Origin of the sequence: Allobosea sp. Root483D1 (assembly GCF_001429505.1) — a bacterium.
Taxonomy (GTDB): domain Bacteria; phylum Pseudomonadota; class Alphaproteobacteria; order Rhizobiales; family Beijerinckiaceae; genus Allobosea.
This window is the reverse complement of sequence record NZ_LMJW01000004.1, coordinates 1-57671: the sequence shown is the minus strand read 5'-3', so window position 1 is coordinate 57671 and position 57671 is coordinate 1. Positions and strand designations below refer to the sequence as shown.

47 protein-coding genes and 1 pseudogene (1 of these 48 running past the window's edge) are annotated in these 57671 nt (G+C 66.6%); 24 read left to right on the top strand and 24 right to left on the bottom strand.

What is annotated here, in order from left to right; translation table 11 throughout:
• Both ASE66_RS07285 and ASE66_RS07280 read right to left on the bottom strand, forming a co-directional pair.
• A protein-coding gene (locus ASE66_RS07285) for a multidrug effflux MFS transporter (protein WP_057188958.1) crosses the window boundary here: on the bottom strand, positions 1–724 show its 5' portion. 473 nt of this gene lie to the left of the window's left edge; only the first 724 of its 1197 coding nucleotides appear in the window; its start codon is at positions 722–724; the stop codon falls past the left edge of the window.
• A gap of 70 nt (positions 725–794) precedes the next feature.
• Positions 795–2207 carry a sodium:proton antiporter gene (locus ASE66_RS07280; RefSeq protein WP_057188957.1) on the bottom strand — a complete coding sequence of 471 codons (1413 nt, stop codon included), beginning with the start codon at positions 2205–2207 and terminating at the stop codon, positions 795–797.
• A gap of 316 nt (positions 2208–2523) precedes the next feature.
• Here ASE66_RS07280 and ASE66_RS07275 point away from each other — a divergent pair, with 316 nt between their 5' ends.
• Both ASE66_RS07275 and hrpB read left to right on the top strand, forming a co-directional pair.
• The gene (locus ASE66_RS07275) at positions 2524–3312 is read left to right on the top strand and encodes a class II glutamine amidotransferase (protein WP_057188956.1); all 789 of its coding nucleotides are present in this window, start codon (positions 2524–2526) and stop codon (positions 3310–3312) included.
• Positions 3313–3355: 43 nt separating this feature from the next.
• Positions 3356–5854 carry an ATP-dependent helicase HrpB gene (gene hrpB, locus ASE66_RS07270; protein ID WP_057188955.1) on the top strand — a complete coding sequence of 833 codons (2499 nt, stop codon included), beginning with the start codon at positions 3356–3358 and terminating at the stop codon, positions 5852–5854.
• Positions 5855–5858: 4 nt separating this feature from the next.
• Here hrpB and ASE66_RS07265 read toward each other — a convergent pair whose 3' ends face one another.
• On the bottom strand, positions 5859–8006 hold the full coding sequence (locus tag ASE66_RS07265; protein ID WP_057188954.1) for a transglycosylase domain-containing protein: 2148 nt from the start codon (positions 8004–8006) through the stop codon (positions 5859–5861).
• 300 nt (positions 8007–8306) lie between these two features.
• On the opposite strand from ASE66_RS07265, the gene ASE66_RS07260 reads away from it, so the two are divergent.
• A complete protein-coding gene (locus ASE66_RS07260) occupies positions 8307–8702 on the top strand; it encodes a DoxX family protein (protein ID WP_057188953.1) in 396 nt (131 codons plus the stop codon).
• A gap of 74 nt (positions 8703–8776) precedes the next feature.
• Here ASE66_RS07260 and trxA read toward each other — a convergent pair whose 3' ends face one another.
• The 5 genes from trxA to ASE66_RS07235 all read right to left on the bottom strand — a co-directional run bounded on the left by trxA (position 8777) and on the right by ASE66_RS07235 (position 17257).
• The gene (trxA, locus tag ASE66_RS07255; protein WP_057188952.1) at positions 8777–9097 is read right to left on the bottom strand and encodes a thioredoxin; all 321 of its coding nucleotides are present in this window, start codon (positions 9095–9097) and stop codon (positions 8777–8779) included.
• 88 nt (positions 9098–9185) lie between these two features.
• Positions 9186–12671: a double-strand break repair helicase AddA gene (addA, locus tag ASE66_RS07250; protein WP_057188951.1), complete on the bottom strand. Its 3486-nt coding sequence runs from the start codon at positions 12669–12671 to the stop codon at positions 9186–9188.
• On the bottom strand, positions 12668–15772 hold the full coding sequence (addB, locus tag ASE66_RS07245; RefSeq protein ID WP_057188950.1) for a double-strand break repair protein AddB: 3105 nt from the start codon (positions 15770–15772) through the stop codon (positions 12668–12670). The genes addA and addB overlap by 4 nt, the downstream gene beginning before the upstream one ends.
• 6 nt (positions 15773–15778) lie before the next feature.
• Positions 15779–16513, bottom strand: coding sequence for a nucleotidyltransferase family protein (locus ASE66_RS07240; RefSeq protein ID WP_057188949.1), 735 nt, complete (start codon positions 16511–16513; stop codon positions 15779–15781).
• Positions 16514–16591: 78 nt separating this feature from the next.
• The gene (locus tag ASE66_RS07235) at positions 16592–17257 is read right to left on the bottom strand and encodes a nitroreductase family protein (protein WP_057188948.1); all 666 of its coding nucleotides are present in this window, start codon (positions 17255–17257) and stop codon (positions 16592–16594) included.
• A gap of 82 nt (positions 17258–17339) precedes the next feature.
• Between ASE66_RS07235 and polA the strand changes: the two genes are divergently transcribed.
• From polA to ASE66_RS07215, 4 genes are all read left to right on the top strand, one after another.
• Positions 17340–20372: a DNA polymerase I gene (gene polA / locus ASE66_RS07230; RefSeq protein WP_057189235.1), complete on the top strand. Its 3033-nt coding sequence runs from the start codon at positions 17340–17342 to the stop codon at positions 20370–20372.
• A 98-nt stretch (positions 20373–20470) separates the two neighbouring features.
• Positions 20471–20833, top strand: a complete 363-nt coding sequence (locus tag ASE66_RS07225; protein ID WP_057188947.1) for a glycine zipper domain-containing protein — start codon at positions 20471–20473, stop codon at positions 20831–20833.
• A gap of 3 nt (positions 20834–20836) precedes the next feature.
• A complete protein-coding gene (locus ASE66_RS07220) occupies positions 20837–21253 on the top strand; it encodes a hypothetical protein (protein ID WP_057188946.1) in 417 nt (138 codons plus the stop codon).
• A gap of 101 nt (positions 21254–21354) precedes the next feature.
• Positions 21355–22740, top strand: a complete 1386-nt coding sequence (locus ASE66_RS07215; protein ID WP_057188945.1) for a sensor histidine kinase — start codon at positions 21355–21357, stop codon at positions 22738–22740.
• Between the two features lie 3 nt (positions 22741–22743).
• Here ASE66_RS07215 and ASE66_RS07210 read toward each other — a convergent pair whose 3' ends face one another.
• Complete coding sequence (locus ASE66_RS07210; RefSeq protein ID WP_162262460.1) at positions 22744–23037, bottom strand: response regulator; 294 nt, start codon at positions 23035–23037, stop codon at positions 22744–22746.
• A 246-nt stretch (positions 23038–23283) separates the two neighbouring features.
• Complete coding sequence (locus ASE66_RS07205) at positions 23284–23745, bottom strand: DUF992 domain-containing protein (RefSeq protein WP_082613273.1); 462 nt, start codon at positions 23743–23745, stop codon at positions 23284–23286.
• A gap of 153 nt (positions 23746–23898) precedes the next feature.
• Between ASE66_RS07205 and ASE66_RS07200 the strand changes: the two genes are divergently transcribed.
• On the top strand, positions 23899–24141 hold the full coding sequence (locus ASE66_RS07200) for a hypothetical protein (RefSeq protein WP_156412058.1): 243 nt from the start codon (positions 23899–23901) through the stop codon (positions 24139–24141).
• Between the two features lie 27 nt (positions 24142–24168).
• Here ASE66_RS07200 and ASE66_RS07195 read toward each other — a convergent pair whose 3' ends face one another.
• Positions 24169–24738, bottom strand: coding sequence for an extensin family protein (locus ASE66_RS07195; protein WP_244494829.1), 570 nt, complete (start codon positions 24736–24738; stop codon positions 24169–24171).
• A gap of 373 nt (positions 24739–25111) precedes the next feature.
• Entirely contained in the window at positions 25112–25906 is a 795-nt protein-coding gene (locus ASE66_RS07190) for a response regulator (RefSeq protein WP_057188940.1), read from the bottom strand.
• Between the two features lie 310 nt (positions 25907–26216).
• On the opposite strand from ASE66_RS07190, the gene ASE66_RS07185 reads away from it, so the two are divergent.
• The 3 genes from ASE66_RS07185 to ASE66_RS07175 are packed head-to-tail and all read left to right on the top strand — an operon-like array spanning position 26217 to position 28718.
• Positions 26217–26441, top strand: a complete 225-nt coding sequence (locus ASE66_RS07185; protein WP_057188939.1) for a NepR family anti-sigma factor — start codon at positions 26217–26219, stop codon at positions 26439–26441.
• Complete coding sequence (locus ASE66_RS07180) at positions 26428–26988, top strand: sigma-70 family RNA polymerase sigma factor (protein ID WP_057188938.1); 561 nt, start codon at positions 26428–26430, stop codon at positions 26986–26988. The genes ASE66_RS07185 and ASE66_RS07180 overlap by 14 nt, the downstream gene beginning before the upstream one ends.
• Positions 26988–28718: a sensor histidine kinase gene (locus ASE66_RS07175; RefSeq protein WP_057188937.1), complete on the top strand. Its 1731-nt coding sequence runs from the start codon at positions 26988–26990 to the stop codon at positions 28716–28718. Before ASE66_RS07180 ends, ASE66_RS07175 begins: the two co-directional genes overlap by 1 nt.
• Here ASE66_RS07175 and ASE66_RS07170 read toward each other — a convergent pair.
• The 3 genes from ASE66_RS07170 to ASE66_RS07160 form a co-directional block, all read right to left on the bottom strand.
• Positions 28643–29515: a transglutaminase family protein gene (locus ASE66_RS07170; RefSeq protein WP_057188936.1), complete on the bottom strand. Its 873-nt coding sequence runs from the start codon at positions 29513–29515 to the stop codon at positions 28643–28645. The genes ASE66_RS07175 and ASE66_RS07170 overlap by 76 nt on opposite strands.
• 183 nt (positions 29516–29698) lie before the next feature.
• A complete protein-coding gene (locus tag ASE66_RS07165; protein ID WP_057188935.1) occupies positions 29699–29974 on the bottom strand; it encodes a hypothetical protein in 276 nt (91 codons plus the stop codon).
• 110 nt (positions 29975–30084) lie between these two features.
• The gene (locus ASE66_RS07160; protein WP_057188934.1) at positions 30085–31896 is read right to left on the bottom strand and encodes an ABC transporter ATP-binding protein/permease; all 1812 of its coding nucleotides are present in this window, start codon (positions 31894–31896) and stop codon (positions 30085–30087) included.
• A 122-nt stretch (positions 31897–32018) separates the two neighbouring features.
• Here ASE66_RS07160 and ASE66_RS07155 point away from each other — a divergent pair, with 122 nt between their 5' ends.
• The 3 genes from ASE66_RS07155 (at position 32019) to ASE66_RS07145 (ending at position 34369) form a co-directional block, all read left to right on the top strand.
• Positions 32019–32780, top strand: coding sequence for a Crp/Fnr family transcriptional regulator (locus ASE66_RS07155; RefSeq protein ID WP_244494828.1), 762 nt, complete (start codon positions 32019–32021; stop codon positions 32778–32780).
• Between the two features lie 136 nt (positions 32781–32916).
• The gene (locus ASE66_RS07150; RefSeq protein WP_156412057.1) at positions 32917–33717 is read left to right on the top strand and encodes a class I SAM-dependent methyltransferase; all 801 of its coding nucleotides are present in this window, start codon (positions 32917–32919) and stop codon (positions 33715–33717) included.
• 91 nt (positions 33718–33808) lie between these two features.
• A complete protein-coding gene (locus ASE66_RS07145) occupies positions 33809–34369 on the top strand; it encodes an NADPH-dependent FMN reductase (protein WP_057188932.1) in 561 nt (186 codons plus the stop codon).
• A 6-nt stretch (positions 34370–34375) separates the two neighbouring features.
• Here the strand turns inward: ASE66_RS07145 and ASE66_RS07140 are convergent, their stop codons facing one another.
• Entirely contained in the window at positions 34376–34891 is a 516-nt protein-coding gene (locus ASE66_RS07140; protein ID WP_057188931.1) for a hypothetical protein, read from the bottom strand.
• A 97-nt stretch (positions 34892–34988) separates the two neighbouring features.
• On the opposite strand from ASE66_RS07140, the gene recQ reads away from it, so the two are divergent.
• Both recQ and gyrB read left to right on the top strand, forming a co-directional pair.
• Positions 34989–36857 carry a DNA helicase RecQ gene (recQ, locus tag ASE66_RS07135; RefSeq protein ID WP_244494827.1) on the top strand — a complete coding sequence of 623 codons (1869 nt, stop codon included), beginning with the start codon at positions 34989–34991 and terminating at the stop codon, positions 36855–36857.
• 118 nt (positions 36858–36975) lie between these two features.
• A complete protein-coding gene (gene gyrB / locus ASE66_RS07130) occupies positions 36976–39414 on the top strand; it encodes a DNA topoisomerase (ATP-hydrolyzing) subunit B (protein ID WP_057188930.1) in 2439 nt (812 codons plus the stop codon).
• A gap of 47 nt (positions 39415–39461) precedes the next feature.
• On the opposite strand, the pseudogene ASE66_RS31270 reads toward gyrB, so the two are convergent.
• Positions 39462–39785, bottom strand: a pseudogene (locus tag ASE66_RS31270) (IS5/IS1182 family transposase); the annotation flags it as partial.
• 148 nt (positions 39786–39933) lie between these two features.
• On the opposite strand from ASE66_RS31270, the gene ASE66_RS07125 reads away from it, so the two are divergent.
• The 4 genes from ASE66_RS07125 to ASE66_RS07110 all read left to right on the top strand — a co-directional run bounded on the left by ASE66_RS07125 (position 39934) and on the right by ASE66_RS07110 (position 44316).
• On the top strand, positions 39934–41859 hold the full coding sequence (locus ASE66_RS07125; RefSeq protein WP_057188929.1) for a putative bifunctional diguanylate cyclase/phosphodiesterase: 1926 nt from the start codon (positions 39934–39936) through the stop codon (positions 41857–41859).
• A gap of 42 nt (positions 41860–41901) precedes the next feature.
• Positions 41902–42939 (top strand): hypothetical protein, encoded by a 1038-nt coding sequence (locus ASE66_RS07120; RefSeq protein ID WP_057188928.1) that lies wholly within the window; start codon positions 41902–41904, stop codon positions 42937–42939.
• On the top strand, positions 42885–43784 hold the full coding sequence (locus tag ASE66_RS07115) for a DMT family transporter (RefSeq protein WP_057188927.1): 900 nt from the start codon (positions 42885–42887) through the stop codon (positions 43782–43784). Before ASE66_RS07120 ends, ASE66_RS07115 begins: the two co-directional genes overlap by 55 nt.
• A gap of 286 nt (positions 43785–44070) precedes the next feature.
• Positions 44071–44316 carry a hypothetical protein gene (locus ASE66_RS07110; protein ID WP_057188926.1) on the top strand — a complete coding sequence of 82 codons (246 nt, stop codon included), beginning with the start codon at positions 44071–44073 and terminating at the stop codon, positions 44314–44316.
• Between the two features lie 679 nt (positions 44317–44995).
• On the opposite strand, the gene ASE66_RS07100 is transcribed toward ASE66_RS07110, so the two are convergent.
• The 4 genes from ASE66_RS07100 to ASE66_RS07085 are packed head-to-tail and all read right to left on the bottom strand — an operon-like array spanning position 44996 to position 48337.
• Complete coding sequence (locus tag ASE66_RS07100) at positions 44996–45727, bottom strand: ABC transporter permease (protein ID WP_057188924.1); 732 nt, start codon at positions 45725–45727, stop codon at positions 44996–44998.
• 28 nt (positions 45728–45755) lie between these two features.
• On the bottom strand, positions 45756–46502 hold the full coding sequence (locus ASE66_RS07095; RefSeq protein WP_057188923.1) for an ABC transporter permease: 747 nt from the start codon (positions 46500–46502) through the stop codon (positions 45756–45758).
• 3 nt (positions 46503–46505) lie between these two features.
• Entirely contained in the window at positions 46506–47351 is an 846-nt protein-coding gene (locus tag ASE66_RS07090; protein ID WP_057188922.1) for an ABC transporter ATP-binding protein, read from the bottom strand.
• Positions 47348–48337: an ABC transporter substrate-binding protein gene (locus ASE66_RS07085; RefSeq protein WP_057188921.1), complete on the bottom strand. Its 990-nt coding sequence runs from the start codon at positions 48335–48337 to the stop codon at positions 47348–47350. Before ASE66_RS07085 ends, ASE66_RS07090 begins: the two co-directional genes overlap by 4 nt.
• Positions 48338–48941: 604 nt before the next feature.
• Here ASE66_RS07085 and ASE66_RS07080 point away from each other — a divergent pair.
• The gene (locus tag ASE66_RS07080; RefSeq protein WP_057188920.1) at positions 48942–50825 is read left to right on the top strand and encodes a glycosyltransferase family 2 protein; all 1884 of its coding nucleotides are present in this window, start codon (positions 48942–48944) and stop codon (positions 50823–50825) included.
• On the opposite strand, the gene ASE66_RS07075 is transcribed toward ASE66_RS07080, so the two are convergent.
• Both ASE66_RS07075 and ASE66_RS31970 read right to left on the bottom strand, forming a co-directional pair.
• Positions 50770–51363 (bottom strand): SCO family protein, encoded by a 594-nt coding sequence (locus ASE66_RS07075; RefSeq protein ID WP_057188919.1) that lies wholly within the window; start codon positions 51361–51363, stop codon positions 50770–50772. The two genes, ASE66_RS07080 and ASE66_RS07075, sit on opposite strands and share 56 nt — an antisense overlap.
• A 32-nt stretch (positions 51364–51395) precedes the next feature.
• Positions 51396–51572 (bottom strand): hypothetical protein, encoded by a 177-nt coding sequence (locus ASE66_RS31970; protein ID WP_156412056.1) that lies wholly within the window; start codon positions 51570–51572, stop codon positions 51396–51398.
• A 325-nt stretch (positions 51573–51897) separates the two neighbouring features.
• On the opposite strand from ASE66_RS31970, the gene ASE66_RS07070 reads away from it, so the two are divergent.
• From ASE66_RS07070 to ASE66_RS07060, 3 genes are read left to right on the top strand one after another with little or no spacing between them, the layout of a single operon-like run.
• Positions 51898–53844 carry a PrkA family serine protein kinase gene (locus ASE66_RS07070; RefSeq protein ID WP_057188918.1) on the top strand — a complete coding sequence of 649 codons (1947 nt, stop codon included), beginning with the start codon at positions 51898–51900 and terminating at the stop codon, positions 53842–53844.
• A 17-nt stretch (positions 53845–53861) separates the two neighbouring features.
• Positions 53862–55166, top strand: coding sequence for a YeaH/YhbH family protein (locus tag ASE66_RS07065; RefSeq protein WP_057188917.1), 1305 nt, complete (start codon positions 53862–53864; stop codon positions 55164–55166).
• A gap of 11 nt (positions 55167–55177) precedes the next feature.
• Positions 55178–56731, top strand: a complete 1554-nt coding sequence (locus ASE66_RS07060; RefSeq protein ID WP_057188916.1) for a SpoVR family protein — start codon at positions 55178–55180, stop codon at positions 56729–56731.
• 16 nt (positions 56732–56747) lie between these two features.
• On the opposite strand, the gene ASE66_RS07055 is transcribed toward ASE66_RS07060, so the two are convergent.
• The gene (locus ASE66_RS07055) at positions 56748–57488 is read right to left on the bottom strand and encodes a metallophosphoesterase family protein (protein ID WP_057188915.1); all 741 of its coding nucleotides are present in this window, start codon (positions 57486–57488) and stop codon (positions 56748–56750) included.
• Between the last annotated feature and the right edge of the window lie 183 nt (positions 57489–57671).

Sequence of the window (57671 nt, the reverse complement as noted above, 5' to 3'; positions counted from 1 at the left end):
CGCCCATCAACACGAAGGATGAGCCGGAGATGAAGGCGAAGAGGCCGGCATAGGCAAGCGCGGTCAGGGCGACATAGACGCGGTAGGCGCGGTTGCGCAGCAGCAGCCGAAAGCCGCGAAGGATCGCCGGCAGCGACAGGCCATCCGGCGAGCGCTGGCGCAGCGTCTCCGGCATGATCGTCACGATGATGGCGAGCATGGCGAGCGCGAAGACCAGCGAGGCCAGGAAGGTCGAGCGCCAGCCGAAGGCGTCCTGCAGCAGGCCGCCGAGCACCGGCGCGATCGCCGGCACCAGCCCCATGATCATGCCCATGCGGGCGAGCTCGCGGCCGGCGCGTGGCCCGTCATAGAGATCGCGCACCATGGCGCGGCCGAGCACGATCGGGCCCGAGGCGCCAAGCGCCTGGGCGAAACGGGCGCCGATCAGCGCCTCGATCGAGGGCGCGAAGGCGCAGGCGAGCGTGGTCACGATGAATAGCCCGAGCCCGATCATCAGCACCGGCTTGCGGCCGAGCCGGTCGGAAAGCGGGCCCCAGATGATCTGGCCGGCGGCATAGCCGAACAGGAAGGCCGAGAGCGTCGCCTGCGCGCCGGCGAAGTCCGTTCCCATCACCCGCGCGATCTCGGGCAGCGAGGGCAGATAGAAATCGGTCGAGAGCGGCCCGAGCGCCGTCAGCATGGCGAGGACGGCGGTCATCGCCAGCGTGTCGGGGCGCAGGGGCATGAACTCTTCCTTCGGAAGCCGCCCCTTTAGGCGCGCATCCGACCGGTGTCCATGCCGCCAAGAAACCGCCTCAGCGGAAGAAGATCACGGTCTGCAGCAGGAAGAGCGGGATCAGGATGGCGCCCGACCAGAGCATGTAGCCGAAGAAGCTCGGCATCGCGACCTTCCGGTCCTTGGCGATGGCGTAGACCATGAAATTCGGCGCATTGCCGATATAGGAGTTGGCACCCATGAAGACGGCGCCGGCCGAGATCGCGGTCAGCGTCAGCGCCCCGGTCGTCATCAGCGCCTTGGGATCGCCGCCGGCAAGCTCGAAGAAGACGAGATAGGTCGGGGCGTTGTCCAGGAAGGACGAAAGCGCGCCGGTCAGCCAGAAATAGGCGACATTGTTGGCGCTGCCATCGGCATTGCTGACGAGCGCGACCAGCGGCGCGAAGGCGCCGTTCCGGCCGGCCTGGAGCATGGCGAGCACCGGGATGATGCAGGCGAAGATGCCGGCGAAGAGCTTGGCGACCTCCTTGATCGGCCCCCAGCTGAACTCGTTGCCCGCGCGCACCGGCTTCGGCGTCAGCACCAGCGACAGGCCGGCCAGCGCCAGCAGGACGAGATCGCGCGCCAGGTTCTGCCATTCGACGGCGACGCCGTGGATGGTGAAGGCGATGCCCGGCTTCCAGCTCGCCGACATCAGGATGGCGAGGATGACGCCGACGAGCAGGAGGAGATTGACCTTGCCGAACAGCTTGATGGCGCGGTCCGGCGTCGGGTCGCGCAGCGGCGGGAAATTCTCCTCCTTGCGGAAGAACCAGCTGTCGAGCGCGTAGAACACCGCAAGCAGGACCGCGACCGCGAAGAGCGTCTCCGGCAGCAGATGCGTCGTTGTCCAGAAGAACGAGACGCCGCGCAGGAAGCCGAGGAAGAGCGGAGGATCGCCGAGTGGCGTCAACGAGCCGCCGATGTTCGAGACCAGGAAGATGAAGAAGACGACGACATGGACGTTATGGCGCCGGTTGTCATTTGCCCGCAGGACAGGCCGGATCATGATGATCGAGGCGCCGGTGGTGCCGACGAAGCTCGCCATCAGCGTGCCGATCGCGAGCAGCACCGTATTGGTCGCCGGCGTGCCGTGCAGATTGCCGGTGATCAGGATGCCGCCGGCGATGGTGAAGAGCGCAAACAGCAGGATGATGAAGGGGATGTAATCGAGCAGCCCCGTGTGCAGCAGCGCGCCGAGTGCCGGATCGACGCCGCGGAAGAGGAGGAGCGGCACGACGACCAGCGCGGCCCAGAAGGCGGCGAACTTGCCGTAGTTCAGCTCCCAGAAATGCGGGAACAGCACCGGGCCGAGCGCGATCGAGAGCAGCATGCCGGCGAAGGGCAGGGCCCAGGCGACGCCCATGCTGGCGCCGCCGATGTCGCCGGCGGCGAAGGCAGCTTGCGGAAAAAGGGCGAACATGAGCGCCGCGCCGGCGAGCTTCGTCAGCATGAAAATCGGCCCCTTCCCTGCCCGCTTGCCGCGGGACGTCGTCGCCACCCTATCGTCGCGACGGTTATATCAAGGCTATGCGGCTCGCAATCGCGGTGGTCTTTTCAGTTCCCTGTCGTGCCGGGCGACCGTAGGGAGACCCGGGATCCATGCCTGAACCCTGATCGGAGAAGTTCAGGCATGGATCCCGGATCAGCGCGGCTTCGCCGCTTGTCCGGGATGACTAATACGGAGAGATGAATCGTTATGCCGGCATTCATTCTCGTGGAATAATCTTCTCCTGCGGCGTCCCGCCCGCGCCTGATTCGGGACCATCATGTGCCGTTTCCTCGCCTATGCCGGCGCCCCGGTCTTCCTCGAGGATTTCATCGCCTCGCCCTGCCATTCGCTGATCCACCAGTCGCTGCATGCCGAGGAAGCCAAGACAGGCACCAATGGCGACGGCTTCGGTGTCGGCTGGTATGGTGAGCGGGTGGAACCTGGCCAGTATCGCGAGATCAGGCCGGCCTGGTCGGACGAGAACCTGCTCTCGATCGCGCGCCTCGTGCGCTCGCATTTGTTCTTCGCGCATGTGCGCGCCGCGACCGGCACGGCGACGACGCGGGCGAATTGCCATCCCTTCGTCCATGGCCGGCACCTTTTCATGCATAACGGTCAGATCGGTGGCTACGCCCTGATCAGGCGAAGGCTCGAGAGCCTGATCCCTGACGGGCTCTATGGCGCCCGCGTCGGCACCACCGATTCCGAAGCGCTGTTCCTGCTGGCGCTGGCGCGCATCGCCGAGGGTGCCGCACCCGGCGTTGCCCTGGCCGGCGCGCTCGGTGAGGCGCTGGCGCTGATGCAGGAGGCCGGCGTCCGCGAGCCCTTGCGCTGCGCCGCCGCGCTCGCCGATGGCGAGACGATCCATGCGGTACGCTGGTCCTCCGACACGAAGCCGCCGACGCTCTATCTCTGCGATCGCGGCGACGCAGTGGTGATCGCCTCCGAACCGGTCGATGCCGCCCGCGACTGCTGGCAGGCGCTGCCCTGTAACACGCTGGTCTCGGTGAAAGCCGGCACGGTCAGCATGACGCCGTTCGCAGTCGGATTGCAGCAGGCGGCCTGAGCCGACTTGCGCAGTTTCGTCGCCTGCGCCACATCGCGGGTGCATGCGCGCCTTCGACACAGCCCTTCCGATCGACGCGGTTCTCGATGCCCTCGCCGCCTCTCTGCGCGAGCGGCCGAACGCCGTGCTGGTCGCACCCCCTGGCGCCGGCAAGACGACGCGGGTGCCACTTGCACTACTGGATGAGCCCTGGGCCAAGGGCGGGAAGCTGATCATGCTGGAGCCGCGTCGCCTCGCGGCACGCGGCGCGGCCAATCGCATGGCGCAGACGCTGGGCGAGCGTGTCGGCGAGACGGTCGGCCTGCGCGTCCGGCTCGGCTCGAAGATCGGGCCGAAGACGCGGATCGAGGTGGTCACCGAAGGCGTCTTCGCCCGGATGATCCTCGACGATCCCGCCCTCGACGGTGTCGCCGCCGTGCTGTTCGACGAATTCCACGAGCGCTCGCTCGATGCCGATTTCGGGCTGGCGCTGGCGCTCGATGCGCAGGCAGGCCTACGCGAGGATCTGCGCATCCTCGTGATGTCGGCGACGCTGGACGGAGCGCGCGTCGCCCGGCTGCTCGGCGACGCCCCGGTGATCGAGAGCGGGGGCAGAGCCCATCCGGTCGAGACGCGCTATCTCGGCCGCGACCCGCTGAAACGGATCGAGGATCAGGTCACCGAGGCCGTCCTGCAAGCGCTGAACGAGCAGGCCGGCTCGCTGCTCGTCTTCCTGCCCGGCCAGGGCGAGATTCGCCGCGTCGAGGAACGTCTGCGCGAGAAGGTCCGCGATCCCGCGACCGAGATCGCACCGCTCTATGGCGCGCTCGACCAGGCCGAGCAGGATCGCGCCGTACTGCCGGCGCCCAAAGGCAGACGCAAGGTCGTGCTCGCGACATCGATCGCCGAGACCTCGCTGACGATCGAGGGCGTGCGCGTCGTCATTGATTCCGGCCTTGCCCGCGTGCCGCTCTACGAGCCCGATATCGGCGTCACCCGCCTCGTCACCCAGCGCGCCAGCCGGGCGGCGTCCGACCAGCGCCGCGGCCGCGCCGGCCGTACCGAGCCCGGCATCTGTTACCGGCTCTGGGAGGAAGCGGGAAACGGCGCGCTCGAGGCCTTCGCCCGGCCCGAGATCCTGTCAGCCGATCTGGCGCCGCTGCTGCTCGACTGCGCCGCCTGGGGCGTCACCGATCCGACCACGCTCGCCTTCCTCGATCCGCCGCCGGCGCCCGCGCTGAAAGAAGCTAGGACGCTGCTGGGCGACCTCGACGCGCTCGACCCGGACGGCCGCATTACCGATGACGGTAAGGCCTTGCAGGGCCTGCCGCTGCCGCCGCGCCTCGCGCATATGGCCGTCGGCGCGGCGCATCATCGCCAGGCCGAGCCCGCCGCGCTGCTGGCGGCTCTGCTGGTCGAACGCGGGCTTGGTGGCGATGCGATCGACCTTGCCGAGCGACTGGAGCGCTTCGGACGCGAGCGCGGCGGCCGCGCCGCCGACATGCGCCGCCTCGCCGAAGGCTGGGCCAGGCAGGCGGCGAGCAAGGTGTCGGCGGGCGCGGCGCAAACGCTCTCGCCCGGCTTCCTCTTGGGCCTCGCCTTTCCCGACCGCGTCGCCAAAGCGCGCCAGCCCGGCTCCGGGCAGTACCTGCTCGCCAATGGCCGGGGCGCGGCGCTGGAGGCCGGCCAGAGGCTGGCGCGCGAGCCCTATCTCGTCGTCGGCGAGATGACCGGCTCGGCGCAGCAGGCCCGCATCCTCAGCGCCGTCGCGATCAGCGAAGCCGAGATCGCCGTGCTCGCCGCCTCCGGCCTGATTCGGATCGGCCTGTCGGAGCGCAACGAGACTGTGTTCGACCGGCAGGCGCGGGCGCTGCGCGCGCGAGCTGCGCGCAAATACGGCGCGCTGGTGCTGGCCGAGCGGCCCTTGCCGGTCGAAGCCTCGCCGGAAAATGCCGAGGTGCTGGCCAAGGGTATCGCCGCGCTCGGCATCGAGGCGCTGCCCTGGAGCAAGGCGCAGGCGCAGTTGCGCGAGCGCATCGCCTTCCTGCGTGCGGCGGAGGGGCCGGATGCCGGCTGGCCCGATCTCTCCGACGCCGGCCTCGCCGAGACTGCCGCGGACTGGCTCGCGCCGCACATCGTCGGGCGAAGCTCGCTGGCGGCGATCACGCCGGGCGATCTCGACGCGGGGCTTTCGACCTTGCTGCCCTGGGAGCTGAAGCGGCGGCTCGATGCGGAGGCGCCGACGCATTTTGCGGCGCCGACCGGCTCGCAGCTCGCCGTCGACTATGGCGCCGAAGCCGGTCCGACGATCTCGGTTCGCGTGCAGGAACTCTACGGGCTGGCGCAGCACCCCTCGCTCGCCGGCGGGCGCGTGCCGCTCGTGCTGGAGCTGCTTTCACCCGGGCACCGGCCGATCCAGATCACCCGCGACCTGCCGGGCTTCTGGCGTGGCTCCTGGGCCGCGGTGAAGGCCGAGATGAAAGGGCGCTATCCGCGCCATCCCTGGCCGGACGACCCCGCAGCGGCGGCGCCGACGACGCGTGCCAAGCCGCGCGGGACCTGAGGCATCAACCGCCGAACAGGCGCTCGAAGAAGTTCTTCTCCTGCGGCGCCGGCGGCGTCCAGGCGCGGTCGCCGGTGGCGGCCTGCTGGGTCCGCGGCGACGGCGCGACACCGGCGACCGGCTCGCCGCTGTCGAAGATCGACCTCGGCGACGACTGCCAAAGCCCGCCTGGCAGCTGTACCGGCTGCTGGCCGGCATGGGCAGCCTTCATGTACTTGCCCCAGATCTCGGCCGGCAAGCCGGCACCGGTGACGCGCTTCATCGTCGAGTTGTCGTCGTTGCCGACCCAGACGGCCGTGACGAGGCGCCCGGTGAAGCCGACGAACCAGGCGTCGCGATAATCCTGCGTCGTGCCCGACTTGCCGCCGACCTCCCAGCCGGGAAGGTTGACCTTGCTGCCGGTGCCGCCCGTCATCACCGCATGGAACATGGAATTCATCATGGAGAGCGTCTGCGGCTGGATCACCGGGCCGAAATTGTTCGCCTTTCGGGCGTAGACGACCTTGCCGCTCGTCGACCTGACCTCACGGATCACATAGGGGAGCACCGACTGGCCGCCATTGGCGAAGCTGGCATAGGCAGCCGTCATCTCGAGCGGCGTCACTTCCGAGGTGCCGAGCGACAGCGACGGGTTGGCCTGCAATGACGAGTTGATGCCGAGGCGCTGGGCCGTGCGCACGACCTCGCGCGGCGTTACCTCCTGGATCAGGCGCGCCACCACCGTGTTGAGCGAATGCGCGAAGGCGGTCTGCAGCGTGACCGGGCCGCGGAAATTGCGCGAATAGTTCTCCGGCTCCCAACCCTTGATCGAGACCGGGGAATCGTCGCGGATCGTGTCCGGCGTCATGCCCTTCTCGATCGCGGTGAGATAGACGAAGGGCTTGAAGGACGAGCCCGGCTGGCGATGCGCGGCCGTGGCGCGGTTGAACTGGCTCTTGGTGTAATCGCGCCCGCCGATCAAAGCGCGGATCGCCCCGTCCGGCGCCAGCGAGACCACCGCACCCTGCGAGGCGTTGAGCTTGGCTCCCTGTGCCGAGAGCGCCTCGACCAGGATCGTTTCGGCCGAGCTCTGCAGTTTCGTATCAACCGTGGTCAGCACGGTGACGTCGCCCTCGATCGCGCCGATGAAGTCGTCGAGCACGTCCATGACATAGTCGGCGGCGTAGTTGACCGAGCCGGCCCCGACACGTTCGGGCACCTCGGCCGGCGCGCCGAGCGCGGTCTTGGCCGAAGCCTGCGTGATCAGGCCCTGATCGGCCATGGCGGCAATGACGAGCTGGGCGCGCTTCTCCGCCGCTTCCGGGTTGCGGTTCGGCGCGAGGCGCGACGGCGCCTGGACGAGGCCGGCGAGCATCGCCGCCTCGGCGATCGTGACCGAGCGGGCCGACTTGTTGAAATAGCGCTGCGCCGCCGCCTCGACGCCATAGGCGCCCGAGCCGAAATAGACGCGGTTGAGATAGAGCTCGAGAATCTGGTCCTTGGTGTAGGTCCGCTCCAGCCAGAGCGAGAGGATCGCCTCCTGGATCTTGCGCGCGGCGGTGCGCTCCTGGGTCAGGAACAGGTTCTTGGCGAGCTGCTGGGTCAGGGTCGAGCCGCCCTGCACGCCGCCGCGCTTGGTCAGGTTGTTGACGACGGCGCGGCTGAGGCCGATCGGGTCGATGCCGAAATGATCGTAGAAGCGCCGGTCCTCGATCGCGACGAAGGCCTTCGGCAGATAGGGCGGGACTTCGCCGATGGTGATGGTGCGCCCGCCGGTCTCGCCGCGATTGGCGAGCAGGGTGCCGTCCGCCGCGAGGATCGCGATATTCGGCGGCCGCTTCGGCACGGTGAGCTGGTCGATCGGCGGCAATTGCGCGGCATGATAGGCAATCAGGCCGCCGAGGCCGAGCACGGCCCAGAGCCCCATGACGACGCCCCAATAGAAGATGCGGCCGAAAAAGGAGCCGCGCTTGCGACGCTGCTTGCGGCCGCCGCGGCGCTCGGTCTTCTGGCGGCTCGGTTGCTGGCGCGGTGCCACCGGATTCCTTCCTCCACGATAGGGACGGTCCTCGGCCGACAGGCGCAGATCGCCGTCGTCGCGCTCGTAATCGTCGCGCGCACGCTCGAATGACGGCTCGCGCCGCTCACCGCCTCGTTTCGACCGGTCGTTCATCCCGCCCCGTTCAGGCCCCGCCATCACGCTGCGATCCGCAGCCCGGCGATTTCCAGACAGAATTCAAACATGGCGCTTTTAAGGGGTGGTTAAGCCCGATTCCGGCGAATTTTACGCGATGGTGAACGAAGCCATCGCTGTTGCGGATTTGCCGCTGGATGATTTTGCTGCACTGCAAACGAAAATGTGACTTGATCGGCCTTCCTTGCACGGGGACAAGCACGACGGACGCAGAATCGCTTCTTCGCCAGCAAACACAATTACTTAGACTCATTCAAATCGGACAGAAGGTCCCCGCCCATGCAGGCTCTCAACTCATTGAACCGCTATGCGCCGCAGGCGCTCGGGCTGCTGCGCATCGCGGCGGCGCTGATCTTCATTGCCCATGGCACGCAGAAGCTGTTCGGCTTCCCGGCTCCGCCGGCCAGCGGATTGCCGGCAATGTTCACGCTGTTCTGGTTCGGCGCGGTCCTCGAAGCCTTCGGCGGCCTGCTCATCCTGATCGGCCTGTGGACCCGTCCTGTCGCCTTCATCCTCGCGGGCGAAATGGCCTATGCCTACTGGATGTTCCATGCGCCGCGGAGCGTCTACCCGCTGCTGAACGGCGGCGACGCCGCGATCCTCTACTGCTTCATCTTCTTCTATCTGGTCTTTGCCGGTGCCGGTGCCTTCGCGCTCGACAACCGCTCGAAGTGATCCACGCATAGTCTGAAAACGAAGAAGGCCCGCCCTCAGCAAGAGCGGGCCTTCTTGATTCTGCGATTGCCGGATCAGACCGCGGCCGAAATCCAGCGCGAGAGATCGCTCTTGGGGGCGGCGCCGACCTTCTGCGAGGCCAGCTTGCCATCCTTGAACAGCATCAGCGTCGGGATCGAGCGGATGCCGAACTGGGCCGGAATCTGCTGGTTCTCATCGACGTTCATCTTGACGATCTTGACCTTGCCGTCGAGCTCGCCGGCGATCTCCTCGAGGGCCGGGCCGATCATCCGGCAGGGACCGCACCACTCGGCCCAGAAATCCACCACAACCGGCTCAGCCGACTTCAGCACGTCGGCCTCGAAGCTCGCATCGGTCACTTTGATCGTCGCCATGGCTCATCGCCTTTCGATTCGCATGCGGCCACATCGCCGCCATTCACCGGTGAAGCTATGAACGGCCGGCCGCAGGGTCAAGGCTGGCTCACCTTCCGGTGAAGCGGGGCTGATCCGTCATATTCGCCAGGGTCGCGTCGAGCAGCTCGGCTCCAGGCTCCAGCGGCTTCAGGCTCGCCGTGTAGATCGCGACCGCCCTGACGCGCCGCCCTGGATAGATCTCGCCGACGAGCCGCCGATAGACCGCAAGCTGCGCCAGCGTCGAAGCCGGCAGTGCGGCGGCATTTTCGGGCGGACGGGCCGCGGTCTTGAAGTCGGCGATCAGGACCTCGTCGTCGCCGACAGCAAGCCGGTCGATCCGGCCCTGCACCGGGCGCCTGCTGCCATCGGCCATGGCGATCTCGCCGGCGAGCGGGACCTCTGCGAGGCTGCCCGGTCCGAACAGCCCGGCAAATTCCGGCTCGGCGATGAGCGACAGCGCATCCTCTGCGATCTGGCCGCGGCGCTCCTCCGGAAGCGAGCCGCCACGTGCCTCCGCCAGCGCCCGCGCGGTGCTGGCGCGGCGTTCCGGCGGCACCTCCGGCAGGACCTGCAGCAAGAGATGCGCGAGCCGGCCGGCCGCTGCCGCATTGGCGAGGAAGGGCCCGTCATGCGGACGCTCCTGCGCATCGGCAGCGGAAAGCGCGCTCGAAGGCCGCAGCGGCGGTGCGGGCTCGGCCTCCTCCGGCGCTGAACGCGTGAGCCAGGCCGGCGGCGACGTCGGGACCTGAGCGGCAGCGCTCTCCTCGGTCGCGATCTCTCCCGGCTGCGAGACCATGAAGCGGCGAACCTCGCCGTCCCCGTCCGGCGCGGGTACGTCGCGCAACCAGGGCTCGGAGCCGGCGAGGCCGATATCGGCCATGGCGTACCAGGACCCTTCCGGCGCCTCGCCCTTGGCCTGCACGCCGCAGAGGATCAAGCGCTCCTCGGCGCGCGTCAGCGCGACATAGAGCAGGCGGTGATGCTCCTCGACCATCCGCGCGACGATCGCGTCCTTGGCGCGCCGCATCGCGGCGGGATCATCGGCCCGCTTGGTCGGCCAGACCGGCACCTGCGCGCCATGTGGCGGCGCGACCGCCATCAGTTTCGGCAGCCGCCGCTCGCCCGGCGCGATGCCGAGATCGGCGAGGATGACGACCGGCGCCTCCAGACCCTTCGAGCCGTGCACGGTCATCACCCGGACCTCGCTGGCGCTGGCCGATAGATCGCGCTTCACCTGCGTCGCCACGGCGCCGATATGGTGCAGGAAACCGGCGAGCGAGGGGCCATAGCGCCGCTCATGGTCAAGCGCGGCGCCTAAGAAAGCGTCGAGCGCATCGCCTGCTTCCGGGCCGAGCCGGGCGAGGGCGAGATTGCGGCCGCCACCGGGGCCAAGCAAACCGGCGAAGAAGCGGAAGGGGCCGTAGCGCCCTGCCTCCTCGGCGAGATCGGTCAATCGCGCCTCGATCGCGGCGTAACGCGGCTCGGCCTGCGCGGCCTGGCGAAAGGCGTCACGCAGCGAGCCCTTTCGCTCCGGGGCGAGGCGCATCAGATCGTCGTCATCGAGGCCGAAGAGCGGCGTCTTCAGCGTGATCGCCAGCGAAAGATCGTCCTGCGGCAACAGGATCGTGCGCCCGAGCGCGACGAGGTCCTCGACCGCCGGGTGGTCGGCGAGCGTCAGGCGGTCGCGGCCGGCGACCGGCACTTCGCGATCCTTCAGCGCCTTGACGATCGCCTCGAACAGCGCGCCGCGCTGGCGCAGCAGGATCATGACGTCGCCCGGCCTGAACGGCCGGCCGATATCGTCGCGGCCGGCCTCGCTCCAGCGCTTCAGCACATCGGCGATGCGGGTCGCGAGCTTGACCAGTCCCGAGCGGCGCTCGGGCGCGTCGACCGGCGCGGTCCAGGCATCGGGCTTGTCGCCGGCGTCGTCGGCGGAGACCGGCCAGAGATCGACCGCGCCGATCGCGGCGCGCTTGACCGTATCGTGCCGCTCGGGACCTGCGCCGCCGTCGAAGACGAGGCCGCGCCAATGCTCCCTTGGGGCGAACACCGCATCAACCGCGCGCATGATGTCCGGCGCCGAGCGGAAGGACGTGGTGAGGCTGATCGGCTCGAAACGCTGGCCGGCCGCCTTCAGCCTCGTGCTGAGGCCGCGGCGCTCCTCGCTGAAATGCGCCGGCGCTGCGCCCTGGAAGCCATAGATCGACTGCTTCTCGTCGCCGACGACGAAGACGGTGCGCGGCCGGACCAGCTCGCGCGCGCCCTCGCCGGCCGAGAACTCCTCGGCGAGGCGGCGCAGGATCGCCCATTGTGCCTCGCTGGTGTCCTGGGCTTCGTCGAGCAGGATGTGGTCGATGCCGGCGTCGAGCTTGTAGAGCGCCCAGGCCGGATCGACCCGGTCGAGCAGCGAGCGCGCCTTGGCGATCAGGTCGTCATAGTCGAGCAGCGAGCGCTGCGCCTTCAGCCGCCGATAGGCGGCGAGGATATGCGTCACCAGCACGGCGAGCGCTGCGCTGCGCTCGCGCACGGCGATGGCGTTGAGCTGCTCGATCGCGGCGGTGAGGCAGGCGGTGACGGCGTCGAGCGCCGCGTCGAGATGATCCGGCAGGACGCTCTTGCCCTTGCCGCGGACATGCTGGCTGACCGCGCCGTCCAGCGTCAGCAGGCCGGCGCGGCAACTTGCGATCAGATCGCGGCCCTGCTCCTGCGCTAGCGCCTGTCTTAGCGCGGCGGCGGCGCGCTGCCGCGTCTCGCTCGCCGAACCGAAGGCCTCGATTAGCGCGGCAAGATCGGCAACGCCGGCGAGCTCGGCGCAGAAGCGCGCCCGGACCTCATCCGCCGTCAGTTCCGGCGCAATGCCGAGGAAGGCACTCAGCCCTGTGACGATCTCCTCCGGCTTGCGCGCCCGCCCTTCCGCATCGCTGAACACGGCACGCTGATGCAGCGCCTCGCGCATGATCTGGTCGAAGGTGTCCTGCGCCGCATGCTCGGCCATGAAGCGCAGCGCCTGCGCCTGTGGGCCATCCGGATCGGCCTCGGCAGCAGCGAGCAGATCGCGCCTGGCATCGCGCATCAATTCGTCCTGGGCGAGATCGTCGGCGACCTCGAAGCGCGGCGGGACGTTGGCCTCGAAAGGCGCGCTCTGCAGCACGCGGGTGCAGAAGGCGTGGATCGTCTCGATCTTGAGGCCGCCCGGCGTCTCCAGCGCCTGCGCGAACAGCCGCCGCGCCCGGCTGATGTCGCTCGGTGCCGGGAGTTGGCCGGTCAGTGCCGACAGGGCCGCCCAGAGCACCGAATCGGACGCCACCGCCCAGACCGAGAGCGCCCGGAAGACCCGGTTCGACATGTTGGCGGCGGCGGCCTTGGTATAGGTGATGCAGAGCATCCGGCCAGGCGCGACGCCATCGAGCAGCAGGCGCAGCACGCGGTTGACCAGCACATGGGTCTTGCCTGAGCCGGCATTGGCCGAGACCCAGGCGCTGAGGTCGGGCTCGGCCGCCAGCGCCTGATTGCGGCGCGTCTGCTCGGGAATGGTCCAGCCGGCCGGCGTCATGCCTCATCTCCGGCATCGCCGCCGAGATCGGGGGCGGCCGACCATTCCTTGACCCGGGCGAGCTGGTCATAGGGGCTGGCGTATTTGATGTAGGCGGGGGCGCGGCGCGAGAGCCAGGGCTCGCGGCCGGCACGCAGGACGGCGAGATGATCCAGCAACTGGGTGAGATGGCGGGCGGTGACGTCGGCCTGCTGCTCGTCCTTGAACGACAGCTTCTTGTCCTTCTCCCAGCTCTTCGGATCGTGGTTGAGCCGAAGATACAGCAGCGCCTCGACCGGACCGGGCAGGATGTCCGGGGTGAAGCCATGACGCAAAGCGAGCTCGGCTTCGAGCGTCAATTGCGGCGCGAAACCGAGGCGGACCTGTTCCTCGCTCGGCGGCGCGCCGGTCTTGAAATCGATGATGCGCAAGGCGCCTTCGCGCGTGACCTCGACGCGGTCGGCCCGGCCTGTCAGCAGGATCGAGGAACCGTCCACCAGCGGAAACTCGGCTTGCGTATCGCGCTCGACCGCGACGCGGGCAAGCCCCGGCCGCCGCCTTTCCTCCCAGCCGAGGAAGTTCTGCGCGATCAGAAGGAAGCGCGGCCACCAGAAGGCGCGAACCTCGGGCGTTTCCTCATAGGCGCGGAAGAAGCGCTCGCCGATCTCGATCAGGCTGCCGAGGGCGCCGGCCGGGAGTTGCTCGGGATGGGTTTCAGCGAAGGTTCCGACGATGTCGTGCAGCAGCGAGCCGCGATCGGTCGCGCCGGGATCCTCGACCAGCTCCGGAAGTGCGTCGAGCTTGAGGATCTTGCGGGCATAGAGCGCATAGGGATCGCGATAGAGTGTCTCGACCTCGGTAACGCTGAGCCGCTTCGGCTGCAGATGCGGCGCCGGATAGGGTTTTGGCCGAGGCACCGGCAGGAGATCGGCCGGCTCGCCGAGCAGCCCCGCCCAGGCGATCAGCTCCTGGCCACGCGCTTCGGCAGCCTCCCAGGCCTCCGCCGGCGCGACCGCCTTCAGGCGTTGCCAGAAGCGCGAGGGGATCGTCTCGGCCTCACCCGCCTTGCGGGCCCGAGTCAGCGTCACCTTGCCGGCGAGCGCCGCCGCGACGAAATCATGCGCGGTCTGGCCGATACGGCGTTCCGGCGGCGAGAGGCCGAGCTCGGCCCGCATCGGCCGGTTGATGAAGGAATCCGTCTCGGTCGCCGGTGGCCAGACGCTCTCGATCAAACCGCCGAGCACGACATGCTCGGCTTCGAGCAAGCGCGCTTCTAGCAGACCCCAGATCTTCACACGAGGATGTCCGGGATCGCGGCGCTGCACGACGCGCTCGCCGATCAGGCCCTCGAGGATCGCGATCCAGTCGCGGGCACGGCCCTCGCCGGGTGCTTCCGGCAAGGCAGCGTCGAGATCGTCGAAGAGCGCAGCGAGCGCCTCACCATCCGGACCACGCCAGGCGAGAACCGCGCCGGTCTCGTCGCCGCTCAATTTCTCGACGGCGCGGCGGGCCTGCGCCGCGATCTCGCGCAGTTCCGGCGCCGGGTCGGCCAGCGCCGCCATGAGCGGGGCGAGCGCTTCCTCCAGCGCGGCGAGCACCTCCTCGGCTGCGCCGATGTCCTCGTGCGCCAGCCTGCGGCGCGGGCGCGGGGCATAGGTCGCCTCGCGCAACTCCGGTATCGCCTCGAAGGCACGGCGCAGACCCGCGAAACCGGGCCCGACCGTCTCGCCGCGCCAGCAGCCTATTTCCAAAGCCGCCGCGCCCTGTCGCAGGCGTGGCTCGGCCAGGCCGAGCCGGCAGAGCCGATGCGCCAGCAGCGCGGTGAGACTTGCCGGCGACAGCTCGTGCTCGACCGCATCGAGCGCCAGCCGCAGCAATGCGCCCGCCGGCCAGCGGCTGAGCGGCAGGCCGGCGGAATCATCGGCCTGGATGCCCCAGCGCCTGAGCTCGACAGCGACACGCTCGGCAAGGCCGCGATCAGGCGTGATCAGCGCGGCACGGGCATCCGGCTCCTCCAGCGCCTCGCGCAAGGCGAGCGCGGCAGCGAGCGCTTCCTCGCGCTCATTCGCGGCTTCGACGATACGCAGGCCTTCAAGCGCTCCGGCAGCAATCGGCGCGGCACCGGCCCAATCGTCGGTGACCGAGGCCGGCAGCAGCGCCCGGCGCAGCAGGTCGCGGCGGATGATCAAGCCCGGCGACGGCTCGGCGAGGGTGACGACCTCGTCCCGGCTCGCGCCGATCTCGTCGAGCAGGCGATGCAGCGCCGCCTGCGGATGCGACGGCGCCGGCTCCTGGACGATGGCGCGCCAGCCCTGCTCGGAGAGCGCCTCGTCGAGATCGGGCAGCACGACGGCGCCATTCGGCGCACGGGCCAGCGCGGCAAGCAGGCGTGCCGTCGCCGGCACCGTGCCGGTCGAACCGGCCGCGATCACCGGCCCGTCGAAATCGCCAGCGAGCAATCGGTCGCGCTCGGCGGCCAGCATGCGGTTGCGGAATTCGGCCGGGTCGCATTCGCCGCGCTGTTCGAGGATCGCCGGCCAGGCTTCGGCGATGATGTCGAGGAAGCGGGCATTGAACTGCCAGATCTCGTCGAAGCGGGCGGCGTCGAGACCCTTCAGCCGCGCCGGCGAGACACCTTCGGTCTGCAACTGGTCGAGCAGATGGGCGAGGTCGCCGGCGAGCCCCCAGGCCTCGGCCAGCGTCGCCGGCATCAGCGAGGGCTCGGCCGGATCGAGCTTCAGGTGCTGCCGGTTCGCGGTCCGGCCCCAGGCCGAGATCAGCGTCGTCAGGATGAAGCGACGGCGCAAAGGATCGATCGGTGCGAGCCGCTCCAGCGCCAACGCATCGCTGGCACCGGCGATCAGGGCCGTCTCGGCCTCGTCGACATCGCCGAGCGGGACGATCCGCGGCAGCAGCAGCGCCCGGCCGCCGAGCTTTTCCGAAAGCACGGCCGAGAAGGCGCGCGCGGCGCGGCGCGTCGGCAGATAGAGCGTGGTGCGCGAGAGCGCGGCGGGATCGCCGGGATCGAACGCTTTGCCGAAGCGGCCTGCGATCAGCGCCTGCGCGAGCACGGACAGGAAGGGCGCGCCGGCCGGAATGCTGAACAGGTTGAGCCCGCCCATCGCGACTCAAGCGTCCTGATGGGCGGCGTAGGCCTGCTCCGCCAGCAGGATCGCCTCGGGCGTGCCGACATGGAGCCAGCGGCCGTCGAGCAGATGGCCGAAAAGGGTTCCTGCGGCGATGCAGCGATCGAACAGCAGGTTGAGCGAGAACGGCCCCTCCGGCGTATCGGCGAAAAGCTCGGGCTTGATGATCGCGACGCCGGCATAGACGTAAGGCGCGCTTACCGCCCCACCGCGCCGCGCCAACCTCCCGGCCTCGTCGCGGAAGAAATCGCCGGCGCCGTCGAAGCCGACGCTGCTCTCGCGCTCGGCGAGCAGGAGCAGCATGTCCATGCGCTCCGCATCCCAGGCAGCGGCCATGGCGGCGACATTGGGCGTTTTTCGTTCGCTCCAGAGCGAATCCGAATTGACGTGGAAGAAGGGCTCGGCGCCGAGCAGCGGCAGCGCCTTCTTCACGCCACCGCCGGTTTCGAGCAGCAGAGCGCGCTCGTCGGAGATCGTGATGCGGGGGCTGGAGCGATCGGCGACGCGTGCCTCGATCTGTTCGGCGAGGTAGTGGACATTGACCACGGCATCCGCGACGCCGGCTTCGGCGAGCCGGTCGAGCGCATGGTCGAGCATGGTCTTGCCGGCGATCGCGACCAACGGCTTCGGCAGCGTGTCGGTGATCGGGCGCATGCGCTTGCCGAGCCCGGCGGCGAGCACCATGGCCCGGCGGATCGGCGACGAACCGGTCTGCATCACTGAAGCGAATCTCCTGCCGGCCAAGACTGCTACATCAGCCATGGCCGGCGCGATTGCTCAAGTGCGGCGGGAGGATCAGAGAAAGCTCGCGATCTCCTCCAGCGGCTTCTTGCCGATCGCCGGGACGAGGCAATCCTGCGCGGGATAGCCGACGACCAAGAGGATCAGCGCCTTCTCATTGTCCGGCCGGCCGCAGAGCTGGTTGAGGAAGTTCATCGGCGCCGGCGTATGGGTCAGGGTCGCGAGACCGGCCTGGTGCAGCGAGGCGATCAGGAAGCCGGCGGCGATGCCGACCGATTCCGGCACGTAATAGTGCTTCACCTTGCGGCCATCAGCATCATAGCCCCAGCGCTGGGCGAAGATCGCGATCAGCCAGGGCGCGGTATCGAGGAAGGGCTTGTGCTCGTCGGTGCCGAGATGGCCGAGCGCGTCGAGCCATTCCTCGCCGGCGCGGCCGGCATAGAAGGCGCGCTCCTCTTCCTCGGCGCCCTCGCGGATCTTCCGCTTGATATCCGGGTCGGAGATGCAGACGAAGGTCCAGGGCTGCTGGTTGGCGCCCGACGGCGCGGTGCCGGCGGTCGCGACCGCGGCCTCGATGATCTCGCGCGGCACCGGCTTGTCGGAATAGTCGCGGACGGTGCGGCGCTTCTTCATCGTTTCCAGGAAGGCGAGCGCCTGCGCCTTCATCTCCGCCTCGGGCAGGCCCTGGAAAGCGAGCGGCATGGTGACATAGGCGTTCATCACATTTCCTCCTGACAGCTTCTTGCGAGCCGGCCTGCTTGCACAATAGACCATCCCGGTCCGCAGCCCTATGGTCCCGGCCATGACGAACGACAGCCCCTCGCTCAAGCCCGGCGACCACCTCTTCCTGGTCGATGGCTCGAACTTCATCTTCCGCGCCTATTTCCAGTCGATCAACCAGGACCGGAAATACAATGCCCGCTCGGACGGGCTGCCCTCGGGCGCGGTCCGATTGTTCGCGACCAAGCTGTTCCAGTTCGTGCGCGAGGGCGTGCTTGGCGTCAGGCCGACCCATCTCGCCATCGTCTTCGACAAGAGCGAGAACTCCTTCCGCAAGGAAATCTACCCTGCCTACAAGGGCAACCGCTCCGATCCGCCGCCGGACCTGATCCCGCAGTTCCCGCTGATGCGCGACGCGGTGCGCGCCTTCGGACTGATCCCGGTCGAGCAGGACATCTACGAGGCCGACGATTTGATCGCGACCTATGCGCGCCAGGCGCGCGAGGCCGGCGCCGACGTGCTGATCGTCTCGGCCGACAAGGACCTGATGCAGCTCGTGCGGCCGGGCGTCGCGATGTACGACCCGGCCTCGGGCGACGCCAAGAAGGGCGTCGGCTTCCGCCCCGAGCGGCGCATCGGCGAGCCCGAGGTGGTCGAGTATTTCGGCGTCACCCCCGACAAGGTCACCGATGTCCAGGCGCTCGCCGGCGACGCCACCGACAATGTCCCGGGCGCGCCCGGCATCGGCATCAAGACGGCGGCGCAACTGATCGGCGAATATGGCGATCTGGAAACGCTGTTGAAGCGCGCCGGTGAAATCAAGCAGCCCAAGCGCCGGGAGACGCTGACCAATCCCGAGGTGATCGAGAAGGTCCGCATCTCGCACAGACTGGTGACGCTGGTCGAGGACGTCGCGGTCGAGACGCCGCTCGGCGAGCTCACGCTGAACCAGCCCGATCCGGCAAAACTCATCGCCTTCCTCAAGGCGATGGAGTTCACCACGATCACCAAGCGCGCCGCCGAGGCCTACGAGGCCGATGTCTCGGCGATCGACGCCGATCCCGACCTCGCCCCGGGCGGCGCCCGCGCCGCTGCGCTGAAGGCACTCTATGTCGGGGCAGACGGAGCTGAAATCGTCGCCGGAGCCGTCCCGACTGCCCTGGCGGCAAGCCCCGCGACGGGTAATGGCGCGGCTGCGCCTGCCAGCGATGGCTGGCTGAGGCCGGCCGATCTGGCGATGGCGCGCAAGGACGAGGCGATCCAGCTCAAGGTCGACCGCACGGCCTACGAATGCGTGCGGACGCTGGCCGATCTGACGCGCTGGATCGGCTGGGCCTATGAGGCGGGTTTCGTCGCGCTCGACACCGAGACCAGCTCGCTCGACGCGATGCAGGCTGACCTTGTCGGCATTTCGCTCTGCGTCGCGCCGGGCAAGGCCTGCTATATCCCGCTGCAGCATCGCGGCGCCACCGACCTGTTCGGCGGCGGCATGCTGGAGGGCCAGATTCCGCTGATCGATGCGGTCGAGGCGTTGAAGCCCCTGCTCGCCGATCCCGGCGTGCTGAAGATCGGCCAGAACCTGAAATACGACCTGACCCTGCTGGAGCGGCACGGGATGCGCGTGGCCCCGGTCGAGGACACGATGCTGATCTCCTATGCGCTCGATGCCGGCAAGAACAACCACGGCATGGACCGGCTCTCCGAGCTGCATCTCGGCCACAAGACGATAACCTTCGCCGAGGTCGCCGGCACCGGCAAGGCGCAGGTCAGCTTCGACAAGGTCGATATCGAGAAGGCGACTGCCTATGCGGCCGAGGATGCCGACATCACGCTGCGGCTCTGGCGGGCGCTGAAGCCGCGGCTGGCGGCGGAGGGCAAGACCGCCGTCTACGAGGTGCTGGAGCGGCCGCTCATCGCCGTCCTGGCCCAGATGGAACAACGCGGCATCGCCATCGACCGCCAGATCCTGTCGCGTCTCTCGGGCGAATTCGCCCAGTCGCTGGCAAGGCTCGAGGACGAGATCCACACGCTCGCCGGCGAGAAGTTCACCATCGGCAGCCCCAAGCAGCTCGGCGACATCCTGTTCGGCAAGATGGGGCTTTCGGGCGCCCAGAAGACCGCGACCGGGCAATGGGCGACCGGCGCGGGCGTGCTCGAGGACCTTGCCGAGCAGGGCCATGAACTGCCGGCGCGCATCCTCGACTGGCGTCAGCTCGCCAAGCTCAAATCGACCTATACCGACTCGCTGCCTGGTTACGTGAACCCGCAGACCCACCGGGTCCATACGTCTTACGCCTTGGCCGCGACCACCACCGGCCGGCTCTCCTCCTCCGAGCCGAACCTGCAGAACATCCCGATCCGCACCGAGGCCGGCCGCAAGATCCGCACCGCCTTCGTCGCCGAACAGGGCAATAAGCTTATCTCGGCCGACTACAGCCAGATCGAATTGCGCATCCTCGCCCATATCGCGGATATCCCGCAGCTCCGGCAGGCCTTCGCCGATGGCGTCGACATCCATGCGATGACGGCGTCCGAGATGTTCGGCGTGCCGGTCCAGGGCATGCCGAGCGAAGTGCGCCGACGGGCCAAGGCGATCAATTTCGGCATCATCTACGGCATCTCGGCCTTCGGTCTCGCCAACCAGCTCGGCATCTCGCGCGAGGAGGCCAGCGCCTATATCCGCAAATACTTCGAACGCTTCCCCGGCATCCGCGACTACATGGACCAGGCCCGCACCACGGTGCGCGCCAAGGGCGCGGTCGAGACGATCTTCGGCCGCGTCTGCCATTTCCCGGCGGTCGCCTCGAAGAACCCATCCGAGCGCGCCTTCGTCGAGCGCCAGGCGATCAACGCCCCGATCCAGGGCTCGGCCTCCGACATCATCCGCCGCGCCATGATCCGCATGGAGGATGCGCTCGCGGCCGCGAAGCTCGACGCGCGCATGCTGCTGCAGGTCCATGACGAGCTCGTCTTCGAGGTGCCGGAAGCCCAGGTCGAGACGGCGCTGCCGGTGATCCGCAGGGTGATGGTCGAGGCGCCGCAGCCGGCGGTCGCGCTCAAGGTGCCGCTCGTCGTCGATGCGCGCGCGGCCGACAATTGGGATGAGGCTCACTGAGGGCCTCGCCCCGGGAACCGTCCCATTGCTGACGCGTTGAGCTTTGCGCCATGCCGTCCGCATGGCATCGTTCATTGCCGGCACCAAGGAGGCATTTGATGGCCGCAACCAGCAGCACCGCAAAGCGACAGGCCGCGGCCTCGGTCAAACGCGCCAAGGACGAGGTGGTCGACGCCGCCTCCGACACGGCCGAGCGGGCCCGAAGCGCCGGCCGCCGCGTGAAGGGCGAGGCCGAGGAGATCGAGGCCAGCCTGGCACGCGGCGCCGAGGATCTTGCCGCGACTGTCAGCGAGAAGCTGCGATCGGTCGGCGTCGACACCGACCGCATGGTCGAGGTCGCGCGCGAGCAGGCTGGCGACCTGGAAGAGCTGATCATCCGCGAAATCCGCGAGCGACCCTTGCGGGCGCTCGGCCTGGCGGCCGCGGTCGGGTTGTTCGTCGGCTTCCTCTCGGCGCGCTGAACCATGCTTGGGGGGCTGACCGGTCTGGTCACGCGCGAGATCGGCGGCGCCGTGCGCCGCAACGTCACGGTCATCGTGCTCTATCTGCTGGCGGGGCTGCTCGCGGCCGGCGCCGTGGGCTACGGCCTCGATGCGCTGCATACTGTGCTGACGCTGCATTACGGGGCGATCACCGCCAGCCTGTCGATTGCCGGCGGACTGCTCGTTGCAGCACTGCTCATGCTCGGCATCGCGCTCTATGTGAAGAGCCGGCCACGCCCGGACCGGCGCCTGGCCGCCGCCGTCGCCGCCGCACCGCTCGCGGCCTCGCTGGTCGGCAGCCGCAAGCTCGGCTGGCGCGCCGGACTTGTCGGCGGCGTCGTCTTGCTCGGGCTCATCCTCGGGCGGCAGTTCTCGCAAGGCGACGATGCTGAAGAATAAGGCGAACCGCCCCTGAGCCCGCTGCCTTTTCCGCAGCGGGTTCGCGGCGATATGTCTTTTTACCTTGGGCGATCGGATTTCAGCGTCTATTCAAGACGGCGATGAATGCCCAGCTGAAGCTCCGTCCACGCTGGCTGTTGCCGGGACTGCCCTTGCTCGGTGCGCGCCTTTACACCGCCTCCTCGGCGGCGATCGCGATCGTCGTGGTCGCTGCCGCCGTCCTGATCGCCGGCTGGATCAACATCCAGGCCGACGAGGCCTCGCGGCTGGTCGCGCGCTCGATCGACATACGCGAGCGCAGCGAACGCTTCCTCGGCAACCTGCTCGATGCGGAAACCGGGCAGCGCGGCTTCATGCTCATCGGTGACGAGCTCTATCTCGAGCCATACAATGAAAGACGGGCGGAACTGATACCGAGCCTCGACCAGATCGAGCAGCTCGTTGCCGACAGCCCGGCCCAGCTGGAGCGGGTACAGCGCGCCCGGGCCATCACCACCAGGAAGCTCGGCGAAATGGCCGAGACCGTCGCGTTGATGCGACGTGGCCAGCGCAGCGACGCGATCGCGCTCGTTGCCCAGGGCACCGGCAACCGGCTCACCCAGGAGCTGCGCCAGGTCGTCAGCGCGATCCAGCTGGAAGAGAATCTGCGCCTGAACGCCAGCAGCCGCCGCGAGGCGCGCCGCCGCGTCCTCGCCAGCGTCGGCATCCTAGTCGCCCTCGCCGGCCTGTGCTTTGCGGCCTGGCTGCAATTGCGCGTCCGGCACCGGCGCGCCGTCTCGCTGTCGAGTTCAAACGTCGAGCTCGAGCGCAAGGTCGCCGAACGCACGCATCAGCTCGAGAACGAGCGGCTGCGCATCGAGGCGCTGCTGCGCGACGTCAACCATCGCGTCGGCAACAATCTGGCGATGGTCTCCGCCCTGCTCAACGTCCAGAGCCGGCAGACGCGCGAACCGGCGGTCAAGCAGGCGCTTGCCCAGGCGCAATCGCGCATCCAGGCGATCGCGGCGGGGCAGCGCCGCCTGCGGCTCGACATCGAGGCCGACGAGATCGAGGCACAGCCTTATCTGGAGGATCTGCTGGCCGAGATCGGCAAGGCGGCGGAAGGCCGGCCGATCGAGATCGGCCTGGCGATGGATGCGATCCGCCTGCCCGGGCGCGATGCCGTCTCCTTTGTCGTCGTCATCAACGAGCTGGTGACCAACGCGATCAAGCACGCCTTTCCCGACGGCGCCGCCGGCAAGATCACGATCCACCTTGCGCGCACGCCCAACGAGAACCTCGTCCTCTGCGTCGAGGATGACGGCGTCGGCATGCCGGAGGATCAGCAGACGGCCGGGCTGGGCAAGTCCGTGATCAACGCCCTGCTGCGCAGCATGCGGGCCACCATGGAGATCACGCCGCTCACCCAGGACAGCGCACGGCCCGGCACCCGGGTCGCGGTCACCTTCCCGAAACGGGAGCTGCCCGCCGAGGACGAGACGGAATAGGGCTCAGCCCTTGTTCAGGGCTTTGGAGACGAAGCGGACGATCTCGTCGGCCGAGAAGGGCTTGCGGACGAAGCGCACATCGCGCAGCTCGGGCGGCACCTCGCTCGGAGCAGAGCCCGAGACGAACACCAGCGGCGTGCCCTTGGCCCGCAGGCTGGCGGCGATGGCGAAGGTCTTGCCGCCGACCACGTCGATGTCGAGCAAGGCGCAGTCGAGCGGCTGATCCGCGGCCCGCCGTGCCTGCGAGACCGATTCGACCACGATGAGTTCGGCGTCGTCACCGAGCTCATCGCTCACGGCGCTTTCGATATCCATCGCGATAAAGGGATCGTCCTCAACGATGAGGACCCGAATACCGGCCATGAGACCCAGATCACCTTCCAACTTCACGACTAAACCCCAAGTCAGATACCCTGCTTGTGAGCCTGTTCAACGCCCGCTTGGTTGGCCTTGTTCCGTTCTGAGCCGGATTGTCTGCCTCAAATCCTTCAAATTCAATTCAAATTGGTTGAATATGGTTAGGAAAGCGTAAGTTCGCGCCGGTCAGCGCTTGCGTGGAGACCGGACGAGACTGAGCTCGAAGGCGGTGACGCCGAGGGCGACATTGGCGCCGCGTTGCAACGGCAGGGACCGCGGCACCATTCGGACGTCGCCGTCGTGGCTGCCTGTCATGGCAACCTCGCCCTGTTTGCGGGCATATGCGCCGCTGAGAACGCCGAGAGGCGCCCGCGCATAGGGACCATAGACCCGCCATGCCAGCAGGCTGCGCCCGACCGTCTTGGCATCGAGCGCGAAGCCGCGAATCACCCCCGTGTAAGTCTGCAGCGGTCCGCGCCGCGGCCGGAAGCGACATTCGAGCGGCTTCTGCGCGGCGACGACCTGGGCGAGACCGGCGCCGATCGTGCAGGTCAGGCGTCCGGCCGGCGCGCCGCTCTGCGCCAGGGCCGGGGCGGCGGACAGGCTGGAACCGGCCGCCAGGACGATCATTGCGATCAGACGTCTCATTCACCCTCTCCTACGCCTTGCTGCGTATGCACATGCGTCACCGGTAGATCATCCCAATGCGCTTCGAAACCGCACCAAACCGCCGCAATCACTCCATAGTTCTCAAATAATCCGGAACCTCAATCCGGTGCATGCGTTGACGGGAACTGACCAGTGGACGCGCAAATGCCAAAGCAAGGACGAATCGACCCGGTGTGGATGTTTCCTACCCCCAAGCTGGCGCGCGATCTTCCGCCATTCTGGGAGCTCGAACAACTTCTGCGCGAGGGTTTTGACCACGATTCGGCGCTGGCCGAGCTCGCTTTACGGCGCGAGGGCTGGTCGAGCGGAAAGCGTCCGCTGCCGGTCGCCGCGCAATCCGGCACGTCCGACGATATCTTCACGATCGCGTCATAGGGCTTCGTCGAAATCATTTGGCCGAAATCATTGGCAGAAGCGGCTCGAAGCCGCGCGCCGCTGCTGGATGTCGACATGAAGATGGTTGGCATGGGCGGCGTCCGAGCCCGGGCCGAGTACGGTCATGAAGGCGCCGCAGGCCGATTGACGCACGCCGTCGAGGAAGCGCGTCTGTTCCAGGCCGCTCGGCCGTTCTACCGACACAGCCAGTCCACCCTGCTTCTCCTCGCCGAGCTGGAAGGCGAAGATGTCGAGCGCCCGTCCTGTGGCGTGCTCGCTGAGCTGCCCTTGTGTCTGACGATTTCGTCGGCGGCACTCATGCCCGCCGCCGACACGTAGCGCAGTCAGCTCGCGCCCGAACGCTCCGCGCGCCATTGGCTGCAGGCTAGTGTCGAGCCAGAGTGAGACTGCGCGCGCCAGTTCGCAGCTCACCGTCGGGGGTGGCAGCAGCCTGACCTCGCCCGGACCGGCGGCGGTCCGCACCGCCAGCGCCTCGATCACGACCGGATCGACCACACGGCAATCCTCCGGCTCCGGCTTCGTCGCTGGCGCAATCGGGCGAATCCGATGCCCGGCCACGCCCGCGAGGCTCCGCATGCAGGCGCTGCCTTCTGCCGTCACGGCGGGCTTCTTCTCCTCGACGGGGGCAACCGGTGGCGGCGGAGCAGGAGCTGGCAGCGAGGCCGGCCGCGGCGGAGGCATGACCGTGGGCGCAGGCTGCGCGTCGCGGCCCCAGGCGGAGCCCACACCGGCGAGCCCGGCTGCCACGATCAGGACTGCGCAGCCGCGCTGCCGAAATGGCGAGCACTCTCGCATGCTTTTACCCGACGGCCTTGAACAGGACCGTCAGCGAGGCCGCGACGATCAGCGCCGCCAGCAGAGCCATGGACATGACCGATCTCCTTCGCATCGCCCGGGCCGGGGCAACGCGAGGGATGGCCGATTTGTTCCCGGTCACCGCGATCGGCGGTCAGGCGGCCTTGCGGCCGGCACGGCGGTCGAAGAACAGCGCCTGGCTGATCGCGGCCTTCACCGCTTCCGGCTGGAACGGCTTGGTGATCAGGAAGGCCGGCTCCGGCCGGTCGCCGGTGAGCAACCGCTCGGGATAGGCGGTGATGAAGATCACCGGCACCTCCATCGCGCTGAGGATCTCGTTGACCGCCTCGAGACCGGAGCTGCCATCGGCCAGCTGGATATCGGCGAGCACCAGGCCGGGGCGCTTCTTGGCGACGAGCGCGATCGCCTCGCGATGCGTCCTGGCGACGCCGGTGACCCTGTGGCCGAGCTCCTCGACCATGGTCTCGATGTCGAGGGCGATGATCGGCTCGTCCTCGATGATCAGCACGTCAGTGGCGACCTGCTCGGCGATCTCCTGGCCGGCGGTCTGCACGAGGGCGGCTGCATCGCTGCCGGAGATGTTCATGATCTGCGCGACCTCCTCGATGGGGAAACCTTCGACCGTCCGCAGCAGGAAGGCCTGACGCGAGCGCGGCGTCAGCGCATCGAGATTGCGCTCGGCGGCGGAGCGTTCGGCCTCCGGCGACGGCGCCTGGGTGTTGAGCCCCACGGACGACCACATCTGCAAGAACAGGCGGTAGAGGCCGACCCGCGAACCGAGCTCACGCGGGAAGGCGTCGGGATCGGCGATCAGCGCTTCCAGCGTCGCGACGACATAGGCATCGCCGCTCGCCTGGGTACCGCTGAGGGCCCGGGCGAAGCGGCGCAGATACGGCAAATGCGGCGCGATTTCGGTGGCGATCGACATCTTGCTATCCCCCACGAGTCAGGCCCTATCGGCTTTCGGTACAAGCAGATCGGGCCGGGCTCCATCCAGAATTGAGAGGCGGACCGACGGAACCCGCCTCCGACCAAAGTTGCTGGAGAAGAGCACTCAAGTGCCTGTTATGACAAGAAAATTATTTTTTGTTCGGAATGGAACCTTTTGCTTTCGGCATCGTTATTGGGCCGAATGAAGGTGCGTTTCGGGGCTGTCGCGCGTAAGCGTGTCAACGAGCGTGCGATGCGTGGACAGGTGTGACCGACGGAAGGTCGGCACGCCGATGGAGCGAGGGATCATGAATCTGATGAATGCCGACCCGCCTGAAGCGGCCCGAGCCGAACCGGATGACGAGATGATGCTCGACCCGCGGGTGCAGGAGTCGATCGGCCGGTCCCTCAAGGCCCACTATGACGACCTCGTCAACGCGCCGGTGCCGGACCGCTTCCTGGTGTTGCTGGCCAAGCTCGAAGACACAGAGCGGCGCCTGAAGGCGCAAGGCGGTGCCGATGAGCGCGCCTGACTTCAAGGACGGGCTGATCGCGGAAATCCCGAATCTGCGCGCTTTCGCAGCGTCGCTGTCGGGTTCGATGCAGCTCGCCGACGATCTGGTCCAGGACACGCTGCTCAAGGCCTGGGGCAATGCCGAGAAATTCCAGCCCGGCACCAGCCTGCGGGCCTGGCTCTTCACCATCCTGCGCAACACCTATTACTCGCTCTACCGCAAGCGCGGGCGCGAGGTGCAGGACAGCGACGGCACCTATGCCGACCGGCTCGCCACCCATGGCAACCAGGAGAGCCATCTCGACCTCGCCGATTTCCGCAAGGCGCTGGCCAAGCTCCCCGAGGAGCAGCGCGAGGTGCTGATCATGGTCGGCGCCACCGGCCTGTCCTATGAGGAGACCGCCGCGATCTGTGGAGTCGCGATCGGCACGATCAAGAGCCGCGTCAACCGGGCACGCGCCAAGCTGGCGGAGCTCCTGTCCATCGGCGGCGTCGACGATCTCGGCCCCGATCGCCGGATTACCGCGGCCGTCCAGCGCGCCGGGCCTGAAACTGTCGGCAGCTGATGGCCCTCTCGCTGTTCAAGACGGTCCGCGGCCGCCTGCTGGCACTGATGGTCGCGATCGTCCTGCCGATCGCCTGCCTGACGGCGGCGGCAGCGGTCGCGACCTACCGGACCGTCTTCGAGGCGATCGAGACGTCGCAGGCGCGCGCAGCGGATGATTTCGCCGTGCGCGCCCGAGTCTGGTATCGCGGCGCACTGCGCTCGCTCGTCACCAGCTCAACGGCGATCCGGGCGGCAGCGCCGCCCGCAGACAGCTGCGAACGCATCGCCGAGAAGGCAATCGCCGCGGTCTCCGGCTACGAGTCACTGCTGCTGCGGGTCTCCGGCCAGCCGGACTGTATCGGTGGGCTCGACGGCAGCATCCCACGCGGCGAGCTCACGGCCGTGGCGAACCAGCTCGCCACGCGCTTTCCCATCAAGCTCTGGGGCGGCACCGAGTTCACCAAGGCCCGCTACGATCAGGTGACGATCGCCGGCCGCTCCTATCTCGCCATCTACAGCGAGTTCGATGGGGGCGATGCGCTCCTGCTCACCAAACCGGATCCGCTCGACGACACCTTCGACCTCGGCAGCAGCGACAAAGGCATGATGGCGGCGCTGCTCCGGCGCGGCGGCGGCGTCGTGGTCGCGCGCGGCGGCGCACAAGCCGACGCATCCTGGCTTCCGAAGGCCGAGACCGTACCCGAGTCGACCGCGCATTGGGCTACTCCAAGCCGGGCCGGACCAAGCCGGACCTACGCCGCCCGCATGGTGGCGGAGCCGGACCTCTATGTCCTGGTGAGCTTCGACGGCTCGGCGGAGCGGGCCGCGACGACACAGTTCTATATCCTCCTGCTCGCGCCATTGCTGACGCTGACCCTGCTGGGCCTGGTCTATATGAAGGCGATCGACCAGCACTGCGTGCGCTGGCTGCGCGGCATCGAGGCGACCGCGCGGGCACGGTCGAGCTCGGCCGGCGCCCGCGTCCCGCTCTCGGACGAGATGCCGCGCGACATCCGCAGCGTCGCCGAGGCCTTCAATGCGATGGTCGACGAGCAGGAGGTGCGCCAGAACAAGCTCCGGCTCGCGCTCGAAGACAACCGCTTCCTCGTCCGCGAGCTGCACCACCGGGTCAAGAACAGCCTGCAGGTGGTGCAGAGCTATATCGGCCTCACCAAGCGCGACCATAAGGGTGAAGCGCGGATGGCGCTCTCCGACGCCGAATGCCGCGTCCATGTGCTGTCGGCCGCCTATCGCTTCACCCTCGCGGATGGCGAGATGCAACCGGTGCGCATCGATCTCTTCCTCGACGATGTCACTGCGATGGTCTCCAGCCTGATCCTCGCCCGCGGCCAGCGCCTGGAGAGCCGCATCGAGACGCAAGCCACCCTGCCGATCGACCGGATCATCCCGCTCGGCTTCCTGATTGTCGACGTCGCCAGCCGGGCGCTACGCGCGGCTCCGGGCCTCGGCCTGGAACTCGCTGTGACGAATGCGGGCGACGGCATCATCGACGTCGCCATCACCACGGACCGCGACACCGCCCAGATCGCGCCGCCGCGGCTGTTCGCGGGATTGCTGATGCAGATCGAAGCCGTCGAGATCAGCCCGCCGCAGGGCCGCAGCCTCGGCGTCTGGCGCCTCGGCCACGGCATCCCGCGCAAGATCGACGAGGCTCAGCCCAGCCCTTCCGCTGGCTTTATCTCGACGCCGACGCTGAGCCCGAGGAAGGCGCCGGCCGGCCCGACATAGCTCCCCGACACCGGCGAGGCGTCCTCCGGCACCCGCGCCACCGCGACCCGCAACAACTGCCGGTCGGCGACGAGGTCGTTGGTCGGATCGAATTCGACCCAGCCATCATTGGGGATGAAGACCTCGGCCCAGGCATGGGTCAGCCCCGCCACCGAGACCATCCCTTGGCCATCCGGCGAACGGTCGTGGATATAGCCGGTGACGAAGCGTGCGGCGAAGCCGAGCCGGCGCGCCAGCTCGATGAACAGCCAGGCATAGTCGCGGCAGGAGCCAGCCCCCATCCGCAACGTGTCGAGCGGATGCTGGGTGCCTTCGTCGTAGCGCACGGCATAGCTCAGGCCGGTATAGATCTCATGCGCCAGCGCCCGCAGCAGATGGCCGCCGGCGAGCCTTGCCCGGAACTCCAGCAGCCAGGCGTCGAGAGCCCCGTCGGGGTCGGCAGCGGCAAGATCGAGATAGGGCTGCAGCACGGCCCGCTCGGCCGGCGTGTAGCTGATCTCGGAACTCTCGATGTCGGGCTCGACCTTGGTGCGCGGCAGCGCCGAGCCGAAGCGCTGGACGACGAGCTCGCTGACGATTTCGAGGGTGTCCGATGTGCCGGCAAAGGTCGCCATGGCGACGGGATTGCCATAGGCGTCGTGCATCCAGCGCAAGCCGGCCGGCGGCGAAATCGCGATCGCGGTGTCGATCACGCGCAGATCGAAGGAATCGCGCGGGCGCAGCATCAGCCGATGCGGGCCGAAGGTGACCGGCGCGGCATAGCGATAAGTCGTCGCGTGGCGAATGCGCAGATGCATCTGATCCCCAACCGGTCCATCCGACCTCGCCATCACGGCAAAAAGCCGCCTCGCGGCGGCTTTGCTGATCGGCCAAGTGAACTACGCGCGAGCAGCGGATCGGTTCCGGCTCCGATACTCGAAGATTGCGACCGCTTTACCGATCCGCTCGCGATGCAAGCAGATCGGAACGGGCTCCAAGGCTCAGCGCAGGACGGTGTTGCCCTTGAGGCTGGCCTCGCGCTGCGAGGTCGGAACGACCCGGTGGGCGAAGTCACGGCGCATCTCGGCGGGGTTGACCGCGGCGAACTGGACATCGGCCGGAGCGCCGCGCTGGAGCTTGGCCTGGGCGACCGCTTCCGAGCTCTCGCCGAAACCGTTCTGGATCGAGGCGCCCATGGTGAGCGCGGTCACGACCAACGCCATGCCGCCGAAGAAAGTGGCGGCGCGCTTGAGGGGGGCAAGGCTGGCGGTGGTCATCTTCGCTCTCCCGTTCGTGTGGTCGCCCATAAAGGCGGGGACGGCTTCTCAACCCGTTCGCCGAGGATTTGTTCCGGTTTGCCCGGATTTCGCAGCGATCCGGATTCTTTTCAGGCTGCCCGCTCGTCGTTGGCGGCCTCGCGGCGGCGGAACAGCCGCCAGAGTGACCTGGTCAGGCGCTTCGTGGTCAGATGCGCGCCAGCCTCGCGCTTCTCGAAGGTGATCTTGCGTTCGTGGAAATCCTCGAGGCCGGGCCGATGCCCGACACTGATGATCGTCGCATAGGAGAGCTCGCTCTCGATCAGCCCGAGCAGCGAATCCTGGCTGGCCTCGTCGAGCGCCGAGGTCGCCTCGTCCATGATGATGATGTCGGGCTTCTGGATCAGCAGGCGCGCGAAGGCGACACGCTGACGCTCGCCGCCGGACAGGGTCTGGTCCCAACGCTCCTCTTCGTCGAGCCGTCGGCCGAGTGAGGCGAGACCGCAGCGTTTCAGCGCCTCCCTGACCACTTCGTCGTCGACGCGGCTCTCGGCTTCCGGATAGAGCAGCACGTCGCGCAACGAGCCGATCGGCAGATAAGGCTTCTGCGGCACGAAGGCGATGCGCTTGCCTGGCGGCAGCTTGATCGAGCCCGACCCCCAGGGCCAGAGACCGGCGATCGCCCGGATCAAGGTACTCTTGCCCGTCCCGCTCTCGCCGGCGATCAGCACCTTCTCGCCGGCCGCAATCACCACGGACGCGTCGGCAATGACGATCCGCCCATTGCTGTGCGCGATCGAAAGATCGGCGATGTGGATGCCATCGTCCTCGCTCTCGCCCAGTTCGATCTGAGTCTCGCCGTCCATGATCGTGCCGACATCGAGCGCCTCCAGCGTCTCCGCCAGCTCATCGACGCGGGTCACCGAGGCAAACCACTCGGCCAGCCGGACGAAATTGTCGACGAACCAGATCAACGCCGCCTGCACCGCGCTGAAAGCGGCGACGACCTGCATGACGGCGCCGAGCGTGATCTCGCCCGACAGGTATTTCGGCGCGATCAGCAGCAGCGGCACGATCGGGAACAGGGCGCCGTTGGTGTTGAGCACGATGGCGATGACGCCCTGCTGCCGGACCACCTTCAACCAGGCGGCGACGACGCGGCCATAGTTCTCGCCGACCGAATCGCGCTCGTCGGCGTCGCCCTTGATCAGGGCGATGCTCTCGGCGTTCTCGCGCAGCCGTGTCATCTCGGCGCGGAACTGCGCCTCGGCCTCGTTCTTGGCAGCGATACGCGGCACCAGGGGCCGGCCGGCGAAATAGGCGGCGAGCGAAGCGATGATCGCATAGACGATGGCGGCGATCGCCATATAGCTGGGGATCACGATCTCGGTGCCGCCGAGCGTGAAGCGCGCCGTGCCGGCGACCTGCCAGAGGATTGCGGCAAAGGTCACCGCCGTGACGAAGGCGCTGAGCAATCCGATCGCGAACTCGACCAGGGGCTCGATGGCGAGGCGGACATCCTCGGCGATGCGGTATTCCGGCGCGCTCTGCTCCCGCGCGACGAACTGCATCCGGTAATAGCGCTGGTCGGCGATCCACCAGCCGGCGAGGCGATGCGTCAGCCATTCGCGCCAGCGCACCTGCAGCAGCATCCGGCTGATGACGAGGCAGGACAACGATGCGGCCGAGGCCGCGACGATCAACGGCAGCCAGCCGACAGCCGTCCAGACCTTGTCGAGATCGCGCTTCTCCAGCGCATCGAAGAACAGCCGGTTCCAGCTGTTGATGCCGACCGCGGCGCCGAGCTGGGCAGCGACGAATAGCAGCACCGCGAGGGTAAGGCCCCAAGCGCGTGCCCGGCTTCGCCCGGTCCAGAAGCGCCGGGCCACGCGAAAGAACTGGCGCAGGCGCGAGCGCCGCAGCCCGGAGGCGGGTGGTTTCATGCAATGGCCTCCAGAGCCGATCGGGTGTGCTGAGACAGGCGCGATTGCTAAGCCGCAACTTTCGCGCCACACAGAAAACGCAAGCGTTCGCCATGAGTTCCGGGCGGGCGAGGGAGCCCGGCGTGATCGTCGCATCGAGCAATCATCGCAATCACCGCAGCCCGTCCTGCCTTGCCTGCCCCTTACGGTTGATGCCGGCCTTCAAGGACAAGTCCGACGAGGAAATCCGCTTCATCCAGGCGATGAAGCTCGATCATCGACAATTGCCCGCGGGAAGCGACATCATCCATCCCGGGCAGGAAGACGCCGAACTCTACACGCTCTTTTCCGGCTGGGCCTTCCGCTACAAATCGCTGCCGGACGGGCGGCGCCAGATCCTCAACTTCCTCCTGCCCGGCGACCTCGTCGGCCTGCAGGCTTCGCTGCTCAGCGCCGCCCAGCACGGCATCGAGGCGCTGACCGAGGTCGAGCTCTGCGTCTTTCCGCGCCGACGCACCTATGAATTGTTCGGCCGGATGCCGGCACTGGCCTATGAGCTCGCCTGGCTCGGCTCGCGCGAGGAGAGCCTGATCGACGAGAACCTGACCTCGGTCGGCCAGCGCAATGCGCAGGAGCGGATCGCCGCGCTGGTGATCTCGCTCTATCGGAGGGCCGAGGCGCTCGGCCTCGTCGCCGAGAACAGCTTCGCCTTCCCGCTGACGCAGCAGCAGCTCGCAGATGCGCTCGGGCTGTCGCTGGTCCACACCAGCAAGACCTGGACCCGCCTGCGCAAGGCCGGCCTGTTCTCGCTCGATCGCGGCCGTCTCACCATCCACAATCCGCGCCTGACCGAGCGCATGGCGCTGCTGTTCGAGAGCGAGCTCCAGCCGCGCCCGCTGATCTGATTGCGTCACTCCGGCGGCAGGCCAAGAAATCGCTGGCTTCGGCCCGCTCTTGACCCCATATGACAGCGGCGTAACGTCACGGCATTGTCATGTCGCTTCGGCGCGGGCCATTTCCGTCGCCAAACTGAGGTTCTGGATGGCCCCCTCCGCTTCCGGTCAACGCCTGCGCACCACCCGCCTCGGGCGCTCGTCCGTCGCCGCGCGGCTGGAGCACGAGGTCCGGCTCACGGCGGCGGATTTCGCCGATAGCGTCGCAGAGGCGCGGCTCAAGGTCGCCGCGGCGCGCTACAAGGTCGAGGACGAGGTCCGCAACACCGCCGGGAAGTTCAAGTCGCGCGTCCGCAAGGCAGCCGACGAGGCCAAGGCGCGCTTCGGCGACGATGCCCGCTTCCTGAAATCCTGGATCGATTCGCCTGGGCGCACTGGGGCGGTCGCGCCGTCGAGCCCGTTCCTGGCGAAGCGCATGGCGTCCTATGTCGATCCGCAGGCGCAAGGGCCGGTGGTTGAGATCGGCCCCGGCACGGGCCCGGTCACCGAGGCGCTGATCGAGCGCGGCATCGACGAAGGCCGCCTGATCCTGGTCGAGTACAGTCCGGAATTTTGCGAGCTGCTGCGCCACCGCTTCCCGCGTGCCACCGTCGTCGAGGGCGACGGCTATGCGCTCTCGACCACGCTCGCCGGGCATCTGAGCGAGAGGGCAAGCGCGGTCGTGTCCTCGCTGCCGCTGTTCAACAAGCCGCCGGCCGAGCGTACGGATTTGGTGCAGGACGCCTTCGCCAACGTGCTGCGCCCCGGTGCGCCCTTCATCCAGTTCACCTATGCGGTGATCTCGCCGGTGCCGCGCAAGGGCTCCCACCTCAAGGCGCAGGTCTCCGACTGGGTGCTGCGCAACATCCCGCCAGCACGCGTCTGGGTCTATCGCCGCGCCAAGCCGTGACGGCCCGGGCTTGACGGGACGACCGCATCTCTCCGACATCGCGAACTGAGAAAGCCGGGCCGTTCGCCCGGCTGCCCTGTTCGGAGCGCCCATGCCCAAGATCCTCGTCTTCGCCGGCTCCTGGCGCCCGGGTTCGATGAACACCCGGCTTGCGACCCTGATCGCCCGGAATCTCGAAGCTGCGGGGGCTGACGTCACCCAGATCTCGCTAGGCGATTACCCGCTGCCCCTGATCGACGCCCGCGCCTATGACAACGACCCGCCCGGCGAGGCGACGGCGCTGGCGGCGCTGGTCGATGGCCATGACGGGCTGTTCATCGCCAGCCCCGAATACAATTCCGGCTATCCGCCGGCGCTGAAGAACGCGCTCGACTGGATCAGCATCGTCCGCTCGGGCGGGCCTGGCCTGCGCGAGAAGGTCGTCGCCCTCGGCGGCGCCTCGGCCGGCAGCCTCGGCACCTATCGCTGCCTGACCCAGCTGCGCAGCGTGCTGGAGCTCGGCTTCGGTGCGCTGCTGGTGCCGGAGATGCTGGCGGTCGCCGGCGCCGACAAGGCCTATGGCGAAGATGGCGACTTCACCGAGAAGCGCCTCAGGAGCCTGCGCGACAAGATGGTGGCGCGGCTGGTCAAGGTTTCGGCGCTCCATCCCTGAGCCAGGTCATTCGATCTCGCAGCGCCCGCTGGCCGGCGACAGGCGCCAGACCCCGTCATCCGGCTTGGCCGGAATGCTGACCGCATCGTCGGCGATCTCCTCGGCGTCGTAGGGGTTTGGATTGGCGGTGATGCCGGCATTGCGGATATCGAGCGCGCCGTTGGGGCCGCGCTCGATCCGCCAGCTGCCGGCCTCCCATTCCGGCACGCAGCGCAGCGCCTGCCCGGCTGCCCTGCAGAAGCCGCTGAGCTGGTAATCGAAGTTCTGGCCGGGAGTCACGCGCTCGCGCAGGTTGATGTAGAGCATGACGTAGAGGCCGCCACCCTCGCCCGGCTGCCAGTTCCGCGGGCTGTGCAGAAGGCGGATCCTCGCCACCTTCTGCCGGGGATGGCTGGCGAGGTGCGCGGCATCATAGCTGCGCTCCCAGCAGGCATTGCTCTTTGGCGGCAATTCGCGTTCGAGCGGACGTGCCTGCGCCGTCGCGGCGAGACAACAGATGACGACCGTCAGAAGCAATCGCATGGCAACCTCCCCGGCAGTTGCCCCAGCGTGAGGCAGCAGCGGCAGCCGATCAACCCGGCTTGCGGGAACCGGGGACGGATCCGCGCGATGACTGGCCATGGCGCTGCAAATCCGGCACATCCGGCGGATGTCGTCGCCCCGCGAATCAGAAGCCCGCGCGATCCTGAAGTCGGTCTTCGGCTATGACGATTTCCGCCCCGGGCAATGGGAAGTGATCGAGGCCGCGCTTTCCGGCCGCGACGTCTTCGCGGTGATGCCGACGGGTTCAGGCAAGTCGATGTGCTACCAGCTGCCGGCGCTGGTCGCGGGCGGGCTGACACTGGTGGTCTCGCCGCTGATCGCATTGATGCGCGACCAGGTCGGCCAATTGGTGCGCGCAGGCGTCTCAGCCGCCTCGCTCAATTCGATGAACAGCGAGGCTGAGGCGGCCCAGGCCTGGGACAAGCTCAATTCCGGCGAGCTGCGGCTACTGTTCGTCTCGCCCGAGCGATTGGCGGGCGAAGGACTCGTCGCCCGCCTGCGCCGCCTCGGCGTCACCCGCCTGGCCATCGACGAAGCGCATTGCGTCTCGCAATGGGGCCACGACTTCCGGCCGGAATACCGGCTGCTCTCGAAGGTGCGCGAGGCGCTCGGCGATGTCCCGGTGACGGCGCTCACCGCGACCGCCGACCGGCAGACGCGCGACGACATCGCCCAGCAACTCTTCCCGGCGCCGCCGTACCTCGTCGTCCATTCCTTCGACCGGCCGAACCTGAAGCTTACCTTCGCGCCGAAGGAGCAGCCACGCCGGCAGATCGACGATTTCCTGAAGGTCCATCGCGGCGGCTCGGGCATTGTCTACTGTTCTTCGCGCAGCCGGACCGAGCGCCTCGCCGCGGGCCTGAGCGAGAAGGGCTGGAAGGCCTATGCCTACCATGCCGGGCTGGAGCAGACGGTGCGCAACCGCAACCAGGACATCTTCCTGCAGGAGGACGGCGTCGTCGTCTGCGCCACTATCGCCTTCGGTATGGGCATCAACAAGCCGGATGTCCGCTTCGTCGTCCATGCCGATATGCCGGGCTCGATCGAGGGCTATTACCAGGAGATCGGCCGTGCCGGCCGCGACGGGCTGCCGGCCGATACGCTGACGCTCTACGGGGTCGAAGACATGGCGCTGCGCCGCCGCCAGATCGACGAGAAGCAGATCGACGACGAACGCCGGCGCATCGAGCACAAGCGCCTCAACGCCATGATCGACCTGTGCGAATCGGCGCTTTGCCGGCGCTCGGCGCTGCTGGCTTATTTCGGCGAGCAGGTGCCGCCCTGCCGGCATGGCCAGGCGGAATTCCGCTGCGACCTCTGCGGTCCGGCCGCGCCCGAGCTCTCGGACGCCACGCTCGACGCCCGCAAGCTGCTCTCGGCGGTGATCCGCTCCGGCCAGCGCTACGGCGCCGGCCATCTCGCGGATATCCTGACCGGCACTGCGACCGAGGCAATCCGGCGCCAGAACCATGATGGCCTGAAGACCTTCGGCGTCGGCAACGACAAGCCCAAGGGCGCCTGGATGGCGCTGACGCGCAAGCTCTTCGCCGCCGGCGCACTCGCCGAGGCCAGCGTCGAGCATGGCGGCTTCTGCCTGACGGAAAAGGGCGAGGACATCCTGTTCGGCCGCGAGCCGATCGCGCTCCGCGTCGATCCGCTGGCCGAGCGGCGCTCGCGCCGCGGCCAGCGCGAGGCGGCGCGTGCCGACGGGCTCGACGGCGACACCGCCGCCCTGTTCGAGCATCTGCGCCAGCTGCGCCTGAGCATCGCGCGCGAGGAAGGCGTCGCCGCCTACATCATCTTCACCGACCGGACGCTGATCGCCATGGCGCGCGAGCGGCCGCTCGGCCTCGAGGAGATGCGAGGCGTCGAAGGCGTCGGCGAACGCAAGCTCGCGCAATATGGCGAGGTTTTCCTGGATGCGATCGCGACATTTTCTGGCTAAATCCCCCGCTCTCGCGTACGCGTGCGCACGCACGTGAAAAAGCCATCCTGAAGCCCTATATTCTTCTGACGAATCAAGATCATCGCGGGCGCCTGCTCGCCCGCCGAAGGACCCCACCATGAGCGATGCTGCCCGCGACCTCGAGGATGCCGCCTATGGCGCCGATTCCATCAAGGTTCTCAAGGGTCTGGATGCGGTGCGCAAGCGCCCCGGCATGTATATCGGCGACACCGATGACGGCTCGGGCCTGCACCACATGGTCTACGAGGTCGTCGACAACGCCATCGACGAGGCGCTCGCCGGCCACGCCGACCTCGTCACGGTGACGCTGAACGCCGAAGGCTCGGTCACCGTCACAGACAATGGCCGCGGCATTCCGACCGATATCCACAGCGAGGAAGGCATCTCGGCGGCCGAGGTCATCATGACCCAGCTCCATGCCGGCGGTAAGTTCGACCAGAACTCCTACAAGGTTTCGGGCGGCCTGCACGGCGTCGGCGTCTCGGTCGTCAACGCGCTTTCGGTCTCGCTGAAGCTGCGGATCTGGCGCGGTGGCAACGAGCATTTCATGGAGTTCCGCCATGGCGATGCGGTTGCCCCGCTCGCGATCGTCGGCCCGGCTGGGGACAAGCGCGGTACGGAGGTGACGTTCACACCCTCCCAAGAAACCTTCACGATGATCGAGTTCGACTACAAGACGCTCGAGCACCGGCTGCGCGAGCTCGCCTTCCTGAATTCGGGCGTGCGCATCGTCCTGACCGACGCCCGCCATGCCGAGGTCGTCCGCGAAGAGCTGATGTATGACGGCGGCGTCGAAGCCTTCGTGCGCTATCTCGACCGCGCCAAGACGCCGATCATCAGCCAGCCTGTGATGCTCTCGAACGAGAAGGACGGCATCACCGTCGACGTCGCATTGTGGTGGAACGACAGCTACCACGAGAACGTGCTCTGCTTCACCAACAACATCCCGCAGCGTGATGGCGGCACCCATCTCGCCGGCTTCCGCGCAGCGCTGACGCGGCAGGTCACCGGTTATGCTGAAACCTCCGGCATTTCGAAGAAGGAGAAGGTCTCGCTGACCGGCGATGATTGCCGCGAAGGCCTGACCGCGATCGTTTCGGTCAAGGTGCCCGATCCGAAATTCTCCTCGCAGACCAAGGACAAGCTGGTTTCGTCGGAGGTTCGCCCCGTCGTCGAGAACGTCGTCAACCAGGCGCTCTCGACCTGGCTCGAGGAGCATCCGAACGAAGCCAAGACCATCGTCGGCAAAGTCGCCGAGGCCGCCGCCGCCCGCGAGGCCGCCCGCAAGGCGCGCGACCTCACCCGCCGCAAGGGCGCGCTCGACATCGCCTCGCTCCCAGGTAAGCTCGCAGACTGTCAGGAGCGCGATCCGGCCAAGTCCGAGATCTTCATCGTCGAGGGTGACTCGGCCGGTGGCTCGGCCAAGCAGGGCAGGGCCCGCGAATACCAGGCCGTCCTGCCGCTGCGCGGCAAGATCCTCAATGTCGAACGGGCCCGCTTCGACAAGATGCTGTCCTCCGACCAGGTCGGCACGCTGATAACTGCGCTCGGCACCGGCATCGGCCGCGACGAGAAAGACTCCAGCGCTTTCAACGTCGAGAAGCTGCGTTACCACAAGATCATCATCATGACCGACGCCGACGTCGACGGCGCCCATATCCGGACCCTGCTGCTGACCTTCTTCTATCGGCAGATGCCGGAGCTGATCGACCGCGGCCATCTCTTCATCGCCCAGCCACCGCTCTACAAGGCGGCACGCGGCAAGTCGCAGACCTATCTCAAGGACGAGCGTGCGCTCGAGGATTACCTCGTCGACAGCGCGCTCGACGGCGCGGTCTTCCGCACCGGCGACGGCGCGGAGCGCGGTGGCCCGGACCTGCGCGCCCTGATCGAGGAGGCTCGCGGCGTACGCAATACGCTGGCGCAATTGCATTCGCGCTATGACCGACGCGTCGTCGAGCAGACCGCGATCGCCGGCGCCCTGCGGCCGCAAACCGACCAGACCGAGGAACAGCTTGCCGAGGCTGCGGCCTATGTGGCGCGCCGTCTCGACGCCGTCTCGGACGAGATCGAGCGCGGTTGGGAGGGCAAAGTCGCCGATGGCGCCTTCATCTTCTCGCGGCTGGTGCGCGGCGTGAAGCAGGTCGCGGTTCTCGATGCCGGCCTACTCGCCAGCTCGGAGGCGCGCAAGCTCGCCTCTGCCGCGGCCTCGCTTCGGGAAGCCTATTCAAAGCCCGGCGTACTCAGCCGCAAGGGCGACGATCATACCGTCAACGGCCCGAGCGACCTGTTCGACGCGGTCAATGCCATCGGCAAGAAGGGCGTCTCGCTGCAGCGCTACAAAGGCCTCGGCGAGATGAACCCCGACCAGCTCTGGGAAACGACGCTCGACCGCGACGTGCGCTCGCTGCTGCGCGTCAAGAACGACCAGAACGACGAGGCCGACGATCTCTTCGTCAAGCTGATGGGCGACGTGGTCGAGCCACGCCGCGAATTCATCCAGACCAATGCGCTGAACGCGACCGTCGATACCTGAGCGACATGAGCGGGCGCTCAGTTCGATAGGCGTTCTGGTGTGGTCGCACCCGGCGGGCATGCGTAGAGATCGCGCGCGGTCATAGGCGAAGTCGGAGCGGCTGAAGGTGCCGTCGCCGCGCTGAGATTTGTCGAAGACCGGGGTATGCGGCTTGATCCCGTGCTCATGGACCAGCCAGGCGAGGTCTCGGCCGACCCATAGGCACTGTCGACGGCGAGCTTGGCCGGCCAGAGGCCGAAGCGCTCCTGGGTTCGGTCGATAATAGTGCGGGCCGATCCGACTTCGGCCCGCCGGATGGCGCGACTCGCCTCGACATCGACGATGACTGCGTGATCGAGGTCGATCAGATAGTTGGTGGCATAGGCGAAGAAGCGACCATGACTAACACGAATACTCAAGCGTTGGAGCTTCCGAACGAACCCGGCGCGGTCGGACCCCGCCCGCGTCAACGAATTATCGACGATTGCCTTGCAAGAGTGTCGGACCGGTAAAGGAGCTGGGGCTCGGATTTCGACATTGATGAAGACGCGTGCTTCCACGACGGTCCTCTATGATCCTGAGCTTCGCAGCGTCATGGTGCGTGCGCTCTACGGCACGCCATTGGCAATCCCGATCGGGATGGCGATCGCAACGATAGTGATCGCAGCTTGCGCTGCCATCACAGGTGACGCCACTTTCGCTCTCCTCAGCGCCGTCATGGGTTGCGTTGGCGCATTCCGCTTCGGAGCACAGGTTCTTTATAGACGGAAGCAATTATCGGTTTCGACCCTCGTATTCGAGCGTCTGGCCTATGCTGGCGCGTGGGCGACCGCGTTCACGATGAGCTGTTTCGGTGCATATGCCGTCACGGTTCACTCCGACGACCGTGTCGTGACGTTGGCGGTTGCGCAGACCATCGGCTACATCGCCGGAATTGCGGGCCGTAATAGCTCCCGCCCGTTCATCACGAATATCCAGGTCACTTTCGCAGCGCTACCCTTCGCCGGCGCGCTGATTGCGTCTCAAATCCCGGCGTTCGTCGTTATCGCTGGTGCGCTGTTGATGACCGTTGTGCTGACGATTTCGTCCTCGGACGTCATACACCGCGTGTTCGTATCGAATTTTCGCACAACACGCGATCTTCAGACGATCGCGAAGACCGACAGCATCACCTCGCTTCTCAACAGGCGCGGGTTCATCGAGGAGGTGGAAGAGCGGCTTTCTTCGGGGAGACGAACCTACCTCCTGTCCGTGGATGTCGATGATTTCAAAACAGTCAACGACACCTTGGGCCACGACGTCGGCGATGCCCTGCTGTCTCTGGTCGCCGCTCGCATCTCGTCGGTTCTGGAGCCCGGCGAAAAAGCCGCGCGAATCGGCGGCGACGAGTTCATGATCGTGTCCGATCGCACCAGCAAAGATGTTGCCGAGCTAGCCGCGTTGGTGGTCAGCTTGTTTGTAGACCCCATAAGCGTCGGCAAAGCCACTCTCTCGGTTTCCGTCAGTATCGGCCTCACCAATGCGACTGGCGAGTCGATCGAACGTTCACTCAAGCACTGCGATCTGGCTCTCTACAAGGCGAAGGCTGAAGGGAAAAACCGCTGGCTGTCTTATGTGCCAGAGCTGAGTGAAGCCTATGATCGTCGGATCGAGTTGGAGCAGGATTTAGCGAAGGCCATTGTCGAAGGTCAATTCGAACTCCATTTTCAGCCGATCTATAGCCCGCGCGGTCGAACGATATTGATGTGCGAGGCGTTGATGCGCTGGAGGCATCCAATGCGTGGCTCGGTCAGCCCTGCGGAATTTATCCCCCTTGCCGAGCAGAATGGGCTGATCAAGAGCCTCGGTTCTTTTGCCATCGAGCAGGCGCTGAAGGCTGCGGTCAGCTGGCCGCAGCCGGTCGGCGTCAGCGTCAACGTATCCGCCAAGCAGTTCCACCGGGATCATGATCTCGTCGGCGTCATCGAAGACGCGCTGCGGCGGACCGGGGTTGCGCCTCACCGGGTGACCATCGAGGTCACTGAGACGACGCTTGCGGAAGACAAGGACTTCGTGATCGCGACGCTGCACCGGATACGCGCGCTGGGCGTGAAGGTCGCTCTTGATGATTTCGGCACGGGATACTCGTCGCTGAGCTACTTTGCAGAGCTCCCGATCGACATCTTGAAGATCGACCGGGCCTTCGTCGGCAGCATCGCCACGAGCACCAAGGCGAGAGCGTTGATGCGGGCAATCACGGGTCTGGCGGGCGATTTGAACGTGCCGATGATCGTCGAAGGCGTGGAGACGCCAGAGCAGTTCGAAGCGGTGACGCGCTTCGCCCCTTATGGCGTTCAGGGCTTCCTGTTCGCGCGGCCAATGCCGAAGGAGGATATCGATCCGATCATCGATCGGCGCGTCGCGCTTCCCGCTATCGACCGGCCTTCCACAACCGTGACGAAAAAGGGCCGTTCCTCCGCAGCCTAAACAGGATATGTTCTGCTTCCTAGCAACGGGAGCCAGGGCCCTATGGCTGGCGTAGGCGTCAAAGACCTCCTATCCGCCGATGATATCGACGAATCGGACCTGATCGACGTCTTGAACAAGGCTGCGGCGATTGCCGACGGAAAGTTGCCGGCACGGACAAGCGCCAAGATGATCGGCCTTTTCTTCGAGCAGGAAAGCACGAGGACCAGGATAGGTTTCGACGTCGCGGCCTCCCGACTCCGCCATCATATCGTCGATATCTCGGCTTCGCCGGGCAGTCGGCTCGGCAAGCCTCAAGGCGAAGACCTGGAGGATCACATTCGGACGGTCTCGGAGTACTGCGACCTCATCGTCGCCAGGACCGAACATGTCTCGACGATCGAAGAGATCGCGCGCCTTACGCACCTTCCCGTGGTCAACGGCGGGAACGGAATTGGCGAGCATCCGACTCAAGCCCTTGTCGATCTCTTCACGATCGAGCGGCGCCTTGGAGATGTCAGGGAGCTATCGGTGGCACTGTCGTGCGATCCGACCGCCCGTCATGCCCTTTCCTTCATGAAACTGCTCGCGTTGCGCGCCCCGCGGCGCTTCACCCTTTGCCTCGCACCTGAGACGAAATTATCCAACGTCGCTGCGGCTGCAATTGATGACTTGAGGCATTGCGGCACGACTATCGATATGGTCGACAACGTAGAAGCCACGCTGGATCATGACGTTCTCTCGATCCAAACGCAGAAAGCATCCAGTATCATCAGCGGACGTATTGGTGATATGGACACGGTTCAAAAGATAGAGGACGAGAAATTTACATTGACGGCCGAAAAGATACTTAGAAACCGGTCGAAAACGATGATTATGAATCCCCTGCCACGGCATTCCGAGACAGACAAGTCATGCGACAGCCTCCCGAACGCCGCGTACTTCGAACAGGTCCGGCTCTCGGTTCCAATTCGGATGGCGGTTCTCAGCCGCATGCTCGCGGGCCGGCGCTGGGCGGGGCGATCTCTTTCGCGTTTGCGGCCTGGATGGCCGGAAACGTCTTCGCCTATTTCCTCCTCGCTGTCGCGATCCGTCAACTGAAGCTCGACCTCTCCTATCCGGAAATTCTCGCCATACGCTCGGCCGGTGGGTTGGCGATCGGTCTCGTCCTAGGTTGGCACGATCGTACGTTATTTCGCGAGGTCTGGCGCTCGCGCCTGCCGCTGCATCTCACTCGAAGCGCTCTGCATGCTGTAGGCGCGATCGCGGTGGTTTGGAGTGTCGCCAATCTGCCGCTGGGCCTCGTGGCGAGCATTGAATTCAGTGGACCGTTGTTCGCGGCCGCAATCGGTGTTTTCGCGTTCCGGCTACGACCAGCCCGATTCGCGTGGATTGGGCTCAGCTTAATTTTCGCCGGAGCTGCAGCTATCGTCTTTCAATATAAAGATGTCATGGGTCTCGCGATTATAATTCCGTTTGCTGGCGTTGGCATCCTGACATGCACTAACATAATGTTAGGAACCCTCAGCCAACGGCAATCTACGCATTCAATATTACTCCTCATGAATGCAGCGCAACTGGTGATCTTCTTGGCATTGAGCATATTGGGGACCGACGCTCTTCAACTTCCATCCTCTTCCATAGCCACGACGACACTCTTTACGCACGGAACCGCAACATTCATGTTTGCGATCGTTTTAATGGCTGTTTCCGGCTACATGACTCAAGCGTCACTGAGCCAAGCGACGCGCCATGGCACCGCAGTTCAGGTCTCGGCGCTCGATACCCTGCGTATTCCAGCACTCGCGGTTGCCGGCGCACTACTTTTTGGCGAGACGCTTGAACAAGCCTTCGTTATTCCTAGCACAGTTATCATGTGCGGGGCGATCTTGGTCACATATCTTGATCGAGCCAAGCGAATACAAGAAGAACGCGCGCTCAGCTAAATGGTTCGCTCGTCGAATAACCTGTGATCCCGTAACCGGACAGCGTCTCAGATGGGTCGGGAGCCGACATCCCGTCCCAGAGCCGCTGGTGTCCGCTATCGGACAAAGCGCCAACTTCCGCTGATGGCGCGCTGCGACGGGTCCACGTCTCCCAGTGCCGGCGGTCAGCTAACTCCATCATAGGCGTCTGAGCCCGGATACCGAGCAATCTTGACAAGCGACTCGTATTCCGCCGGTTGGGTCGCTAGCGTAGCAGGTGTGAGTTGCGTAGCGATGAGGTGGTGTCATGCCGAACGCCGACGCCGTGATGATCTCGTCTTATGAACAGCGGAAGGCTGCTGTGCTGCGGGCTGCACAGCTCATCTCCTCCTCGAGGGGCTCTGACGGCGAGCGGGAATTCGAGATGCTGACCGAGGCTATCGCGGACTTCGATATCCGCCAGGAAGCTCTCGACTTCATCGAGATCCCGCCGGCTTTCATGCAGTTCCTGTCCGGTGGGCATCAGGGCCGGGTTTCAAGCAGCCGACGCTGAGACGAAAAAGGGCTGTTCGGTACACGCGAGGCTTGGCGCTCGTTGCCGACACTTGGCTATCGGGCCTGCTCGTGGCTCGGGAATCAAATGCCATCATCCGCTTGCGCGGCGGGCCGGATACGATCCGACAACGGCATCGAGCTCACCTCAATGACGATCCTGCGGTGCTACGGACCAGGAGAGCGGGTTACGCTGCTAGTTCGCTCGCCCTTGTGGCGAGCATTCACGACTTGAGCATGCTCTTCAACACGGAAGGCGTGGATGGTCAGGGCGAGCCCGGCCATCCACGCGAAGCAAGCTGCTTGCAGATACGGGAAATCTCGCAGCGCCGGGTCTCAGAAACCCTGTGGCAGCGTGCCGCCACCATNGAGCTGCCGATGCCGGAGCGGACATAGGCGGGCCCGCCCTCGCGGGCCGGCGGCAGGCCAAGGTCGAGCGTGGCGCCATCCGGCGGCGGTGCCGTCCGTACGACGCGTGTCCGCATCGGAGCGGGCTCCGACACAGCGATCGGCTCCTCGCGCGAGACGCAGCCGCCCAGCAGGGCGACGAGGATGGTGGCCGCGCCGAAATGATGAAGCTTCATGGTTTTTCCAATGCGGGAGGCGCGGGCAACCGCAGCCGAACAGATCCGGCGCAACCTGCATGACCGGGGCAGTCCACGCAAGCTCCCGGACGAGCTTCAGCGGTGCGTCAGCCGCCGGTCGAAACGCATCATCAGGGTGTTGCAGGTCACCGCGAAGACGGTCAGCAGCAGGGCGATCGCCATGATCGTGTCGATCTGGCCGATGTTGATCGCACTGGTCAGCATGAAGCCGAGACCGCGCTGCGAGGCGAACATCTCGCCGATCAGCACGCCGAGCAGTGTCAGCGAGAAGCCGAGCCGGACGCCCGAAATGATCTCGGGCAGGATCGCCGGCATGATCACGGTGAAGGCGTTCTGCGAGGGCGTCAGCCGCATCACCTGAGAGGTCCGGCGATAGACCGGCTTCATCTGGCGGATCGCGTTCATCGAGAACAGCGTGATCGGGATCAGCCCGTGCATCACGCCGAAGGCGATCTTGGCGGAGATGCCGAGGCCGAAGCAGAGCAGCACCAGCGGGTAGAGCACGACCTTGGGGATCGAATAGAGCGTCGTCAGGATCGGCTCGGCGACGTTGCCGGCGAGCTTGCGTACGCCGAGCACGATGCCGAGCGCGATCCCGCCGAAGAGCGAGATCGCGAAGGCGGCGACGAAGGCGCGCATCGTCTCGGACACGTTAAGCCAGAACTCGCCGGTCGCAAGCAGCGCGGCGAGCTTGCTGACCGTCTGCACCGGCGAGGCCAGCGATGAGGCGCCGACCAGCAGATGCAGGCCCTGCCAAAGGACGATGAGGGCAAGGAGAACCAGGAGTGTACCGGCGGATCTTGGCATGAGGCTTGTCGTGAGACTTGGCATGGCGTCACCGCTGCCGGCGCGCCTGGAGGCGCCGATCGACAATGTTGAGGAGGGTATTGACGACGGTCACGGCGATGAGGACGAGCAGCATCAGCGCGTACATATGCCCGTTCTCGAACAGGTTGTACGCATAGGCGATGGCATAGCCGACGCCAGCACCAGACAGGATGAACTCCGAGGCGATGACGCCGATGAAGGAGTAGGCGACCGAGAGCTTCACCCCGGTGAAGAGATAGGGCATCGCCGCCGGCAATTCGAGCAGCAGCGCGGTCTTGAGCCGCGACATCCGGTAGATCTGGCCGGTCTTGCGCAGCACGCGCGGGATGCGGTCGAGCCCGTTCAGCGTCGCGGTGACCATCGAGACGACCGCGAGCAGCACGGCGATCGCGATGATCGAGGCCGAGCCGACCCCGAACAGGGTGATGAAGATCGGGTAGAAGACGAAGGTCGGGACGGCGTAGTAGCTCGCCAGCAGCGGCTCGATCGCATCGCGCAGGCTCGGCAGCGAGTAGATGATCACGCCGACCGCAAAGCCGAGCAGCACCGACAGCACGGTCGAGATCGCGATATTGGTGAAGGTAATCTGGATATCCGCCGAAAACTGCCCGGAGGCGAGGATCTTGCCGAGCTCGACGACCATGTCGGAGGGAGCGATCATCACCATGCGCGGGATGATGCCGACGCGGCAGAGCAGTTCCACCAGCAGGATCATCGCGGCCACGACGATAAACCGCAGCAGTTTCTCGGACATGGCTCAGGCCTTTCCGGCCGACATGATCTTCAAGGCCTCGATCCGGAGCTTCTCCCAGAGGCGGGCGGTGATGTCGCCGAAATGCGGGGTCGAGACGACGCGGCTGTCGCGGTCCCGCTCCCAGCCGGTCTCGACGAAATCGATGAAGGTGCCGGGCCTGGTCGACATCACGCCGACGCGGTCCGACAGCATCGCCGCCTCGTCGAGCGCGTGGGTGATGAGCAGCACGGTGGCGGAGGTCTCGCGCCAGAGCCGCAGCAATTCGTCACCCATCAGCAGGCGTGTCTGCTGGTCGAGCGCGCCGAAGGGCTCGTCGAGCAGGATCAATCGCGGCTGCATCACCAGGGTGCGGGCGATGCAGACCCGTTGGCGCATGCCGCCGGAGAGCTGGGCGGGATAGGAGCCGGCGAAATCCTTCAGTCCCATGAAGCCGACGGCATAGTCGACCCGCCTGGTGATCTCGGCCGGATCGACGCCGGCGCGCCGCAGGCCGAAGGCGACATTGTCGCGCACGCTCAGCCACGGAAAGGAGGCATCCTCCTGGAAGACGACGCCGACCCCATCCGGCACGCCGTCGATCGGCTTGCCTTCGAATTCAGCGGTGCCCGCTTGCGGCTCGCTCAAACCGGCGAGGATGTCGAGCAGGGTCGACTTGCCGCAGCCGGACGGGCCCACCACGGAGAAGAACTCACCCTTGGCCAAATCGAGATCGACCGGGCCGAGCGCGTGCAAGGTCGATTTCGGCAGGTCGAAGACCCGCGTGACGCCGCGCAGCCTGGCATGGGCGTTGCCGATGACGGCCTGGGGCGCGATTGGCACGATCTTGGCCCCCGATGCCGCCGCGCTCATTGCTTCGCCTGCAGGTCGGCGGGCAGATAGGACTTGTCGAGGACGGTCGACCAGTCGACATCGGCCTTGACCTCGCCGATCAGCTTGAGACCCTCGACCATGCGGTTGAGCTCGGCGACGTTGAACTCGCCCTCGCTCCACATCTTCGGCCCGATCATGTTGTCGACCGCTTCCTTGGCGATCGGCGGATCGAGCTTGTAGAGCTTCTCGATGATCTTGGCGGTCTCGGCCGGGTCCTTGTAGATCGCCTGCACCCCGGCGCGGCGGCCGGCGATGATCGCCTTGAGCTTCTCGGGATTCTCCTGCGCGAACTTGCGCGTGGTGATGCCGACCGAGGTGGTCATCGGCTTCAGGATGTCGCCGGCCTTGTAGAGCGTGCGGTACTTGTCCTTGCGGATGATCGAGAGCGGCTCGATCAGCACCGAGCCGACGACCGCGTTCTGCTCGAGCATGGTCAGGGCCGGGACATAGCCGCCGGCCGCGACGCGCTGGACCTTGCCTTGGTCGACGCCCTTCTCGCGCAGCACCATCAGCAGCAGCATTTCCGAGACCGATTTCGGCGAGGTGATCGCCACCTTCTTGCCGGCGAGGTCCTCGACGCTCTTGAGGTCGGAGTTCGGCATGACGACCATCGAGGCCTCGGCGACGCTGCGCGTGCCGGTGTTGACGATGATCAGGTCGAGCCCTTGCGCCTTGGCGGCGAGCGCAGCGGAGACCGCGACCTCACCATAGGGCGTCGCGCTGGCGAGGATGTTGCGGACCGTGGTGCCGCCGCCGCCCGAGCCGATGATGCCGGTGATGTCGATGCCGGCCTGCTTGAACAGGCCCTTCTCCATCGCGACCGCATAGGGCGCACCATAGAGGCTCGCGCCCCATTGGGTGACGGAAATCTCCTCGGCGCGCGCCGGCGCCTGCCAGGAGAGCACGGCCGCAGCGGCGATGGCCGCGAGACGATTGAACGAAGTCAGGCCAAGCCAAGCGGTCATGTCACTCTCCCATTTGTGGCAGGCCGCCGATCGTTATCGTTGCAGCAGGCCGGACGTTCGCGTCCAAATTTCATTTGTATGCAAACAACGATCTCAACGGATATGAAGCTTGTCAAGCGATTTGAGATCGACGACTTGCAAACTGCCGGAGGCAGTGCGGCAGCGAGACTATCGCGCGTGAGCCTGTTCGCAACTGCGAAGTGAAGCCGGGCCAAAACTCCGGCACCCAGTGCAAATTCGGCGCGAAATGAAGGGCTTGGCGCAACGTAGTTCCGCTCGCGCCACGGCGTGAAGCAGGCAGCGTGTCGCCGCTGACTCGTCCCATCAGCGGGGCGTCGGCCGCCGCCTTCGATAGTGGCAGCCTTGATTTATTTGTATGCAAATGATCTCCGAGCATCGCCACGGCTCCGCCTCCCCCACTAGCCGGGCCGGATTTCAAGGACGTGTCCCGCTCCGATCGCCCTCTCCCGACTCGACTCCGGCGCGACGATCAGCAACCATAAGTTGCCGCGACTGGAGGAGCCGTCAGCAGCGGCCCGGGGGGACGGGGATGGGGGCTCAAGCTTGGCCGCAGGGCGGCTCAGGCCGCGCGTGTGCGCCCGGCTTGCCCGCCGAGATCGCGTTCCTGGCCGACCATGGCGTGCCGCCCGCACGGTTGCGCGAGGCGGCCCGGTCGTCGGAGCGGATCGGCGTGCCGCCAAGCCGGCAGGTCGTCGCCTCCGGCCTCGTCACGGAAGAGCAGTTCTATCGGGCGCTGGCGGCCGAGCTCGACCTGCACTTCCAGTCGCGCGCACCACCCTTGCAACCCGGCGGCGACGTCTCGGCGATCCTGCGCGAGGGTATGGCCGCAACGCTTGCCCGGCCCGATAGCCCGGTACGTTTCGCCGTAGCGCCTACGCCCGGGCCGGCCTTGCGCCGCTTCCTCGCGGGGAAGCCCGATGGCCGCCGGGATATCGTGGTGCTGACGCCGTCGGCGCTGGCGACCGAGTTGCGGCGCATCAATGCCGGAGCCCTCGCCCGCGCTGCCGCCTGGACCGATGAAGCAGGGCTCGCGCGCCTCAGCGCCCGAACCGGCACGAACTGGCTTCAGAAGCTCCTGGCCCTTCTCCTTGTCGGGCTCCTCTCGGTCATCGGCACGCTCCTCCCGGTCGCGACGTTGATCGGAGTGGCTCTGACCCTGGGCCCGCTCTTCTTCGCCGCCGTGATCCTGCGGCTTGCGGCCTTGATGGAGAAGCCGACGCTCGATCTCTGGCGCGAGCATCGCTGGCAGATCGACGACAGCCGCTTGCCGGTCTACACCGTCGCCGTCCCGATCTTCGGCGAGGAGGCGGTGCTGGACCAGCTGGTCGGAGCTCTGGCCGCCATCGACTATCCCGCCGCCAAGCTCGACATCCGCATTCTCGTCGAGGAGATCGACTGGGGCCTGCGCCGCGCCCTCGCGGCTCGCGAGCTCCCGCCCTTCATGCAGGTGATGATCGTGCCGCGCGGCGTCCCGCAGACCAAGCCGCGCGCGCTCAACCTCGCGCTGGCCGAGGCGCAAGGCGAGCTCTTCACCATCTTCGATGCCGAAGACGTTCCCGATCCGCGCCAGCTGCGCCTGGCGGCGGCGCGCTTCCTGCGCTCCGATGCCGATCTCGTCTGCCTGCAGGCCCATCTCGTCATCGACAACACCGAGGATGGCTGGCTCGCCGGGTGCTTCGCGCTCGAATACGCCGGGCTGTTCGATGTGCTCAATCCCGGCCTGCTGCAATCGGGCCTGCCGATCATGCTGGGCGGCACCTCGAACCATTTCCGGACGCAGGCGCTGCGGCGGGTCGGCGGCTGGGACCCCTGGAACGTCACCGAGGATGCCGATATCGGCTTCCGGCTCGTCCGTGCCGGCGGCTACATGGCCGATCTGCCGTGCAGCACGCTCGAGGAGGCGCCCACCACGGTGCGTGGCTGGCTCAAGCAGCGCACGCGTTGGCACAAAGGCTTCCTGCAGACGCTGATCAGCCACTTGCAGCAACCCCACCGGCTGCTGAGCGAGGCCGGCCTCCCGGGCACGCTGACCTTTCTGGTGCTGGGGCTGGGGACGTTGCTCGGCACCTTCTTCTACCCCTTGTTCGTCACGGCGACGGGAGTGGCGATCCTCGACGGCTCGTTGCTTTCACCCGGCAGCCCGCTGGAACTGCTGTTTTCCGCCTCGGCCCTGGCACTGGCCGGCTGCGGGATCTGCGTGGTCTTCCTGGTGCCGGCGCTCGGCGCCTGGCGACGCGGCGCGCCCGAGCTCTGGCGCTGGCTGCCCCTGCTGCCGGTCTATCACCTGCTGGCCTCGCTCGCGGCGTGGCTGGCGCTATACGAATATCTCGTCGACCGCTTCGCCTGGAACAAGACAGCGCACGGGCTCGCCCGCTCGTCGCGCTATCGCGACCAGGCGCAGCCCGCAGGGCTCACAGATGCCGCAGCCACTCCTGTGCCGCCTCCGCCGGCGGGCGCTCGATATTGAAGGCGCCGACGAAGCCGCCGCTCTTGTCCATCAGATAGACCAGGGCGGTGTGGTCCATGGTGTAGTCGCCATCCTTGAGCGGCACCTTGCGGGCATAGGCGCGATAGGCCTTGATCGTGGCGTCGACCGCGGCGCGGTCGCCGGTCAGCCCGACGATGCGCGGGTCGAAGGAACCGAGATAGCTCTTCATCGTCTCGGCGGTGTCGCGCTCCGGATCAACCGTGACGAACAGCGCCTTGAGCTTGTCGCCCCTGGCTCCAGCGGCGCGCAGCACCTCCGAGATCTCGAACAGCTTGGTCGGGCAGATGTCGGGGCAATGGGTGAAGCCGAAGAAGACCAGGAAGGGCGCGCCGCGCAAATCCTTCTCGGTCAGCGTCTTGCCCTCGGCGGTGGTGAGCGTGAAGGGCCCGCCGACGCTCGAGGCGAGGCTCTGCCCGCCCTGGCGAGAGCCGGGCGCGAAGGTGATGAAGGCAGCCGCGGCCAAGGCGACGGCACCGAGCAGGAAGACAGCCAGTGGCAGGAGCAGACGGCGGTTCACGGGGAGATCCTCGAAGGCGGACGAAGCGCCGCTCAGAAGCAGGCGAGCAGCGCGGCGATCAGCCCGTCGGTGAACAGACGATCGCCCTCGCGCCACCAGAGCAGCAGGCCGGTCGCCAGCAGCAAGCCGAAGCCGCCGGCGAGCAGCCAGAGGCCGAGCCGTGAGGCCGGGGCGGCGTCCTGAGTATCGATCTGCGGAGCTACGCTCATTGGGGCAATCTAGCGCCGCAGGCGGTCAACCGGAAGCTACATTCATGCCGCAGGGATACTCCGACTTCCCATCTTGGGCGATCCCACTTGGCGATCCTCCCCGGCGACCCCACATCGTATGATAGGCGCAAAGGCTGGCGCCCATCTCTGGCGTAACGCGGAGAGATGTCGTTGAGGTTGGTTCGCGTTTGCGTCAGGGGCAGGGCTCGGATGCCCGGCGGTCATCAAAGCACGCCCCGATCGGCCAGGAACTTGCAAGTCTGTCTGCGGTTGATTGTTCAGGGGCACTGTCGGCGAAGCCGGCTTGCGCTGGAGGGCTACCACGATGGAACGAGACGGCGAGGTCTTCCGCTTATTTTCTGAGGATTATCGAAGTTATTCGCAGGAAGAGATGAGCCTGCAGGAATATCTGCTGGCCTGCCGCGAAGACCGATCGATGTACGCCTCCGCTGCCGAGCGGATGCTCGATGCGATCGGCAAACCGAAACTGTTCGATACGAGCCAGGATGAGCGCCTCGGCCGGATCTTTTCCAACCGCACGATCAAGACCTATCCGTCCTTCCCCGACTTCTTCGGCATGGAGGATACGATCGAGCGGATCGCGGGCTATTTCCGCTACGCTTCGCAGGGTCTGGAGGAGCGCAAGCAGATCCTCTATCTCCTCGGCCCAGTCGGCGGCGGCAAATCCTCCCTCGCCGAGCAGCTCAAGAAGCTGATGGAAGAGCGGCCGTTCTACACGCTCAAGATCGGGGGCCGGATCAGCCCGGTCTTCGAATCGCCGCTCGGCCTGTTCCGCCCGGACCGCATGGGCGATCTCTTCGAGGACAAATACGGCATCGCGCGGCGGCGCCTGACCGGCCTGATCTCGCCCTGGGCAGCGAAGCGGCTCGACGAGATTTCCGGCGACATCTCCAAGTTCAGCGTCGTCAAGCTGACGCCCTCGCGCCTGCGGCAGGTCGGCATCGCCAAGACCGAGCCCGGCGACGAGAACAACCAGGATGTCTCGACCCTCGTCGGCAAGGTCGACATCCGCCAGCTCGAGAACTTCAGCCAGTCGGACCCGGACGCCTATTCCTATAGCGGCGGCCTCAACCGGACGACGCAGGGCCTGCTCGAATTCGTCGAGATGTTCAAGGCGCCGATCAAGGTCCTGCATCCGCTGCTGACCGCGACCCAGGAAGGCAGCTACAACGGCACCGAGAACTTCGGCGCCTTTCCCTATCAAGGCATCGTGCTCGCGCACTCCAACGAGTCCGAATGGCTCCAGTTCAAGAACAACCGGAACAACGAGGCATTCCTCGACCGCATCCTGGTGATCAAGGTGCCCTATTGCCTGCGCGTCACCGAAGAGCGGCAGATCTATGAAAAGCTGCTGCGCGAGAGCGAACTGGCCGGCAGCCCCTGTGCGCCGGAAGTGCTCGATCTTCTCAGCCGCTTCTCGGTCTCGACCCGGCTGGCCGAATTCGAGAATTCGCCGCTCTACACCAAGATGCGCGTCTATGACGGCGAGAACCTCAAGGAGGTCGAGCCCAAGGCGAAGGCGATCCAGGAGTACCGCGACGCCGCCGGGGTCGACGAGGGCATGACCGGCGTCAGCACGCGCTTCGCCTTCAAGATCCTCTCGCAGACCTTCAATTACGACACCGAGGAGCTTGCCGCCGACCCCGTGCATCTGATGTACATCCTGGAGGGGGCGATCAAGCGCGAGCAGTTCGCGAAGGAGACCGAAGCGGCCTATCTCGACTTCATCAAGTCGGAGCTGGCGACGCGCTATGCCGAGTTCATCGGGCACGAGATCCAGAAGGCCTATCTCGAATCCTATGGCGAGTACGGCCAGAACCTGTTCGACCGCTACATCGCCTATGCCGACGCCTGGGTCGAGGATCAGGACTACAAGGACCCCGATACCGGCCAGCTCCTCAACCGGCAGGTCCTGGACAACGAACTGTCGCAGATCGAGAAGCCGGCCGGCATCGCCAATCCCAAGGACTTCCGCAACGAGGTGGTGAAGTTCACCTTGCGTGCCAGGGCCAGGAACAGCGGCCGCAATCCGTCCTGGACCAGCTATGAGAAGCTGCGCGAGGTGATCGAGAAGCGGATGTTCGGCCAGGTCGAGGACCTGCTGCCGGTGATCAGCTTCGGCTCGAAGCAGGACAGCGTGACCGAGAAGCGCCATCACGGCTTCGTGCAGCGCATGGTCGAACGTGGCTACACCGAGCGCCAGGTCCGGCGCCTTGTCGACTGGTACATGCGCGTCAACAAGGCGGGCTGAACGCGGCGGAGCCTGGCATGCCGATCTTCATCGACCGCCGCCTGAACCCGAAGGACAAGAGCCTGGGCAACCGCCAGCGCTTCCTGCACCGCGTGCGGGCGGAGCTGAAACGCAGCGTCCAGGAGCAGATTCGCGCCGGCAAGATCGCCGATGCGGATGGGGAGCACGCCGTTTCGCTGCCGGCGAAAGGCACGAGCGAGCCGAGCTTCCGCGATGCCAGGGACAGCGGCCGGCGCCAGCACGTCTTGCCCGGAAACAAGCAGTTTTCGCCGGGCGACAAGGTCCAGAAGCCGGGCCAGGGCGGCGGAGCGGGATCATCTCCCGGCCAGCAATCCGCCGAGGACGACTTTCGCTTCATGCTCTCGCGCGAGGAGGTGCTCGACCTGTTCTTCGAGGACCTCGAGCTTCCCGACATGGTCAAGCTCAGCCTCAAGGAAATCCTCGCCTTCAAGCCGCGGCGGGCGGGATACTCGACCGGCGGGTCGCCGACCAACATCAACATCGCGCGGACCATGCGCAACAGCCATGGCCGCCGCATCGCCCTCCAGCGCCCCAAGCGCGAGGAGGTCGAGGCCATCCTGCGCGAACTCGCCAGGATCGAAGCCGAGGGAACGGACGCCGCCCGGGCCAAGGTCGCAGCCTTGCGCGCCGAGCTCGACCGGCTGGAGCGCCGACGCCGGGTGATCGCCTTCGTCGATCCCGTCGATATCCGCTTCAACCGCTTCGAGGCGCAGCCCCTGCCGAACGCGAACGCGGTGATGTTCTGCCTGATGGACGTCTCAGGCTCGATGGGCGAGCGCGAGAAGGACCTCGCCAAGCGCTTCTTCGTGCTGCTGCATTTGTTCCTGAAGCGGCGCTACGACCGCACCGACATCGTCTTCATCCGCCATACCCACACGGCGCAGGAGGTGGACGAGGACACCTTCTTCTACAGCACGCAGAGCGGCGGCACCGTCGTCTCCACCGCGCTGGATGAGATGCAAAGCATCATCGCGCGGCGCTACCCCGCCCGGGAGTGGAACATCTACGCAGCGCAGGCCTCGGACGGCGACAATCTCGCCAGTGACTCCGAGCGCTGCCTCGGCATGCTGGATGGGCAGATCATGCGCCTGTGCCAGTATTTCGCCTATGTCGAGATCATCGACGAGCGCGAGAGCGAGATCTTCGGCTCCACCGACAATGGCACCTCGCTCTGGCGCGCCTATCTCGCGGTCAAGGAGAAATGGCCGAATTTCGACGTGAGCCGCATCGCCAAGGCCGCCGACATCTACCCGGTCTTCCGCCGGCTCTTCACCCGGCAGCCGGCTCGGCCGCGCAACTGAGGGGAACGCCGATGCAGAGGCATGCGTCCCGATCGCACCTGCTGTTCTCCGGCTCGGACTGGAACTTCGGGACCTTGTCGCATGCCTACGAGGTGATCGAGGCGGTCGCGAAGGAGGAACTGCGGCTCGACATCTACCCGGTGCAGATGGAGATCATCTCCTCGGAGCAGATGCTCGACGCCTATTCCTCGATCGGCATGCCGCTGATGTATCGCCACTGGTCGTTCGGCAAGCACTTCCTCCATCAGGAGCTGCTCTACCGCAAGGGCGGCCGCGGCCTCGCTTATGAGATCGTCATCAATTCCGATCCCTGCATCGTCTATCTGATGGAAGAGAACACCATGGCCCTGCAGGCCCTGGTGACGGCGCATGCCGCGCTCGGACACAACCATTTCTTCAAGAACAACTATCTGTTCCGGCAATGGACCGATGCCGACGCGATCCTTGGCTATCTCGACTTCGCCAAGGGCTACATCAGCCGCTGTGAGGAGAAGCACGGCGTTGCGGCGGTGGAGGCCTTGCTCGACGCCGCTCACGCCTTGATGGACCAGGGCGTGTTCCGCTATCGCCGCCCGCCCAGGCTCTCCTCGGAGAAGCAGCGCGAAGGCTTACGCGAGCGGCTGGAATATGAAGAGCGCTCCTACAACGACCTCTGGCGCACGCTCCCGCGCCAGGCCGATGGCGGCAAGGCGGCAGCGGAGAACGCGGACCTCATCGCCGAGCGGAAGAAGGCGCTCAATCTGCCCGAGGAGAACCTGCTCTATTTCCTCGAGAAGAACAGCCTGATCCTAGAGCCTTGGCAGCGCGAGATCCTGCGGATCGTCCGGGTGATCGCGCAGTATTTCTATCCCCAGCGGCAGACGCAGGTGATGAACGAGGGCTGCGCCACCTTCGTGCACTACACAGTGATGAATGCGCTGTTCGACCGCGGCCGGATCAGCGAAGGCGCCATGCTGGAGATCCTGCGCAACCACTCGAACGTCATCTTCCAGCCGGGCTTCGACGATCCTCGCTTCTCCGGCATCAACCCCTATGCGCTCGGCCTCGACATGATGCAGGACATCCAGCGCATCGCGACCGAGCCGACCGCGGAGGATCGCGACTGGTTTCCCGAGATCGCGGGCAGCGGCGACTGGCGCACGATCCTGCTCGACGCCTGGGCCAATCACCGCGACGAATCCTTCATCCGCCAGTTCCTCAGCCCGGCCCTGATCCGGAAATGGCGGCTGTTCGTGCTCTCCGACGCGGCGAACGACTCGTTCTATAGCGTGGCGTCGATCCACAATGAGCGCGGCTATGAGCGCATCCGCTCAGCCTTGGCCCAGAGATACGACATCGGCGCGAACCATACGGACATCCAGGTCGTCGATGTCGACCTCCTCGGCCAAAGGCATTTGCGCCTGCAGCACAAGGTCAATGACGGCATCGTGCTTGATGGCGCCACATGCGATGCGACGCTGCGCCATATCCAGAGGCTCTGGGGCTACGAGGTCAGCCTGCAGGGCGTCGACGCGCAGACGGGCGCCACGGTCTACGAACGCTCCAGCAGCCAGCTGGCGGGATGAGCCGCCGCCGCTGCCGCTATCGCCCGGGCAGGACCCGCCCGGTGCGCAAGGCGTAGGCCCAGTCGGCCCGGCCGTTGGCTTGCGCACGCCTTGCCGCCTGTTCCCACTCATAGGCGATGGCGTGATGCTCGATCGCGATCGCATCCGCCATCGTCACCACGGCGAAGCGGGCATGCGGCGCGCCGCTTTCCGAGACATGGATGCTCGGCTCGGTGGCGTGATAGGCCGGATTGCCGACGCTGCCGGGATTGACGACGACGGTGCCATCGTCGAGCCGCAGCAGGCGCGGCTGATGGCTGTGCCCGCACAGGACCACGGCGTGGCCGGCCGCGCCGATCAGCGCCTCGACCGCCTCGGGACGGGCGGCAACCAGGCGTCCGCCTTCGATGGCGTCGAGCAAGTAGGTGTCGTCGTCCTTCGGGCTGGCATGAACACAGCGCGCCCCGCCGATCGCGAGCTCGAAGGGCAGGGCGGCCAGCCAGCCGCGCGCCTCGGCGTCGAGGTCGCGCCAGGCGAAGCTGTCGGAGGCGCCGAGCCCGTCCGGCGAGGCCGCGCCGAGCGCCCGGTCATGGTTGCCGCGGACATGGCTCATCTTGGTGGCGCGCAGCAGCCGCACCGTCTCCGCCGGCCAGAGCGGGCCCGAGGCGCAGTCACCGAGATTGACGATCCGATCGACGGAGAGGCCGGCGAGGCTGGCCAGCACGGCTTCGAGGGCCGGCAGGTTGCCGTGCACATCGGCGATGACGCCTAGCCGCATGTCGTAAATCCCGAATCCAGAGCCGGCTCAGCGCCGGCCGGCCCTGTCATGGCCCGCCCCGGGCTTTGCGCCAAGACCCGGGACGCTGTGTTCTTGGGGAAGAGGTTGGCCGGGATGCTCACGCGTTCCAGGGCGTCGACCAAGTTTTGACGTTGGTGAAGGACTTCATGGCTTCGACGACGC

Coding starts and splice junctions, on each gene's coding strand:
- ASE66_RS07280 (WP_057188957.1), bottom strand. CDS start 2,207: ATGCTGACGAAGCTCGCCGGCGCGGCGCTCATGTTCGCCCTTTTTCCG.
- ASE66_RS07275 (WP_057188956.1), top strand. CDS start 2,524: ATGTGCCGTTTCCTCGCCTATGCCGGCGCCCCGGTCTTCCTCGAGGAT.
- hrpB (WP_057188955.1), top strand. CDS start 3,356: ATGCGCGCCTTCGACACAGCCCTTCCGATCGACGCGGTTCTCGATGCC.
- ASE66_RS07265 (WP_057188954.1), bottom strand. CDS start 8,006: ATGAACGACCGGTCGAAACGAGGCGGTGAGCGGCGCGAGCCGTCATTC.
- ASE66_RS07260 (WP_057188953.1), top strand. CDS start 8,307: ATGCAGGCTCTCAACTCATTGAACCGCTATGCGCCGCAGGCGCTCGGG.
- trxA (WP_057188952.1), bottom strand. CDS start 9,097: ATGGCGACGATCAAAGTGACCGATGCGAGCTTCGAGGCCGACGTGCTG.
- addA (WP_057188951.1), bottom strand. CDS start 12,671: ATGACGCCGGCCGGCTGGACCATTCCCGAGCAGACGCGCCGCAATCAG.
- addB (WP_057188950.1), bottom strand. CDS start 15,772: ATGGGCGGGCTCAACCTGTTCAGCATTCCGGCCGGCGCGCCCTTCCTG.
- ASE66_RS07240 (WP_057188949.1), bottom strand. CDS start 16,513: ATGCAGACCGGTTCGTCGCCGATCCGCCGGGCCATGGTGCTCGCCGCC.
- ASE66_RS07235 (WP_057188948.1), bottom strand. CDS start 17,257: ATGAACGCCTATGTCACCATGCCGCTCGCTTTCCAGGGCCTGCCCGAG.
- polA (WP_057189235.1), top strand. CDS start 17,340: ATGACGAACGACAGCCCCTCGCTCAAGCCCGGCGACCACCTCTTCCTG.
- ASE66_RS07225 (WP_057188947.1), top strand. CDS start 20,471: ATGGCCGCAACCAGCAGCACCGCAAAGCGACAGGCCGCGGCCTCGGTC.
- ASE66_RS07220 (WP_057188946.1), top strand. CDS start 20,837: ATGCTTGGGGGGCTGACCGGTCTGGTCACGCGCGAGATCGGCGGCGCC.
- ASE66_RS07215 (WP_057188945.1), top strand. CDS start 21,355: ATGAATGCCCAGCTGAAGCTCCGTCCACGCTGGCTGTTGCCGGGACTG.
- ASE66_RS07205 (WP_082613273.1), bottom strand. CDS start 23,745: ATGAGACGTCTGATCGCAATGATCGTCCTGGCGGCCGGTTCCAGCCTG.
- ASE66_RS07195 (WP_244494829.1), bottom strand. CDS start 24,738: ATGCGGAGCCTCGCGGGCGTGGCCGGGCATCGGATTCGCCCGATTGCG.
- ASE66_RS07190 (WP_057188940.1), bottom strand. CDS start 25,906: ATGTCGATCGCCACCGAAATCGCGCCGCATTTGCCGTATCTGCGCCGC.
- ASE66_RS07185 (WP_057188939.1), top strand. CDS start 26,217: ATGAATCTGATGAATGCCGACCCGCCTGAAGCGGCCCGAGCCGAACCG.
- ASE66_RS07180 (WP_057188938.1), top strand. CDS start 26,428: ATGAGCGCGCCTGACTTCAAGGACGGGCTGATCGCGGAAATCCCGAAT.
- ASE66_RS07175 (WP_057188937.1), top strand. CDS start 26,988: ATGGCCCTCTCGCTGTTCAAGACGGTCCGCGGCCGCCTGCTGGCACTG.
- ASE66_RS07170 (WP_057188936.1), bottom strand. CDS start 29,515: ATGCATCTGCGCATTCGCCACGCGACGACTTATCGCTATGCCGCGCCG.
- ASE66_RS07165 (WP_057188935.1), bottom strand. CDS start 29,974: ATGACCACCGCCAGCCTTGCCCCCCTCAAGCGCGCCGCCACTTTCTTC.
- ASE66_RS07160 (WP_057188934.1), bottom strand. CDS start 31,896: ATGAAACCACCCGCCTCCGGGCTGCGGCGCTCGCGCCTGCGCCAGTTC.
- ASE66_RS07150 (WP_156412057.1), top strand. CDS start 32,917: ATGGCCCCCTCCGCTTCCGGTCAACGCCTGCGCACCACCCGCCTCGGG.
- ASE66_RS07145 (WP_057188932.1), top strand. CDS start 33,809: ATGCCCAAGATCCTCGTCTTCGCCGGCTCCTGGCGCCCGGGTTCGATG.
- ASE66_RS07140 (WP_057188931.1), bottom strand. CDS start 34,891: ATGCGATTGCTTCTGACGGTCGTCATCTGTTGTCTCGCCGCGACGGCG.
- recQ (WP_244494827.1), top strand. CDS start 34,989: ATGGCGCTGCAAATCCGGCACATCCGGCGGATGTCGTCGCCCCGCGAA.
- gyrB (WP_057188930.1), top strand. CDS start 36,976: ATGAGCGATGCTGCCCGCGACCTCGAGGATGCCGCCTATGGCGCCGAT.
- ASE66_RS07125 (WP_057188929.1), top strand. CDS start 39,934: ATGAAGACGCGTGCTTCCACGACGGTCCTCTATGATCCTGAGCTTCGC.
- ASE66_RS07120 (WP_057188928.1), top strand. CDS start 41,902: ATGGCTGGCGTAGGCGTCAAAGACCTCCTATCCGCCGATGATATCGAC.
- ASE66_RS07115 (WP_057188927.1), top strand. CDS start 42,885: ATGGCCGGAAACGTCTTCGCCTATTTCCTCCTCGCTGTCGCGATCCGT.
- ASE66_RS07110 (WP_057188926.1), top strand. CDS start 44,071: ATGCCGAACGCCGACGCCGTGATGATCTCGTCTTATGAACAGCGGAAG.
- ASE66_RS07100 (WP_057188924.1), bottom strand. CDS start 45,727: ATGCCAAGATCCGCCGGTACACTCCTGGTTCTCCTTGCCCTCATCGTC.
- ASE66_RS07095 (WP_057188923.1), bottom strand. CDS start 46,502: ATGTCCGAGAAACTGCTGCGGTTTATCGTCGTGGCCGCGATGATCCTG.
- ASE66_RS07090 (WP_057188922.1), bottom strand. CDS start 47,351: ATGAGCGCGGCGGCATCGGGGGCCAAGATCGTGCCAATCGCGCCCCAG.
- ASE66_RS07085 (WP_057188921.1), bottom strand. CDS start 48,337: ATGACCGCTTGGCTTGGCCTGACTTCGTTCAATCGTCTCGCGGCCATC.
- ASE66_RS31970 (WP_156412056.1), bottom strand. CDS start 51,572: ATGAGCGTAGCTCCGCAGATCGATACTCAGGACGCCGCCCCGGCCTCA.
- ASE66_RS07070 (WP_057188918.1), top strand. CDS start 51,898: ATGGAACGAGACGGCGAGGTCTTCCGCTTATTTTCTGAGGATTATCGA.
- ASE66_RS07065 (WP_057188917.1), top strand. CDS start 53,862: ATGCCGATCTTCATCGACCGCCGCCTGAACCCGAAGGACAAGAGCCTG.
- ASE66_RS07060 (WP_057188916.1), top strand. CDS start 55,178: ATGCAGAGGCATGCGTCCCGATCGCACCTGCTGTTCTCCGGCTCGGAC.
- ASE66_RS07055 (WP_057188915.1), bottom strand. CDS start 57,488: ATGCGGCTAGGCGTCATCGCCGATGTGCACGGCAACCTGCCGGCCCTC.